Origin of the sequence: Psychrobacter sp. K31L (genome assembly GCF_017942195.1) — a bacterium.
Taxonomy (GTDB): domain Bacteria; phylum Pseudomonadota; class Gammaproteobacteria; order Pseudomonadales; family Moraxellaceae; genus Psychrobacter; species Psychrobacter glaciei.
Map to the genome: position 1 here is coordinate 576,713 of NZ_JAGKSC010000001.1, position 57,671 is coordinate 634,383.

Consider the following 57,671-nt stretch of genomic DNA (forward strand, 5'->3'; position numbering starts at 1 on the left):
ATCGGGCGCGCCTTCTATGCCGCAAGCTCACAGGCGAGACAGGCTGTGATCAGTAGCAATCTAAAAGAACATTTGTCTATAGAGGATTATAACCACGCGCAAACTGCCTTAGCCAACGCGGCAGAACATTATGTGGCGCATGGCTATACCGTGTCAGATGGGGAGTTTTCTACCGATATATTGGCAGTCGCTGTTGGGGTGTATGATGTCGCAACGGGACAATACGCTTATTCGCTCAATGCCAGTGTGCCAAGCGCCAACTGGGAAAGCGCCGACTATGCGGCGATGATTGTGCCAAAGTTGCAGGCATTGGCTGAGCGGATTGGGAGTGGTGTTTAAACATTTGAACTATATATAGTCAGTGAAAAGTAATATCGATACATCATGCACGGCTAATATCAATTTTTTGTAGCCTCTGTCTGCGCAGGCACAGCAAGCAAGAAAAATTGATATCGGCAGTGCCGTAGCGTTTTTAGGGTCTTTTGACTATGCGTACTAAAGCATATTCTGTCTAGCCATTAGACCCAACCCTCTTCCAAAAGCTGCTCGGTATTACTGACTTTGAACTCATCACATAAATTATAAAACGCTATTGGGTCTTCAATATTATCGAGCAACTCTCGTTTATTGAGCGCCACAAACAGAGCCAATGCATAGGCCGCGCAATGGATGGATTTTTTGGGATTGAAGGTGATGTCAGTAAAGGCCTGATATTGCATCACTTCCTCGTGCAGCTGAGGATTTTGCTTTAGGGCATTTACATACAGCCAATCATAAAACACGGTTAACGGCTCTACACCCCACTCCATACCAAAATAATTATAGCCAGTGAGTTCTCCTGAGGTGGTTAATCGCTCGTCCTTTCTGGCTTGTCTTGGCGGTACTGTCAGCAAGTCAAGGTAAGGCCCACCGTCCTCAAAAACCATGCTTGCTTGAAAGGCATTTTCGACACTGTATTGATTGCCATCATGCTCATCAGTGATCTTTAAACTGAACGGGCTTAGCGGAAAACTCAACTTATTGCCAGATTTGCTCGACAGCTCTAACACTTGCTTAAATCCATATTTTTTACGAATGACCTGTTGCAGGTCATTGATGGACTTTTTCTTTTGTCTAGTTGCAAATCCCACATGCCGCTCAAACCTAACCATATCCGTTTTTACCAAATTGTCACTGTTGACTTTGGGCATGAATACAGGTCTGTGTTCTACAGCGTTTTGTGCTTGTTCCATAGCGATGTGCCTTATTGATGATTCTGAATATATAACTTTGCCAGATTACCACTGTCTTGGTACAAATCATAACCAACTTGATCGGAAGTACCAGACTTATCTTTCAGGCTATTCCGCATCATCCAATAATTTATTAAGCTCGTCCACCATGGCATCATCTATGATGCTGTCTTCTACATAGCTTACGATCTCATCTATGGTCGTCAAATCCATTTCCCGAATACCTAAGCTGGCTAGCTGCTTATTAATAGAGTCTAAACTGTCATTGTCTTCAGAGTCATCCAATAAATCCTCTTCGAATCTGCCTCTCACAAACCAATACATTTTTTCTAGCACAGTGTCTTTTTTGGTTAAAGTAGAATAACCATCGCCATAAATAAATAAGTTAAAATGATAAAGTATCTCTATATCATTAATAAAAAAAGTACGCTGACACTCTAAAGTATAGGCTTGGATTTCTTTATCTTCGACACCTTCATCATTTTTATTGTCTTCATCATATTCGATCGCTTCCTCTACCAATCCGCCTAGTATTTGATAGTCGCCTACTTTAATTTTATGATTATAAATGATAGAGGAGTCTGCGATTGCATCGAAAATAATAGCACTGACATCCAGCGTATTATTATCGATGTCATAAAATCTCTTTAGTGCGGGTAAAAACTCAGTTAGCTTTTCTTCAGGTACTGGGATCAAAAACTGCTGCTCGTATATTTTAATCATATCTTCAGGCGCATAGGTATTGGCAGTATCAGTCTCGTTTCTACCTGTGGGCTGTAAAGGTGCAAAATCATACGGGTTACTATTAGTCATTTAGGATTGCCTTTTTATTTGGGTTAGCAGTAATAGATGTCTACTATTAAAAAATAATATGCGTTTCGATATGTGTTTCTATATGCGCTTCTAAGGGCATATAAACCTCTCAATATATGCTTAGAATGTATGCGGGTATTGTCGCTTATTTGGACAATTTTAGATAGGCAGCGACAGATATACCACTTGAATTATTTTCATAAAAAAAGACCTTGCCCATCAATCAGGCAAGGTCTAAACGTTAAGCTGTCACGCTAAGGCTATTTTTTAATTATAAAAACAATAACCCTAACCCAATCACAACGCCACTGACGACCAAAACAATGACACAAAAGCCCATGATATCTTTGGCTTTTAGTCCAGCGATTGCCAGTGCAGGCAACGCCCAAAATGGCTGAATCATGTTTGTCCAAGCATCGCCCCATGCGACGGCCATGGCAACTTTCGCGGGGTCACTGCCAAGCATTTCCGCAGCTTCCAGCATAATTGGCGCTTGCACTGCCCATTGTCCACCACCCGAAGGGACGAAAAAGTTGACCAATCCAGCACTTAAGAATGCAAAAAGTGGCAACGTGTCTGCTGTCGAAACGCTAACGAACGCTTCTGACATAACGGCTGCCAAACCAGATGCCGTCATCATGCCCATAATACCTGCATAAAACGGAAACTGAACGATGATAGCACCTGCGCCTTTGACCGCTTCTTGAACGGCAATCAAATACTTGCGAGGCGTTCCGTGGAATATGATGCCAAGGAACAAGAACATAAAGTTGACCAAGTCGAGCGTTAACGCAAAGCCGTTTTGTACAAAATAATAGACGATAAAGGCAAGCCCCAATGCGCCTATGACCATCGATAAAATCCAACTGTTTTCTAAACGTTCTGCTGGTGTCATGTCCGATTTTGCCGGAAGCTTTTCAATGACGGGATCAGCCAAAACCTTCGGATTTACGGTAACGGTATCTTCTCTTTTTGGCATCATTAAACGGTTTAATAACGGGACAATAATAACCAGCGCAGCAACGATAATTAAGTTATAACCCGCAAAGATGGTCGCAGTCGTCGGAATAATACCAATTTTGTCAACGAACGGATGGCCTTCTGTGGCAATCGATAGAGGAATCGAGCCAGAGAATCCAGCATGCCAAATGATAAATCCTGAATAAGCACTGGCAATCAATAAACGGTAATCAACATGTTCAACACGCTTTGCCAACTCTTTGGCGAATAACGCACCGATGACTAACCCAAATCCCCAGTTAATCCAGCTCGCTGCCAGAGAAACTAAGGTTACCCAAATAATAGCACTACCTGGCGACCGTGCAAAACCGGCAAGCTTGCCCAGCCCTTGTTTAAATATCGGGCTGCTTGCCAAGACAAAACCAGTGACGAGCACCAGCACCATTTGCATTGAAAACGCGAGTAACGCCCAGAACCCTTCACCCCAATATGCCACCATCTGTACAGGCGAAGAATCAGTCAGCCCTAAGCCCATACCAAAAATGACGACAGTTAAGATAATGACAAACAGAAATGGATCCGGTAAATACCTCTCCATCAAACTGTTCGAAAAACGTGTAATTCCTTTCATTTTACAACTCCCTTTGTATATAAATTCGAACGTCGTCCATAATCCTAAGGTTACCGCATTATTGCTTTGTATTCTTACTCATTCAGCAACAATCGGCTTTTATTATTCTGTGTCAGCTTTTTACATTTTCTTTATCATTTTTCAAAAGAAAAAGTCTTTGTAGAGCCGTATTGCCCCACAAAGACTTCCAGTCATGAAACCTCTTGCACAAATCATTGAGAGCCTTTGTGAATCTATTAGAGAGAGTCAATGAACAGGTATCGTCTAAAAATTTATTGCTATAATTTAGTTCTATAAGAAGCTATATGTTAAGTTTTTCAGATAAGTCTATTAAAGTCCTAATGTTAAGAAAACCAGAAGATTCACGCTCTTGGTATCAAGAAGGAAAGACCACTATATCACTCTCTTCTTGCCAAAGGGGAAACTTGGTCATGGCTTGCAAAAAAAGTGGCTGCTGAAGCCAGTGTTGTAGCCATTGCTGCAGATTCGGGTAAGGTAAGCTATAAAAGACATCGCGATCCACATGGGCAAATTGGCGGACAAAAGGCATGATACCAATATCGGCAATGGTCGGGTTATCCCCCAGTAAATATGAATTTTTAGTCAACAGCTCTTCTAAAACTTGTAAAAACTCTTCACCCCGTTGTCGATACTCTGTCTGGGTCATCTCAATATGACGGTCAGCATATTTATAGCGATCCAGCCAATGCTTAAATTCATTGTCGTTTTGATCGAGCAGAGTATGGCTTTGATGCAAGACCACTGCATTGAGTAATCCCTGCGGATCTGTCTGCTCAAGCGCCCACACCATTATGTCGCGACTCTCTTCAATCACCACACCATCAGCAAGCTGCAAAACAGGGACGGTGCCTTTGGGACTAATAGCCAGCATTTGAGATGGTTTATTTTTCAGAGCTATCTCTCGCAACTCTACCTGCAACTCAGCAAATAAGATACCAAGTCGGGCGCGCATGGCATAAGGACAGCGACGAAAAGAGTATAGGCGATGCAGTGAAGAAGTCATGGATATTTTTCGCAGTTGAATTGAGGTCAATGTGCTCAGAGTTGGAAGACTATTATCTTACTACTTATTGCTTTCCACGATAAAATAATTGTCGCCTTCCACGCTAAATAGTATGGAAAATATCTTTCACCTGCTTATGATAACAATGCGAACACTAATCCTCAATGATAGGAGACAAACGTTTCATCTCTCTATCAAGCTAAAAAACCAAATGAAACCTATTGCCTTCAAATATAGTCAAAATACCCCAAAACGCTACGACACGGCTGATATCAATTTTTGTAGCCTCTGTCTGCACAGCAAGCAAGCAGAATTAATATCAGCAGTGCGTGATGTATCGATATTAATTTTCACTGACTATATCTATATTAAACATGTCATCAGCGAGCCTCAGGCATCTTGAATACAGAATTCAATTGCTTTTATTTATTTTAGGATATAGATTCAAGGAAACTTTACGAAAAAAATGATGTATTCATCACCTTCAAAACAGTCAAGGATGACCTAATGAACAATAATTCAACGCCGAATGTAAAAGACCATGTAACCGAACAAGAGTGGCAGATGCGAGTCAATCTGGCGGCTTGTTATCGATTGATTGCTTCGTATGGTTGGGATGATTTGGTTTTTACTCATATTTCGGCACGCGTACCAGATACTGAGGATGAATTTTTAATTAACCCCTACGGTTTATTGTTCGAAGAGATTACTGCCTCTAATCTGGTCAAAGTCAATCAAGCTGGTGAAAAAGTGTCTTCATCAGCATTCGATATCAATCCTGCCGGATTTACCATTCATAGCGCCGTCCATGAAGCCCGTAACGATGCCCACTGCGTGATTCATCTGCATACCAGCGATGGTGTCGCTGTATCTACTCAGCAGCAGGGCTTACTGCCTATCTCACAGCAATCCTTATTTCCATTATCTAACTTGGCATATCACGATTACGAAGGTGTCGCCTTAAACCCTGAAGAAAAAGTACGTTTAGTCGCTGACCTTGGCGAGGCCAATTTTATGATTTTACGTAATCATGGCTTACTCACTTGTGCCAGCAGCGTGGCGGATGCTTTTTTATATATGTACATCATGCAAAGAGCCTGCGAGGTTCAGATCAAGGCACAAAGCGGTGGCAGTGAATTAACCTTGATATCACCGCAAATATTGGCTGGTATCCAAGCGGCATCCAAACAAGTGACTAAAGAGGCCAATGGTGACATTGCGTGGCCCGCCTTATTAAGAAAACTCCGCCGCACTGATCCGTCATTTGAGGAGTAACCTTCGATGATAACACTGAGCGAATGGCAACAGCAGGGACAGCTTGAATCTATTAACGGTCAGCAGATTTTTACCCGTCAAGGCGGAGATAAAGACACGCCAGCCTTACTGTTGATTCATGGCTACCCTAGCGCCAGTTGGGACTGGGAAGGTATGTGGGATAAGCTCACTGAGCATTATTATGTAATTACTCTGGATATGCTGGGGTTTGGCTTGTCCGATAAACCCAAAAACGCACGCTACTTAATCAGTGAGCAAGCTGATATTTTTGAGACTGTTTTGCAGCGTCTTGGTGTCAAAGACTATCATATTTTGGCGCATGATTATGGCGATACGGTTGCACAAGAATTGTTGGCGAGACAAGTTGATGACAGTAGTGATAGCAGCGACAGGCACATTGCCAGTGTTTGTTTTTTAAATGGTGGCTTATTTCCTGAAACTCACAAACCCATTCTGATTCAAAAACTGTTGTTGTCGCCATTAGGGCCTTTGCTATCCAAATTCATTAACAAGCGAAAATTCGCGGACAATTTACAACACATATTTGGACCTGCAACACCGCCAACCCCTGAAGTCATCGACACATTATGGCAGCTGTTAACACACAATAATGGTTTAGCAGTGATGCATAAGTTGATTGACTATATCCCTCAACGTCAACAATACCGTGAACGCTGGGTAGGCGCGATTATCAATAGCAACGTGCCGGTTAAACTGATCGCAGGTGCCAAAGACCCTATCTCAGGTAAACATATGATTCATCGTTATCGTGAATTGATTCCCAATGCCAATACCACAGAAATGCCAGCATTGGGACATTATCCGCAAATCGAAGATGCCGACGCTATCAGCGCTGAATATCTGACATTTAGGAAAAGTGTTGGATAAAGCATCAGTGATGAGTGTTGATAAACGTGATAAGCCATTCGGTAATCATGTTTTATTAGCCGATTTTCTGAGCTCATGACGCAATATCTTACCGACTGTCGACTTGGGTAATTCATCAATAAATTCGATCTGTCTGGGACGTTTGTACCCCGTCAGATCTTCTTTACAGAACTGCATGATTTCATCTTTTGTCAGACTGGCATCAGCTTTAACGATAAAGACTTTGACCGACTGTCCCTGTAACTCATCATCGATACCAACGACGGAACATTCAGCTACTTTAGGATGTCGCTCGATCACGTTTTCCACTTCATTAGGATAGACATTAAAGCCACTGACGATAATCATGTCTTTTTTGCGATCATAGATTTTTACGTAGCCCTTCTCGTCCATAGACCCGATGTCACCGGTCTTCAGATAGCCGTCAGCGGTGAAGAACCCAGTATTGTCGATATTGTGGTAGCTTGCGATGACATTGTCACCTTTAATACATATTTCCCCAACCTCACCGACTTCTAAAACTGTCTCATCCTCATCACGAATATTAATATCTACACCAGGTAGCGGCATGCCGATGCTGCCGTTGAACGCTTTGTTGGTAAAGGAATTGGCCGTGCCCACGCCAATGGTTTCTGACATCCCCCAACCTTCTAAGATGGGATGACCGGTTGAGTCGAGCCATTTTTTGGCGGTTTCTGGCGTCGCTGCCATGCCCCCAGCCAAAGAGAGTTTTAACTCAGAAAAGTCAATCGTTTTAAACTGCGGATGTGCCATCAAGGCCTGATATAGCGTATTTACTGCTGGTAAAAGATGGAATGGCCGCGAGTTTAAAGTCTTGATAAAACCATCAATATCACGCGGATTGGTAATGAGCGTCAGGTGCTGCCCCACTCTGAAACCTAGCATAGCAACTACAAAAGCAAAGATATGATAAAGCGGCAAAGCAACAATGGTATTCATTTGCTTATCATCGTCCACATCAGCATACACAGGCTGAAACCATGCCTCAAACTGCGAGGTTGCAATCTCTATGTTGTGATGACTAACGATAATACCTTTAGCTTTGCCTGTCGTGCCACCTGTATACGTTAACAGCGCCACGTCTTTAGTATCAGCGTCAGGTCGGGTATAGCTCATATTTCTACCCTTTTTTAGGACAGACTTATAGCTTTGTACTTGATACTGAGCATTAGATTTAAGTGAGTGTGGCGGGACTGCTTTTTTAATATATTTGGCAGCCAAGTCGACGATTTTGCCTTTGACAGTGCCCAGCATATCCCCAATATCGCTATAGACAATGGTTTTTACACCCGTGTCATGGACAATTTTTTCGAGCGTTAAACAAAATGGGGTCAAAATAAATATCGCTTTACAGTCAGAGTCGTTCAATTGATGCCTCAACTCACGCGCCGTGTACAAAGGATTGACGAGGGTAATGACCATTCCTGCCCGTATTACTCCGATGACGATGGGCAGATATTGATTGACGTTCGGCATCATAATGGCTATCACCGATCCTTTTTCAAGATTAAGTCCTTGAATCCAAGCGGCAACAGCTCTAGAGGTTTCATCAACCTGTGCATAGGTATAAGTGACACCCATGTTGGTGATAAATTCCTGTTGAGAAAATTTTGCAAAAGAGCATTCAAACAGTTCTAGTAATGACTGGTTTGCCGCTGAGATATCAGACACGACGCCTTTCGGATAGTGATCTATCCAAATTTTTTTCATTATAACCTTCCTTGGTCATTGGTCATTAATTTTTTGAAGAGCGCTATCTATTGGCTATAACATTAATATCCTCTCTTACTGCCAGCCGGATGTAGCACCATGCTCATCTTGATGTGCAAATAAGGGGTGTGCTTGGGCTTCTTCTAAGGTCAGTACTGGGGTCACGCAGACATCTGCTGACGCAAAAGTTTGTTGCCAATGCTCAAGTGTTTGACTGGCAAATTTATCGCTTACCGTCTTAGCCGCCGCTTGGCTTTCAGAAGTGTTTGGCATAATACCAAGTTGCCAATGACTATTTTCGAGCGCAGGCAAATCCAATACTTCACACAATCCTTGCCAAAATTTTAGCTCTAGCGAGCCAACGGCCATATGACGCTCGTCTGCTGTTTTGTATAATCGGTAGCAGGGTAATAGACCACCCAAAAAATCATGCTGCGGTGCTGGCTTTTGTCCTGAGAAGCTTTTCACCAGCGCTCCCGTTGCCTTTGGCATGACCAGATGCTGATACAAGCTGTGCGTCATACTGACGGCAATATGACGACCTTTGCCGGTACGCTGGGCGGCGAACACAGCAGCGAGCAATGCAATCACAGCGGTATCACTGCCACCTGCCAAATCTGCGAATTGCACGTTAGGCATCGCCTGCTCGCCAGTGGCAGTCTTTAGCTGATCAAGCACACCGCTCATCGCCATAAAATTAATATCGTGACCGGCTTTATTAGCCCAGTCATGAGTGATCGCTTTATCTGCTGTACTGCCACCCGCCACGCCATAACCAGTGATCGATACCATCACCAGCTGAGGATTAATCGCATGCAATGTTTTGGCATCTAATCCCATGCCCTCTAACACGTCAGGGCGAAAGCTGTCTAACATCACATCGGCATCTTTGAGATGCGCTTTGATAGCGTCAATACCTTTGGGATCACGAAAGTCGTGTTTCTCGGTGGTTTTACCATGGTTTAATGCTTTAAACAATTCGCCAAAGGCTCTGGCAGGATCGCCATTTTTGGGCTCAATTTTAATAATTTCTGCGCCCAAATCGGCAAGCAATCGCGTAGCAAAAGGCCCCGGCAAGTTACGAGTCAAATCGACCACTCGCAACCCCTGTAAACAATCTGCCATAGAATGCGCTATTGTATTAGCCATCTACAAACTCCTCGCCTTTTTTGGCCATATCCACAAGAATCTGCGCAGGTTCAAAACGCTCACCGTATTTGCTGGCAAGCTCATGGCTGCGTGCAATGAATGTCTCTAGACCCATCGAATTGATAAATTGCAGAGTGCCGCCTTGATGTGGTGCAAACCCCCAACCAAAGATTGAGCCGATATTGGTATCAGCGACAGAGCGCACGACGTTTTCTTGATAGCATTTAGCAGATTCGTTGGCTTGGATAAACATCAAACGATCAATCATATCCTGCTGAGTTGGCTGCTCATCCTTGGTGGGAAAAAGATTGGTCAACTCAGGCCATAGTTTTTTGTCACCGTTTTCTTTATAGTCATAAAAACCTTTGCCGTTCTTTTTTCCTTCTCGGTCATGCTCATTGACCAGTGTTTTGAGTATCTCGTACGAGGGACGCACAGTGATAGGTTTACCTTCGGCTTGCATATCCAGCTGCTGCTGTTCACTCACGTGCAAAGCCAGACTTAATGACACCTCATCTTGCAATGCCAGTGGCGGCATGGGCATACCTGTTTTCATGCCAGCGACCTCAATACTGCGCGGATGGACGCCCTCTCCTAGCATTGCAATACCTTCTGACACATAGGTACCAAATACGCGCGACGTATAAAAACCGCGACTGTCATTAACAACGATGGGTGTCTTACCAATTTGAACGACATAATCAAACGCTTTTGCTAAAGTGGCGTCGTCAGTTTGCTCGCCCATGATAATCTCAACCAACGGCATCTTGTCGACTGGCGAGAAGAAATGCAGACCGATAAATTGATTGGGACGCGTGCTGGCTTTTGCCAATCCAGTGATAGGCAATGTTGACGTATTAGACGCATAGACAGCAGTGTTAGGAATAACTGCCTCAGACTGCTCAGTACACTTGGCTTTAATCTCACGGTTTTCAAAGACGGCTTCGATAATCAGATCGCACTCTGCCAAATCATCATAAGACACTGTCGGCTTGATGCGATTGAGTAACGCTTGCTTTTTATCTTCTGTTGAGCGTTTACGGCTAATGGCTTTATCCAAAATGGTGGCAGAATAGGCTTTGCCTTTTTCAGCGCCTGCCATTTCGGTATCTAGTAGTACCACTTCTATGCCTGCTTTGGCTGAGACATAAGCGATACCTGCACCCATCATGCCAGCACCTAAGATACCGACTTTTTTAGTTTGTGTCCGCTCAAAGCCATCAGGACGTGACTGCCCTTTTTTGATGCTGTTTAGCTGCGTCCATAGCGTGTTAATCATATTTCTAGATTCAGCAGACAGCACACAAGCAGCGAAGTAACGTGACTCAAGCTCAAGTCCTGTATCTATATCCACTAAACAGCCTTCGAACACGCAAGACATGATATGGGTAATCGCAGGATAGTTGCCATGTGATTTTTGATTGGCCATAGCAGGCGCGATAGAAAATATGGGTACGACTTTGGGGTGTTTACTATCACCGCCGGGGATTTTGAAGCCTTTCTTATCCCACGGTTGCTGCGCTGTAGGATTGGCTTTTATCCAATCTGTCGCCTGCTTGAGCATATCTGCTTTGTCAGTGGCAGTGGCATCGATTAAACCCATGTCTTTAGCAGCAGCTGGACGCAGCTCTTTACCTTGGGTCATCAGCTCTAAAGCTGATTGAATACCGACCAATCGCGGTAAACGCTGAGTACCACCACCACCCGGTAGCAAGCCCAATTTGACTTCAGGTAGACCCAGTTTGGTTTTAGGCGAATCAATCGCGATACGATAATGACACGCCAATGCCAACTCCAAACCACCGCCAAGTGCCGTTCCAGTCATGGCAGCGACGACAGGTTTTCCCGAAGTCTCAAGTTTGCGTAAGCTAGCTTTCAGGTCTTCGGCCAGCTCAAAGGCTTGTTCAGCGGTTTTAATACTGGCCAATTGGTCAATATCAGCACCGACCACAAAGGTTTCTTTACCAGAGGTCAGAATCAAACCTTTGGCGGACGCATCGTTAATAAAGCTGTCTGTCATCACCGCAAAAGTATCGGTAAAACCATCGCCGATGACATTCATTTTGCGACTGCTTTGGTCAATCGTGACGGTGATAATGCCATTATCAGATTCGGCAGAAAAGTTATTCAATGCATTGATGGCATCTACGCTGTTTATGCTCATGTTAAGTCCTTCTTATATTATTTTATGTCGATATAAATCACTAAAAATCTCTTAGCCCTGTCTATTAACGCTATCCATTAACCCATTAACGCTATTTATTAGCATTATCTATTAGTGCTATACGCGCTCAATAATAGTCGCAATGCCCATGCCACCACCGACACAGAGTGTAATCATGGCCGTTTTTAGGTCACGACGTTCTAACTCGTCAAGGACAGTAGTCATGAGCATCGCGCCCGTGGCACCAAGGGGATGACCCATAGCGATAGCGCCACCATTGACGTTGACGATATCAAGCGAGATGCCAAAGTCATCAGCTGTATTGAGTGGCACGGCAGCAAAAGCTTCGTTGATTTCCCATAGGTCTATATCTGAAGCTTGCATCCCCGCTTTTTTGAGCACTTTTTGGCAGGCAGGCGTTGGCCCTGTCAGCATAATGGCAGGTTCCGAACCAACAACTGAAGCCATCGTGATTTTGGCACGGGGCTTGAGGCCTGCTTTTTTACCAGCGGCAGCGCTACCGACTAAGCAAATTGCCGCGCCATCGACGATGCCTGACGAGTTACCCGCATGATGCACGTGATTCACTTTTTCAATAGTGGTATACCTGTCCAAGATCACGCTATCAAAGCCCATCTTGCCCGGCATAATAAAGGAAGGATTGAGACCTGCTAAGGTCTCGACATTGGTATTGGGACGGATGGTTTCGTCTTTATCCAATAGCGTCATGCCATTGATATCAGTGACAGGAACGACCGATTTATCATAATAGCCCTGCTCCCACGCATTCGCAGCGCGGCGATGCGATTCGCTGGCAAAGGCATCGACATCGGTACGACTAAAGCCTTTCAGCGTCGCTATGGTATCTGCACCAACGCCTTGCGGCACAAAATGTGTCGCTTCGTTAACGCGTGGATCCATATACCATGCACCGCCGTCAGAGCCCATCGGTACGCGGCTCATCGACTCTACGCCGCCTGCGACCACCATGTCCTCCATGCCTGACATGACTTTGGCGGCAGCGAGATTGATAGACTCCAGACCTGACGCACAAAACCGAGACAAAGTAACGCCCGCCACACTTTGCGCCCAGCCAGCATCAATGACAGCAATACGGGCAATATCAGAACCCTGCTCACCAACGGGTGTCACACAACCAAGTACCACATCATCAACCAAACTGGTGTCCAAATGATGCCGCTGTTGCATCTCTTTTAATAGAGTACGGGTCAGCCAAATTGGTGACGCCTGATATAAGGAGCCATCCTTTTTACCTTTGCCGCGCGGAGTACGGATAGCATCATAAATGTAAGCAGTCTCAGTCATAAAAATCCCTTTTTTTCTTTTTAAAAAAATAGCAATGATGGCAATCTAGTCGCCATGTTAAAACCAATAAGCAGAGTCAATGATTAGAATAAATAATTAGATCAGCCAATTACATAAAGCGTGACGCCAGCTCTTTCATGATTTCATTGGTGCCGCCGTAGATTTTCTGTACGCGGGCATCGGCATATAGGCGAGCAATTGGGTACTCTGTCATATAACCATAACCGCCAAACAGCTGGACACATTCGTCGATCACATCACACTGCTTTTCGGTCACCCAGTATTTAATCAATGATGCCTGCGGTACCGTCAATTTGCCTTCTAACATGGCATCAACAGCGGCATCGCACATAGTGCTGGCAGCAAGATAATCGGCGTAGCATTCTGCCATTTTAAAGCGCGTATTTTGAAACTTCCAAATCGGTTTACCAAACGCTTCCCGACCTTTGACATAATCTAGCGTCAAATTAATCGCCAGCTTCATCGCACCAACGCCCGTTAAAGCAATGATTAAGCGCTCGCGTGGCAGTTCTTGCATCATTTGAATAAAACCCATGCCTTCGGCAGTGCCCAACAGATTCTTTTGTGGCACACGCACATTACTAAAGAATAACTCCGACGTATCTTGAGAGGTCAGACCAATTTTGTCGAGATTACGACCACGTTCAAACCCTTCTACCTTGTCCGTTTCTACCACGATAAGCGAAACACCTTGCGCGCCTTTTTCCCGATCGGTTTTGCACGCGAGCAAAATCAGGTTGGCATGCTGACCGTTGGTGATAAAGGTTTTTGAGCCATTGATAATATAATCATCGCCATCTTTTACCGCATAGGTTTTGATGTTTTGTAGATCTGAGCCAGTACCAGGTTCGGTCATGGCAATCGCAGCCACATACTCGCCCGTCGCCATCTTAGGCAGCCATTCTTGTTTTTGCGCTTCTGTGCCATGACTCAAGATATAGGGGGCGACAATCCCTGAATGTACCATGCCACCGAACCCTGATTGATTGGCTTCCGCTTGTGCGTATAACAGCGCCGCTTCATGACCGAAATCACCGCCGCCGCCGCCATACTCTTCAGGTATAGAGACACATAAGAAACCGTTTTCACCTGCCTCTTCCCACGCGGCACGGTCTATCATGCCATTTTTGCGCCACTGTTCATCCTTTGGCTCCCAACCTTTGAACATTTTAAGCGCGCTGTCATAGACCATTTCGTGCTCTTCGGTCATCCAGTTTGGGGTAAATTTTTCAATACTCATGTTGTCTATCCTTGACGATGGGAAGTTGCTATCGGTTAATATAAAATGCTATTGAGCATAAATATATCACTTATGGTAATTTAAATTACCGTTTGGTATAATCTAAACATTCTTTGTATTTATTGAGATTCAAGACTCATACTAAGATAGTGAAAGACAATACGCAACCTATCAACAAACAATGGTAATTCATATTACCTAATAAAATTTTAGCGTATCAAACGACCAAATAAGTGGCTATCGAACTGTCTAAAACCCCCTATCCTAAAGGAATGATAAAGCATGCAATCCACGAATCAGATGCCTAATACGACTGAGAGCCGAGCACTGGCACCTTTATCAGATATGCGCCCTGCGACTTTAGAAAAAATTGAAAAAGCCGTTCGTAAAGTGTTTGCAGGTTTTGATGCTAACGAAGTGACCATGGTGCAAATTGCGAAGTCTGCCAACGTCTCATTGCAAACCCTCTATAAATACTTCGGGGACAAACAAACGCTATTCAACATGGTGATGGATATCGTACTCGGCAGACTGGCGGCACGCATCATGGATCATTTGCAAGGCATTGACAGCGTGCAAGATCGCCTGCGTAAGACGCTATGGGTATGTTTTGACTTCGTAGACTCACATCCTGATGCGGTTATGGTGCTGTCATCGGTATCGGTATCACGCATTCGTCACATTGCTATCTATGAGAATAAGGAGCTGATTGGGGCTTTTTTGGAGGTATTAGAAGACGGTCAGAAACGTGGTGTATTGAACGACACCGTGCCGCTATATATTCTGTTCGATGTGTTTATGGGTTTTATCAGCCGTTTGGGTTTGATGCACATCATGCGGCAGACAAATGCCCCCATAAATAAAGAATTTGATGCGCTGTTCGTCATTTTATGGCGAGCCATATCTAAGCCTGAAGTATAAATAGGCTTAGATAATTTGCAAAAACGAAAAAGCCTCACTATCAAGTGAGGCTTTGCTCTGTTTAAAAGCTTATTTGCGCCGATGTTTAGACCTATAGTGTCATCGAGACTCTCAAACACTACTCGATTTTGGCAATCCATACGCTATTCTGTTAACCACTGCATTATTGTTCTCAACCGTCAAACGGTAGCCTTGGATGATGCCGTCATAAGGTAGATTGCCTTCATAATACTGATAATGCTCACGGATACCTTTTTTCACTATCGACGCACGCTCGCTCTCGCTCAGTTTGGCAAATCCCTCTGGTAACTGCACTTGAGCCAACCGAGAAGCACCATCACGAGACATCCAATTTGCGCCCGCAGTAAACGTAAAATTCACATCGGCTCGTAAGCTATATTCGGGTAAAGAATTGGAATAATGCGCTAAGTCATGCTTAATCTGAGCGATATCTTCTACAAATGGCTGGTACGGTATCTCAAGTATGTTAAACAACTTTGCTAAGAATTCATCGGCAGTAAAGTATTTATCCATGTAACTACCATCAAGCCCCAGATACTTATTCGACAATACATGACGTAAGCGATCACAGGCAGGTATCGTGTGTTTGAGAGGATACCCCATGGCTTTGATGATGGCTTGCGAACGCAGCTCAAGCGTGTCTATTTGATTGACTGCATATTGCGCGAGAGGGTGGCGTGGGTGATAACGACGGGTATATTTGGACTGATTGGTAGCGTGGCTTGTAAAATTGGACACCTTAGACTCCTGTAACTCCGACGAAAAAGTATAAAACGAGCCCATATAGGCAAATAAAATTAGGCACAAATGAGGATGTCGGAGTACAGGCTCATGCGCTTTACCAGAATTGTTTTATATCGTGCTGGAAGTTGCAAGGTTCGTATGTCACCATTAATTATTATAACGGACGACGATACAAAGCTGTTAAACCCACGATAGATCAGCTAGCGATGATAGCACATCAGCTGCTGAAAGATAAATACAGATATTGTTCCTCTTTTCTTACACCTTTACTGTTGTCAATACTCACCCTATATCTTCCTACTGTAGCCAAAAAACTATCTAATGATTTTTAGACACTGCCCTGCATGATAGAGCGTCAGCCCTACTTCAGTAAATCCAGATTTCATCGCACCCAATGCTATCTTTGACTCTTCCAAGGTTTTAAATGGCAACGGAATACTGGCTCTGTCTCCAGTCAAGATATAATCCGCAAAGCACTTGCCCATGAGCGTACCAGTGGTAATGCCACGTCCATTGTAGGCAGTCGCTGTCAATAATCCTTCGTCAGGTTCCAAAACGCGGAAGATATGGTCTTGCGTAAAGCCAAAGTTTCCACACCATTCATATTGCCAGTTAAATGCTGGCAAATCAGGATAATAGCTTTTTTGCACAGCGTTCGCCCATGACTGATAGAAGGATTTTGGTTTAAGTTGCCTGCCACCCACCGTTCCCAATAACAAGCGATCATCTTTGTCACGACGAAAGCTCGATAATGCCAAGCGCGTATCCCATGCCCCTGTTTTGTAAGGTAAAATACGATCTGCTACTGCTCCACTGAGCGGCTCAGAAGCGATCTGATAATAAGCGACGAGATAAAAAGTCTTAGTAATTTCTGTCCATTCGCCTTCAGTGTAGGCATTGGTCGCAATAATGACGCGCTCAGACTTGACCCGCGCTTTGGGAGTTCTTGTGTACCAATGACCGTCTACTTTCTCCAACGCCTCGACAGCGGAATGCTCGTAGATGATTACGCCGAGACTGGTCGCGACTTTTGCGAGTCCTCTGACATAAGCCAGCGGGTTGATAGTACCCGCACGATGATCTAGTAGTGCTTTATTGATACTTTTGGTGCCGCAATATTCATGGCATTTGCTGCCAGTTAACACCTCAACATTCGCACCGCGACGGCTCAACTGCTCGTATCTGACATCGACATCGACTTCGCCTTTGGCATTATGTGCCATATGGATATTGCCGGCTTGGGTGGCTTGCGCGTCGATATTATAACGTTTGATTAGGTCAAATACTAAGCTTGGTGCTTGTCCGAGCGCTTCTGTGAGACGCTCTCCAGCCGCTTCACCTAGCGCAATATTTAAGTCATCGGGGCGTGCCCATGTCCCTGCATTGACCAGCCCAACGCTTTTCCCTGAACCGCCACTACCAATCGTTTGGCTCTCAAGTAAGATAACCTTGACGCCTTTTTCGGCCAAATGAATCGCAGCCGATAGCCCTGTATAACCGCCACCAATGATACAAATGGTCGCTTGAGTGTCGCTACTCATCTGACTATAGGACTCAATATTGGGGGCAGTCATGTTCCATAAACATTGCTCTTGTAACATCTCACACTCCCTTGTGTCACACGTCACTAATTGACGTTGAGGTAGCCGTGTCGAGCTTTTCTACCGAAGGCTCTTCACGCGGTATAAACTTATCAAGGAACGCCCAGAGCAAGCCAAACAAAGGCGACAACCAGCAGGCAAAAGCAAAAGGCGCATAAGTCAATGTCGCTATACCAAGGGTCGCAGCAACAAAGCTACCGCCCATGTTCCAAGGAATCAGCGGTGATAATAGCGTGCCACTGTCTTCAATAGAGCGCGTGAGTGTCGTGCGCTTATAGCCCATTTCTTTATATTTGTCTTTTAATAAACGCCCTGGCAGCACCAAGGTCGTATAAACGTCACCGATTAAAGTACCGACACCAAGGACGCTGGCATAAGTCGTCAAAATCAAGCCGATACGCGATTTTACTGCCTTATCTATTTTCGCCATAATGGCTTTTAAGGTGCCGTAGTGTTCAAGCGAACCGACAAAAGCGAGTGCAAAGATGGTCAAGGTAATGACCCATGTCATTGACATGACGCCGCCTTTTGATAGCAATTTATCAACCACTTCAAAACCCGTTTCACTAACAAAGCCGTTTTGTAATACGTTAAAAATAGCACTGACCCCAACGCCTTGCATAAAAAACGCAATAACCGATGCCACGACAACACCGCCCAAAACGGTCGGTATCGCTGGCATTTTCATAACAGCGGCAATCACAACAACGAGTGCAGGTAATAAAGTAATAATGCTTAAATTGTAATTGTCAGCCAAATTGGCTTGTAAGGCTTGGATAGAAGATAAATCAATACTGTCATCGCCATAACCCATGCCAATCCACGCATAAAGCGCTAAGGCGGTAATCATGGCTGGGACAGTGGTCGGTAGCATGCCTTTGATATGGTCCCAAAGCTCCACGCCCGCTGCCGCAGGTGTCAGGTTAGTGGTATCTGACAATGGCGACATTTTGTCCCCGAAAAAAGCACCCGAGACAATAGCACCGCCTGTAAAATGCGCTGGAATGCCAAGCCCCATACCGATACCCATCATTGCCAGCCCTACTGTACCTACCGTACCCCATGAGGTACCAGTGGCAACAGAAATAATGGCGCAAATAATACAAACTGAAAATAAAAAGGAGGAAGGAGAAAAAATACTGAATCCATAGTAAAGAATGGTCGGCACCGTCCCTGCAATAATCCATGAACCAATGAGCATACCGACACCCATCAGAATGATCATCGCTGGTAAGCCGATTTTAATAACTTTTAAAAACCGCTCCTCCATACCCTGCCAGTCACGACCACGCATCTTCATAAATAAGCCAGTGATTAAAATGCCACAGGCTAATGGAATGTGCGGGGTAAAGTCTTTAAATATGAAAAACTGCACCATAAGAATCATGGCAGTCAATACGAGAGGGGCAATATCAAGTAAGAAGCTAGAAGACGGACCGTAGCCATCATCAGCGGGGTCATGCGGTTTGTCATCGATCATGATAATTCTACCTTCCTTAGTAGTCGTCAATGGTCATTACAACCAATCCTTGATTGCTTATAGTTTTTGGTGTGCCAAACATATATAAAATATGCTTGGCAGTTCACGCTGAACACCTTGTTTTTGACCGCTTATAATGAGTCATCTGTGCTTAACCATTTATATATGAACAATCAATCCTGAGTGTTCATATATCTTCATATCAACCAAAACTAATGCCTTGGGCAAGTGGTAGCTCTGTTGAATAGTTGATGGTGTTGGTTTGGCGACGCATATAAGCTTTCCATGCGTCTGACCCTGACTCACGTCCACCGCCTGTTTCTTTTTCGCCGCCAAATGCACCACCGATTTCAGCACCACTAGTGCCGATATTGACGTTAGCGATGCCGCAATCACTACCGCGATCACTGAGGAAAGTCTCCGCTTCACGCAAGTCATTGGTAAAGATACATGACGATAATCCTTGTGGCACATCGTTTTGCATCTCGATTGCCTCATCAAAGTCTTTATAGGTCATGACATATAAAATAGGCGCAAACGTCTCACTTCGAGCAACGTCATTTTGCTCATCAAACTCTACAATGGCAGGCGTGACATAATAGGCATCAGGGTATTTATCTGCTAGTACGCGTTCCCCGCCTGTTACTGTACCGCCCGCTTCACGAGCCTTATTCAAAGTCGCTTGCATGTTATTAAAGCTGTCTTCATCAATCAGTGGGCCGACCAAATTGCCTTCGAGAGGATGACCAATGCTGACGGTTTCGTAAGCTGATTTGATGCGTGGCAAGATATCGTCTTTGACAGACTCATGGACGAAGAGACGGCGTAATGTGGTGCAACGCTGACCCGCTGTACCAACCGCTGAGAATATAATGCCACGTAGCGCAAGGTCTAAGTCGGCAGTCGGTGCCAAAATCATCGCGTTGTTGCCACCAAGCTCAAGCAAGCATTTACCAAAACGCTCAGCGACTTTAGGCCCGACAGTTCTGCCCATGCGTGTACTACCAGTCGCACTGACCAAGGCAATGTCTTTGTTTTCGACCAAGGCATTACCGATATCCGTCTTACCCAATATCACTTGAGACAAATGATCTGGTGCATCACCAAACTTTGCCAATGCTTTTTCGAACATGGCTTGACACGCCAAAGCAACCAAAGGGGCTTTTTCTGATGGCTTCCAGATGACAGGGTTACCACAAACAATGGCAAGCGCTGTATTCCAAGACCATACCGCTACAGGGAAGTTAAAAGCAGAGATGACACCGATGACACCAAGCGGATGCCATGTCTCACGCATGTGATGACCTGGGCGCTCTGACGCAATCGTCAAGCCATATAGCTGACGTGAAACGCCGACAGCGAAATCGCAAATATCGATCATTTCTTGCACTTCACCTAGGCCTTCTTGTTTGATTTTCCCAGCTTCGAATGATACGAGCATGCCCAAGTCTTCTTTATGCTCACGCAGCACTTCGCCCAGCAGACGAATCAATTCGCCACGCTTGGGGGCAGGAACGACACGCCATTCCTTAAATGCTGCTTGGGCGTTTTGGATTTTCTTATTGACCTCATCAACGCTATCTAAGGTTATCTTGCCGATAACCGTCCCATCGATAGGCGTATTGACTTCAAAATCGCCATGTTGATATTGTTCTTCTTTGACACCCATGGCTGACATGTATTGCTTAATCATATTCAATCCTTTGTATAGTAATTTATAATCTCTTTGGTCGACCTTTAAGCTACCTTGCAATACTTTAACTTGCAAAATAATAATTTTCTTACCCTCATTCCATTTTGGAATGGCGAACAAATAAGATGACTGCTCTTGTCTTTTACCTACCGTTTCCTAAAGAAATTAGGCATTTTTCCAAGCTTCTATTCTGTATATCTTCATACAAAGCAAGCTCATCATGGACATTAATACCAAGTGCTTGCTCGAACTCCTGTTGGTTTGAATTGCCATCATAGTTGCTTTGCTTGTCCTGCTGAAGATTGGACTGAAAAATACCAGCCGCACTGACTGGCAAAAAATCTTCATAGACAATAGGCTCAATACGGATAGCGCCTTTATCAATCAAAGCATTGACGATGTCTCTTGAATGGGCTACTTGTTCTGAATGACCCATTTCTAGGTTGGCTATATCATTGTTGATATCTATGCCACTATCGACTGGTTGATAATAAAAATAAGCAAGCTCCTTGTCATGCATCGTCTGGTAATCATCAGGGAAAGCGGTAAATACCTCGGCTAAAATTCGATTGTATTGAGCTGCATTACCCTCATTTGGAGTGGCTCCTAATTGATGGCGTGCTTGACTAAGTAGCTTGTCATATAGCGCTCTACCTTTTGGCGTTAATGCCACACCGCGCTGCTCAATCTCACCAAACCGTGCAGTATGGCATCCTTGCTCGTACTCGCCCTCTGAGTTTTTAAAACTAACCGCTTCCTCTAATGCCTTAAAGCTCGTCTGTCTTAATAAAATCGGACATTCCCGTTTTGGTGGCCCTTCGATAATCGCTTTTGGTGGGATGCCTTTTGCCTGCATGCCTTGCTGTACGATATCTATATCTAGTGTTCTAGGCGTTAAATGATTGATATGTGGGCCTTTAAAGCCGACGACATCAGCAATGAGACCGTGCTGCGCTAATAAGCGCTGATATAGCTCTTTTGAGACCGGTGTTTTATCATGCCAGCGAAAGGTCTCTAAAGCTTCTTTGATAAACTGCTCACCTTCCTCTGACGTCAAACCGCCCTGCTCTTCAAAGCGCTCAATCAGGCTGACGACCGTATCGGTAAAGATATTGCGGTTGGCTAATGCGTTTGATGCTTCTTGTTTTAGTGCGTCATCATCAATTAGGTCTAGACGCAGTAAAGAAGTGAAGACTCGAAACGGGCTTTGATTTAAGGCTTGCGCGTCAATCGCTCGAAAAGCCGTAGAATGCACGGGCACGCCAGCAGGCGCTAAATCATAATAACCAACAGGGTGCATACCCATGACAGCAAAGAGCCTGCGCATCATACTAAGCTCGTGCGCTGTACCCAATCTAATCGCCCCGTGGCGCTCCATACTGAGTCTATCAATCTCTCCGGTATGCTCCAACTGCTCCTTAAGATCAGGATGTTTGGTTAGCACCTCAGTATTCACCTCAGCAACTAAATCTAGCAAGTCACCATATAGCGGAACCTCGGTTTGGTACATGGCCGACATCGCCATAGAGAACTCGTGACGAATAGCATCGCTGCTGATAAATGTGTGATTCACAGATAGATATCCTTATTAAAATCTTAGAAATTTTTGTTACTCTTAACTTATTAACTTATTAACTTATTAACTTATTAACTTATTAACTTATTAACTTATTAACTAGAGTGTGTCCGACAAAAAACTATGTCGTTGCCATTAAATTATATCGTTGCCATTTCATCAGAGCCTATTATCAGGAATCGTACTTAACACTTCTTTTAAAACATTAAGACCGGCTTGCAGGGTTTCAGGCTCGATTGTTAGTGGCGGTAGCAGGCGAATAATATGACGATATTTACCGCTAGGCATCAACAGCAGACCACGCTCCCGCGCTTGCGTTAACACATACGTCATCACGCTTGGATCGATATCATGTTCAGGATGTCGCAGCTCGATACCGCGCATCGCACCGATACCAGTGAGGCCAAACAGCCAAGGCGATACACCTTCTTGCTGCCATTGGTTCACCGTCTGCTCAATGGTGTGGGCATAATGTTTGGCAGACTCCCACACCGCATCGTCTTGCATAATATCCAACGTCGCATTGGCGGCAGCACACGCGACCGGATTACCCGAATAAGTGCCACCTAGGCTACCTTTAGGTAATCCATTCATTATGCTGGATTTGCCGATCACTGCGCCTAAAGGCAACCCACCTGCGATGCTTTTGCCTAGCAATATCATGTCAGGCTCAATCCCTAAATGTGTAAAGGCAAATGGTGTGCCCGTACGACCGTAGCCCGATTGAATCTCATCCATAATGAGCAAAATGCCGTGCTCATCACAAAACTGGCGCAGATACTGAGCAAACGTGGGCGACATTAATTGAAAGCCACCCTCGCCTTGTACTGGTTCTACAATGATGGCACCGATATTATCGACATCCGTTTCTACAGCAAATAGACGTTCAAGCGCATCGATAGCCTGCTGATCGCTCACTTCATTATCTGGACTGGGAAAAGGAATGTGGTAAACGCCACCTGCCAATGGTCCAAGCCCCCGCTTATAAGGCGCGACTTTACCATTTAGATTGACCGCAGCCAGCGTGCGCCCATGAAAGCCACCATCAAAAGCAATGACACCCACACGACCTGTTTTTAGGCGGGCAATTTTTATGGCATTTTCGGTGGCTTCTGCGCCGCAGTTAGTCAGCATACCTGACAGCTCGCCACTGATTGGGACCAGCTCACAAAGCCGTGGCATAAAGGTTTGATACGGCTGATGGGCGGCCGCGTTGTAGGCATAATGGATAAGTGATTGGGCTTGATTGATAATCGCGGAGACGATATGAGGATGACAATGACCAAAATTTAAAACCCCGATACCGCCGACAAAGTCGATGTAGCTGCGGTCATAACTGTCCCAAACTTTGGCATTTTTGCCTTTGGTGAGGGTCACAGGATGCACCATCGTAAAAGCGTCTGTAACGTTATAGTGCATATCCATTGAGCATCTCTCATCTTCCTTGAGTGTGATGCTCATTTCAGCAAAACCGTACCGATTCAGCAAACGAATAATAGTTGTGCTGGCATTCCTTTTTGTCATTGCCAACCAAAAGACAATCTTAAGGCGTGTTAAAAATTACAATTATTTAAACATTGTTAACTGCTATCACAAAGGCTACGAAAAGTTTATCCCAGTCGCCCTGTATCTGTTTTAAAGTGAATCCACTATATCGATTGAATTGAGGACATGCCCTAGCATCAGCTCGTGTTGATTTGAGGTTTCAAGATACGCTGATACCCATTCTAAAATAACTTTTACCTTATGCGATCTGCCTAAAGACAAAGGATAAGTTATATAGTAAGACCCCCGTCCTTTTGCCGCATAGCGCCATGCCGTCACTAGCGTCCCTGATTGTAGTTCAGGGGCGACCAAACGCAGTGGTACAAGTGCAATACCATAGCCGAGCAAAGCGGCGGCAATACACGCATGAAAAGTATCAAACCGTGGGCCGATAAACGTCCCATCGATACTAATGCCTTGCTGCTTGAAATACTCATACCAAGCACTTGGGCGCGAGCTTAACTGTAGCAAGGTGCAGTTATCTACATTGCTCGTACAGGGATTTTTATCCCGTAAATACTCAGGTTGGCATACCGCCACACAATACTCATCAAACAGCTTAATCGCCTCCATCCCGCCCCAAATGCCATCGCCATATAAAAAGGCAATATCGACGTTTTGGTCTTCAGTAAAAAATGGCCCAACTTGCTCTTTTATATCTAAATTAATCAATGGATGGGCTTGGCTAAAGCCACTGAGCGCAGGTAACAGCCAGCGAGAACAAAAGGTTGGGTGTGAGGCAATCTTAAGCACTTCTACATTGTCACTATGCGACATCAAACTGGTGGTTGCCACCTCGATATGTTTGAGGATTTCCAACACCTCAAGGTAATAAGTCTTGCCAGCTGGTGTCAATGAAATTCGGTGCGGTGTACGATAAAAGAGTGAAATTTTTAACATCTCCTCTAACTGAGCGACCTGCTTACTGATGGCGCTTTGTGTCATATGCATCTCTTGCGCGGCATTGGTAAAGCTCAGATGCCGTGCAGCCGTTTCGAAACACTGTAGAGCAGTCGTCGATGGATACTTTCTAAAAGCAAGCGGCTTATTGGTTTCGGTTTTCATAGTTTATTTTTCTTTTATTTTTGGTATGAGGACACGCCCTATTAAAATGTAAAAACAGGGATAATTCATACAGAGATGACTACCTATTCGTGCACGCTTAAATAGCATGAGAGAATAGGTAGCCATCATTATTTAAGCGCTGATTCTCCTTGATTATTGTATCAGTCTACTTGAGTATGCTTCTATTGATAAAAGCATTATTTCACTGCCGGTATGTTGTCGGCAGTCAGTGTCGGCTTCCTAGAGGCTAATGTCAAAAACTAATGTCATATCCTATTCATTTTGTGAATACCGACGCTCATTATCAAATAATTACTTTAACTACGGCGACTGACTTGCTATCTTGCCTGCCTTCTTTTCATCATTGCGATGTATTTCTACCCCTATTTTTAAGCGAATAAATCACTTTAAGCTAACTTTCACCGTTAGCACCTTCTTTATTTGTATTGGATCTTATGAAACCTAACATTGAGGTGAGCTCAGACGCTCGCCGGACTCAGTATTTTCAAGTATTCCTAATGGGCGTCAGCGCCTTTATTATGAATACCACCGAATTTGTCCCTGTTGCCCTATTAAGCGACATCGCCCAAGATTTCTCTATCACCACGGCAGAGACGGGCTGGATGTTGACGCTGTATGCGTGGATTGTCGCGGCCATGTCATTGCCATTGATGCTGCTCACCAGTCGCTTTGAGCGCAAGCGTTTACTGTTGGCTTTGTTTGCGGTATTTATTGCCAGTCATGTATTGTCAGTATTTGCTTGGAGCTTTGAAGTGCTGCTCATCAGCCGAGTTGGCATTGCGCTCACGCATGCGATATTTTGGTCCATCACCGCAGCGATTGCGATACGTGTGGCACCGGAAGGCAAAAAAGCACTGGCGCTTAGCGTACTTGCGACCGGTACGTCATTAGCGATGGTGTTGGGTGTGCCTTTAGGACGCGTGGTCGGTCAATGGTTTGGCTGGCGCGCGACTTTTGGTGGTATTGGTGGGCTTGCCCTTATCGTATTTATTCTGCAAATGAGACTGTTGCCCACGCTGCCTAGTATGTTTGAAGGCTCTTTTAGAAAGATTCCAGAGTTACTCAAAAACCCCTTATTGGTCTGCCTATATCTGCTGATTTTACTGGTCTTTACCGCGCATTATACTGCTTATTCTTATATCGAACCTTTTATGCGCCAAGTCGGCTCAATCAGTGAAAACGCCGCAACGGTTGTGCTGCTATTGTTCGGTGTCGCAGGGATTGCGGGCAGTGTGATATTCAGTCGTTGGGGTGATAAATTCAATACCAGATTAATGCTGATATCGACGATATTGATACTATTGTCTATGCTCATGCTGTTATTTGCGGTAACCTCAATATGGGCGCTCAGCTCGATTGCCCTACTCTGGGGCGCGGCGCTCATGCTGCTGATTATCTCCATGCAAGCCAAGGTCATCATGGTCGATGTCAATGCACAAGACATGCTGATGTCGATGTTCTCAGGGATTATCAATTTAGGCATTGGGACGGGCGCACTCTTCGGAGGCTATGCAGTGACGCATATTTCACTATCGAGCGTGGGCTATGTTGGGGCGGCTATCGCGGTTATGGCATTGCTACTGATGCTATTTATGATAAAGCGCTTTCCTGAGTTAAGCAGAAGACTTGGTTAATGAGAATTATAGTCAGTGAAAAGTAATATCGATACATCACGCACTGCTGACATTAAGCAAGAACAAGAAAATGCCAGCCACTTAGATGGGCTGGCATTTTTTTATTTAAAAACATTAAGCAAGCTGCCTAATTAAAAATCCACCTTGCCGCGTAATACTTTTGTTTTACCGCGCTTAGTTTTTTGATCGACACGTTTACGCTTAGCGTTTCTGCTTGGTTTGGTCGGCCTGCGTGTTTTATTGACGTAAGTAGCTTTGGTGATAAAGCTTTGTAAGCGCTCAAACGCATCAATTTTATTACGTTCTTGGGTACGAAATTGCTGCGCCTTAATAATGAGCACGCCTTCTTTGGTAATTCGGCTATCTTTACTATCAAGCAAACGCTGCTTATTTACATCACTCAAGCTTGAAGCATGGATATCAAAACGCAGATGAATCGCAGAAGAGACTTTATTGACATTTTGTCCGCCTGCGCCTTGCGCACGTATCGCGCTAATCTCTACGTCACTGTCATTTAAACTAATGGTATTGCTGATAAAAATCATAGGATGCTTTTATAAATAATTGATAGTTATGATTAATGATAAACCATTATCAGCTACCTCGCTACTTGCCAGCTCACCCACTTCAAAAATCCGCATGTCTTAAAAGCAGTTTTCAAAGCTTACAAGCTGAAATTCAGAGATGAAACCTCATAAATGTTATTGTTTGGCATTGCTATGTCTGTCATCTGTCTGTAAAGCGTAAGCCTATTTAAGGATTCGATATTGACATGCTAGGATGGTTTTAGATTGCCAAGATGTTGCTTGAGCCAAGACATTGCTTAATTAGCTAATTATTTAGCAAGCAGTTTCTTGGCCAAAACTTTACCCGTCTTCTTCACAATAAAGCTAAAAATACGATTTGATAGGAATAACTGTTTTATGACCACTAAAAATAAAAAAGTAACATCCACTGCAAAAGTTGATGACAATGCCACTAAAAATATCGCTTGCGACCCAGCTCACAGCATCCAAGTCAGAGGCGCAAGGGTTCACAATCTAAAAAACGTCGATGTTGATTTGCCGCGTAATGCCCTTGTGGTATTCACGGGTATATCAGGCTCAGGCAAATCTTCACTGGCATTTGGCACCCTTTTTGCTGAGTCGCAACATCGCTATCTTGACTCAGTATCGCCTTATGCCAGACGCTTAATCGATCAAGTGGATCAGCCTGACGTCGATTCGATAGAAGGCTTACCGCCCGCCGTTGCCCTGCAACAACAACGAGGTACGCCGTCTGTACGCTCATCGGTCGGTAGCGTGACGACGATTTCAAATGGTTTACGCATGCTGTACTCACGAGCAGGCGAATACCCCGCTGGTCAAGGCATACTCTACGCTGATGCGTTCTCTCCAAACACGCCAGATGGCGCTTGCCCTACTTGCTCCGGTATTGGCCGCGTGTTTGAGGTGACAGAAGAATTGCTAGTTCCTGACAATACCAAAACCATTCGCGAACGCGCGATTGCTGCTTGGCCGCCTGCGTGGCAAGGTCAAAACCTAAGCCGCATCCTGACCACACTTGGCTACGATATCGATAAGCCGTGGAATACCCTGCCCCAAAAAACCCGCGATTGGATTCTCTTTACCGATGACACCCCAGAAGTCCCAGTTTATCCAGAGTACAACATTGAACAAGTACGCGACGCTATTAAAAAAGGTGAAAAACCCAATTATAAAGGGACGTTTACCAGTGCAAAGAATTTCGTTTTGCATTCTTTTGCTAGCACTCAAAGTCCGCGTACCAAAAAGCGCGTTTCCCAGTTTATGCAAATCTCTGAATGTCCAGAATGCCATGGCAAAAAACTCAAAAAAGAATCGCTATCGGTGAAATTCGCGGGTCTTGATATTGGTGAATTGTCCCAATTGACCCTGACTGAAATGGCACTCAAACTTCAGGATGCTGCCAAGACCAAACTGACTGATAATATGCCAAACCGAGAGAAGGCCATTGTTGCTCAACGTATTGCCAGTGACATTCTGTCTCGAGTTGAGGCTTTGACCACGCTAGGCTTAGGGTATCTGTCGCTTGAACGTACTACACCTACTTTGTCTCCGGGTGAGCTACAACGCCTAAGACTCGCCACCCAAATTCGCTCTAAACTGTTTGGTGTGGTCTATGTGCTTGACGAGCCGTCTGCTGGATTACATCCTGCCGATACTCAAGCGCTATTGGGCGCATTGGATGAGCTGACAGCGGCTGGTAACTCGTTATTTATTGTTGAGCATGACGTCAGCGTGATTCGGCACGCCGATTGGATTGTCGATGTGGGGCCAAAGGCTGGAACCCATGGCGGCGAAGTTATTTACAGTGGCCCTGTAGCAGGCTTGCGGGACGTTGCACAATCACGCACGGGACAGTATCTTTTTGAGACTGACGGGGCGGTTGAGCATACCCCAAGAAAAGCGAAAGCCTCGCTACAGCTGGTCAATATTGAACGCAATAACTTGCAAAGGCTAGATGTTGCGTTTCCATTGGGAGTGATGACAACGGTGACGGGCGTATCAGGTTCGGGCAAATCAAGTCTCGTCAGTCAAGCGCTGGTCGATCTCATTTATAGCGAATTAGGGCAGAAGACAATCATCGAAGCACCGACTGGCGAAGCTGATTTACTAGAGCAAGAGCTAGAAACTCAGACCAGCGGTAAGATTGCTGATGGTATGGAACACGTGAGTCGATTGGTGACCGTCGATCAAAAAGCCATCGGTCGTACGCCGCGCTCAAACCTTGCCACTTATACCGGCCTGTTCGATCATGTGCGCAAATTATTTGCAGCAACGCCAGAAGCAAAGGCACGACGTTACGATGCCGGTCGATTCTCATTTAACGTTAAGAAAGGCCGCTGTCCAAATTGCGAAGGTGTTGGATTTGTGAGTGTTGAGCTGCTGTTTCTACCAAGCGTTTACTCACCGTGCCAAGTGTGTCATGGGCAACGCTACAATGATGAAACCCTTGAGATTACTTATCGAGGCAAAAACATCGCTGAAATCCTCGATCTCACCGTCGAATCTGCTTATGAATTCTTTGTAGAAGAAGCACCTATCCTACGAGCATTAGACGCGTTGCTAAAAGTCGGGCTTGGCTACTTACGACTTGGTCAGCCAGCAACCGAGCTTTCGGGCGGCGAAGCACAACGTATTAAGCTTGCCACCGAACTGCAGCGGACACAACGAGGAGACACGCTTTATATCCTTGATGAACCAACAACTGGCTTGCATCCTTCGGACGTATCGCTATTGATGGCACAATTGAACGGACTCGTTGATGCTGGTAACACTGTGATTATGGTCGAGCATGACATGCAAGTCGCTAGTAACAGTGATTGGATTATCGATATTGGGCCGGGCGCTGGTGATAAAGGCGGTCTTATTGTGGCAGAAGGCACACCAGCAGAGGTTGCGAAGTCAAAAGCCAGCCGTACCGCGCCTTTTTTGCTATTTTAGTCTGTTAAGGCACATTCTATTAAAAATCTTTTATCAACTCAGCAACTAACGGCAGCGCTCAATCACGGGCGCATCGACTATTTGACCTGCTATTTTAAATACTGCATCTGCACCGCTCGCAAAGGCTTTTGCCACTCTATCGATTCGAGTCGCTGGGACAAATAGCCACGTCTTCGTGTTTATATCATTGTTTACCATTTCATTACGATGAGGCTGTCTTTTATCTTTGATAGCATTTTTCATAGTTGCTTTTATTGTTGTTTTTATTGTCGCGTTTAGGGTCTGTTGAACATTCAAATGTGGCACTGGCAGTGGCTATTTTTTAGACAATACGCAGTGAAATTTTTGACGCCTAGTCGTTCTAGGTTAGACAATTTCGCCATGTATTAGCAAAAAATAGCCCTGCCCTGAAAGGCTGATGCTAAAATCACCCCAAATGTTGTTGTAAACCTAGCTAAGGTCTCGACATTATCGTCGGTTTACGCTTGATTTGATAAAACGTTTGATGCGATTTTAGCGATCAGCAGTCCTAATATTTGAATGTTCAACAGACCCTATAGTTATCCTCACGATTAATCGCCCGTAGTCATCAATCTGTTTGTGACTGAAATTCACATTATGGCTTTGATTTCCTGCTATGAGCTTTGCGGTAATGACTCGGTGACTGCCCATAGCGCCGCTTGAATGCACCACTAAACGAGTGATCCGACGCGTAGCCTACCAACTCGCTAATCTTGCTAATTGAATACTGTTCTTGCCGCAAAAACCTTGCCGCCAGTCGCAAGCGATAATGACTCAGATATGCCAGCGGCGTGATGCCAACTGACTGTTTAAAGCGCTCATTAAGTCCTGAGCGCGACAGCCCAGATGCTTTCGCTAAACCCTGTAGCGTCCAAGCGTCCTCTGGATAGCGATGCATCAGATAGAGGGCGTTTGATAGGCAAGGATCTTTTAGGGCAGCCAGCCAATTACCGTTTTCATCTCCATTACTAATGGCATTATTTTCACTACTGTGGTCGGCATCATCGTCTATTTGCCATGGATGACCAATCCACGATGGCGTCCTGTCTAGGGTATTATCCGTAGTGCGGTTTATGCTGTCTTTAGACCCTGATGCCATTTCTAGCTGTTCGACATACTCGCGTATACATTCAATCATCAACATGCCAGCCAAGCGCTCAAGCATCGTGGTTCTGCCGGGGCGTTCTAATCCCACTTCTAATAAGAAAAACTGCAATCCAATATGCACCACATCATTATAAGCCGAGTGCTTTTGGGTCACTGGCGGCAGACTGGTAGGCAAAGCGGATAACAAAGGTCTGGCCATATCAGCATCAAACTGACTGCGTACCACAATGAATTGTGCCTCATTATCTTGCACATGCTTAGTTTGAGCATGATTACTTTGAGCATTGTTAGTTTGAGCAATAACTTTATGACCGCTATCTGTATTGTCAATCTCTAAGCCAATCTGACCTTCAGTGTGTGCAGGCATGATTGTTTTAGCCGTAATCTTAGACACCGTTGGTGCTGATTGACACGCATAGCTGCCTTGTGTGGTCAACATCATCATATTGTTGGCTGTGATCACTTGCCTGTCATTATTATCATTGCCATAGCACAGATGCACCTCGCCACTGATAACCACGATAAAGGTCAAATAATCTTGTCTACTCTGTACCAGTTGCCAAGAGCCGCGCGCCTTGACAGTGATATATTGCACTTTTTGCAAATGCATCTCATCAAACAATCGACTTAAAATATCCATATTTTAGACCAATACTAGGGTGTGTCATCATTTAGATTGTGAGGCTTAAAATGAGAAAAATTGCAGCCAAACAAGGAAGGAATTGCCGTAAATATGAACATATTGACAAGATTTCTGACGATGTTTGGCAAAATTTAGCCATTTTAAGACCACTAAATGTATCAATGTGCTAATTGATGACACGCCCAAACTACTCGCTTTAAAGAGCGTTATCAACGTTAATTACTATAGTAGATACTAAATAAAATGGGTACACGACATTATAATGCGTGACTGATATAAATTTTTTGTAGCCTCTGTATGCGTAGGCACAGCAAGCAAGAAAAATTTTACCAGTCACGCTGGATCTCTTTTATATTGCCCTGACTATATCTATTTATACGCTATACACGCACCTCTAACATAACGAAGTCCGACAATTAAATCTGAATATATTTGCATTTTTGGACGCAAAGTGAGATTTTTTTGTCAATCAACGCCGTTTTAAATGCTATCAAAGATCATAATAAATGATCAGAATCTTGATTGATAATACATAAACGAAATCGTTAAAGGTGGCTATCAAGGAATGTGGCTATCAAGCACCGCGTAAAATCACGATAAATAATAGACTAGGTAAGTCTGAGACCGTATCTGATTTACAGAGGATTGACTGTACAAGGACCGTATAATGACTAAGACATTAGGCGCTAAAGAACATGCCATCATTCAAGATGCAATGGATAACTCACCATGGCGCGACCCAAAAAGGCGGTTTTGGCTGTGTAGTCCATCACTGCCTCTATTAGGCTGCTTGTTCGCGTTAGGATTACGAGATCAAAAGGGCTTTGATCTCAAAAATACAGCGCTGGCTTGGGGAGGAACTATCTTGATCCACGGTATCATTCCACTGGCGGATGTGTTGGTCGGTCGTGATGATAGCAACCCACCTGATAGCGCTATGCACGCGCTTGCCCAAGACCCCTATTATAAGTGGATTGCTCATGCTTTTATACCGCTACAATATATGGCTTTTGGTCTGCTGGCCTATCAGTATAGTCAGCGAGAGTTGCCTTGGTATAATCGCTTGGGAGTGGCATTGACGGCAGGAGTCGGCAGTGGTATTGCGATTAATACCGCGCATGAACTTGGCCATAAGTCTGACCACCTAAACCGTACTTTGGCGCGTATCAGCCTTGCGCCAGCGGCCTACGGACATTTCGCCATAGAGCATAATTTTGGTCATCACCGCTGGGTGGCGACCCCAAAGGATCCAGCCAGTAGCAAGTACAACGAGAGCTTTTGGCAGTTTTTGCCACGCACAGTGTTTGGTGGTCTACGTTCCGCTGTAAACATTGAAACTGAGCGGCTCGCCCGTCGACATAAAGGCTTTTGGAACAAAGACAACGAGTTGTTGCAAGGTTGGGCAATGTCGGTGGTAATTTATGCCACTCTTTATAAGGCGTTTGGCAAAAAGATCTTACCCTTTATTGGGTTGCAGGCAGTATATGGCTTTAGTCTGTTAGAAGTAGTGAATTATCTAGAGCACTACGGTCTGCTCAGAGAACAAGACGACAATGGCCGCTTTGAGCGTACGCAGCCGGAGCACAGCTGGAACAGCAATCACACCGTGACCAATTTGTTTTTGTATCAATTGCAGCGTCATTCTGATCACCACGCGCATCCAAGCCGCGCTTATCAATTGCTCAGACATTTTGAGGAAGCCCCGCAACTGCCGATAGGCTATGCCACGATGATTATGCCCGCCTATATCCCGCCATTGTGGTTTGCTATTATGAATAAGCGTGTCAGAGCACATTATGATAATGATATGAGTAAAATTAATATGCACCCCAAACCATTAAGTCCATTAATGCAGCGGACGACGAATATCATTGAAAAGGGCTTACACTTATTAAATCGCCTCATATCAAAACGTGCGAGTAGATAAATTTAAAGCAATGAGCTGAAAGTAGTGAACTAAAAGTAATGAACGTTGAGACATAAAAAAACACGTTACTAATGAACGTGTTTTTTATTATAAAAGTATAGCGATAGTGATAAACGGATTAAGCCAACATCCCACCATCGACAACAATCGTTGCGCCCGTCGTATAGCTTGACGCGTCAGACACTAGATATAATACCGTGCCAGCCATCTCATCTGGATCTGCTACGCGTCCTAATGGAATTGCATGTAGCGCCATTTTTAAGACTTTATCATTAGTCGTTAACGCTGAGGCAAACTTAGTATCGGTTAAACCAGGCAACAACGCGTTGACACGAATGTTCAATGGGCCACACTCTTTTGCAAACGCTTTAGTCATGCTAATCACAGCAGCTTTAGTGATTGAATAGATGCCTTGCTTGTCACCTGCGACTAAGCCATTGACCGAAGCGGTATTTAAGATAACCCCGCCGCCCTGCTCGCGCATCATCTTACCAGCAGCTGTCGACATAAAGAAATAACCACGAATATTGACTTCGACAGTTTTATCAAAAGCGGCTAAGTCCGTATCTAAGATATGCCCGTAATAAGGATTTGCAGCGGCATTATTGACTAAAATATCAATTTGACCGAACTCACTTTTGATGTGCTCAAAAATCGCATCAATCTGATCCATATTTCCGACATGGCACGCAAAGGCACTGGCTTTGTGACCATCAGCGACAATGCTATCGGCGACTGCTTGGCAAGCATCAATCTTACGGCTAGAGACAATGACGTGTGCGCCTCTTGATGCCAATAGACGGGCGATAGATTCGCCAATACCGCGACTAGCACCTGTGACCAAAGCAATCTTGCCTGTTAAATCAAATAAATCTTTCATTATTATTCCTTATATTTTGAATTAGCTATTCAGCTTTCAATTTTTTATCGTAAATACTTAATAAATTATAGTCGAAAAACTGCAAATCCATGACAAGGCAGCCGAGCGTAGATAGTACGCATAGTACATCGAGCGAGGCTAACACCGTAATGATTTAGCAGTTATTTGACTATTAAGCCAACATGCCACCATCAAGGGTAAACGCATGACCATTCATAAAGCTGCTTTCATCGCTCGCAAGCCATGCAATCGCGCCGGATACTTCATCAACTGTCCCTAAACGGCGTAGCGGGCTGGCATTAATTGTTGCTTTTTGCGCGCGCTCGCCCATCTTCGCCATGGTATTTTGCACCATAGGGGTATCAATAAAGCTTGGACAAACGGCGTTAAAACGAATATTGACGCGCGCATATTCATGAGCAGCAGACTTGGTCAGTCCCATCACGCCATGCTTCGCGGCGCTATACGCTGACAGTAATGGTGCAGAACGCAGCCCTGCGATAGAGGCGACATTAATCACGTGACCGCCGCCATTGGCTGCCATACAAGTAACAGCAGCACGCATGCAATGCCAGACGCCTTTTAGATTAACGGCAATATTACGGTCAAAGTCCTCATCGCTTAGCTCATGCATCGGTGCAGGCTGATGGTCGATGCCCGCATTATTTACCACCACATCAAGACCACCCAGCGTTTCCATGGCAAAGGTAAATAATGCGCGCACTTCGTCGCCACTCGTCACATCAACTTTTTTAAAGACGATACTATTGCCCGCATCTTGACCTTGCTTGGCAACGGCTGCGCCCATCTCTTCGGCCATATCACCGATCACGACTTTCGCACCGCGACTGGCTAACAATAACGCACTTGCCGCACCAATGCCAGACGCACCGCCCGTGATTAAAATACGTTTACCAGAAACGTTACTGGCTACGTCTGATGCAATTCCATTTGTATTCAGTGTCATGATTTATCCCTCTACCTTAAGTACCAGTTTGCCGAAATTTTCACCTTTAAAAAGCATCATCAGGGTATCTGGGAAAGTCTCGATACCTTCAACGATATGATCTTTTACTTTCATATCACCTGACTGAATCCAGCCAGCAATCTCTTTCATCGCGATTGGATACTCTTTAATATTATCAAAGACCACGATGCCTTCCATACGGGCACGATTGACCAATAATGATAGATAGTTTGACGGCCCTTTTACCGCTGTGGTGTTGTTATATTGGCTAATCGCACCGCAAATCACGATACGCGCGCGCAGATTAATTTGGGTAAGGACGTCATTTAAGATATCGCCGCCTACGTTGTCAAAGAAGACATCGACACCGTTTGGACAGGCTTGCTTTAAGCCTTTTTTGACATCCTCATTTTTATAATCTACCGCAGCATCGAAGCCTAGCTCATCGACTAAGAATTTACATTTCTCAGCACCGCCCGCGATACCAACGACACGGCAGCCTTTTAGTTTGGCAATCTGTCCAACCAAACCACCAACCGCACCCGCAGCACCAGAAACAACGACTGTCTCGCCAGCTTTTGGTTGACCAGTTTTTAATAAGCCAAAGTAGCCAGTCATACCCGGCATACCGAGCACGCCTAAGTAATAAGATAAGGGTGCAAGGTTTGGGTCGACTTTGTATAACCCAGTACCATCACTGACCGCATACGACTGCACGCCATTATGACCACAGACATAATCGCCGACGGCAAACTTCTCATGCTTACTTTCAATGACTTCGCCCACGGTACCCGCGCGCATGACATCACCAATCTGTACCGGTTCGATATAAGATTTCGCATCGTTTAACCAGCCACGCATCGCTGGATCCATCGAGATATATTCAATTTTTATCAGTAACTGACCGTCTGTGATAGTCGGTAGTTCTGACTCAGTATAATCCCAAGTCTCCGCACTCGGTGCGCCAACAGGTCTTTCTTTTAAACGCCACTGCTTATTCATTGTTGTCATTATTTATTCCTTTAAATTTTTATAAAAAGCCATTGGTATCGTTTGCTTAAAAAGAGTTTATTCAAAATAATACAAATATATTAAAAAGTGTTCTTCTAGGATAAATTTTTCTCGCTTGCTGTGCGCTTTGCACTCCAGAGGCTTCGAAAAATTCATCCCAGCATCACATTAGTCGTATTGTTCAGGCATGTTCTTATATTGAAAACATTCCAAACAATTACTTAAAACCATTCTGCTTGCATATTGGTACATACCGCATTGTCGTTGTTTAGCAGTTCGATGTCGCGATTGATTAACGGCAATTCCCAATCGATAAAGTATTTTGCTGCTTGTAGTTTGCCATGATAGAAGTTTTGCTTTTCAATATCTGTTGTCTCGCTTAGCAATTGCTCCGCTTTACTCGCTTGGCGAATCCAAATCCAACTGACCACGATGGAGGCAAAGATATTCATCAATGCTTGCGCGTTGCCAGTCAGCGTTAGTGCTTTTTCCGTTTGCAGGATTTTGCTTAAATGCACCAATACTTCATGCAGATGACCCATATAAGGCATCAATTTACCGGCAAGTTTGGCGGTTTCTGGCGTGGTAATGCTTTCTAAGTCTTGGGTAATTTCACGTTTTAGAATTTGAATACCAAGACCCTTGTTTTGCCATAACTTACGGAATGACAAATCTAACGCTTGCACGCCATTTGTGCCTTCATGAATGGGATTGAGACGATTGTCACGCCAAAATTGCTCGGCTTGATACTCGCGCGTATAGCCTGCACCGCCCAATACTTGAATGCCTAAATCATTGGCTTTTGGACCATATTCAGAGGGCCATGCTTTTAATACTGGGGTTAATAAATCCAATAATTCTGATAGCTCAACTTTTAGTGTTGCATCTTCACAAGTATTGATACGGTCGATCAGGTTTGAGCCATATAAACACAGCGAGATACCGCCCTCGCTATAGGCTTTTTGCGCCAACAGCATACGCTTAACATCGCCATGCTGGATAATCGCCGTTGCTGCATCTTCAGGTTTGTTATTCGGTGCAATTCTGCCCTGCGTTCTGTCTTTGGCATAATCGAGCGAATATTGATAACCACGATAGCCAATCATAGCCGCGCCAAAGCCAACCGCGATGCGCGCTTCATTCATCATCTTAAACATATAACGCAGACCAAAATGCTCTTCGCCGATAAGATAGCCATAGCACTCGCCTGCATCACCAAAGCTTAATGCGGTAGAAGTCGCGCCTCTATAACCCAGCTTATGAATGAGACCCGTTAAATGCACGTCATTGCGCTCGCCAACCGATGCATCATTATTCAGACGATACTTAGGCACGGCAAATAAAGAAATACCTTTGACGCCACCAGGACCGCCCGGCACTTTTGCTAGTACCAAATGCACGATATTGTCAGACAATTCGTGGTCGCCTGCTGAGATATAAATCTTGCTGCCTTTGACGCGATAGCTGCCGTCATCTTGTTTAACGGCGGTAGTTTTGATATCGGCAAGCGATGAGCCAGCATGTGGCTCGGTTAACGCCATGGTGCCGGTAAATTCACCCGTTAGCATACGCGGCATAAAGGCATTTTTAATCTCATCACTGGCAAAATGTGAGATGACATTAATCGCCGCCGTGGTCAAAAATGGATAAGCCGTCGTTGATGGGTTGGCCGCCATAAAATAGCCTGCCACTGCGGTCATCACGGTTTCGGGTAATTGCATGCCGCCATCGTCAAAGCTATAACGACCAGCGATGAAGCCCGACTCACGAAACGCATCAAAGGCAACTTTTACGTCACTTATCATGCTGACTTTTTTGCCATCGAACTGTGGCTCGTTTTTATCTGCCACATGGTTATGGGGCAAGAATAGCTGGGTGGCGATTTTATTGGCGGTGTCCAATACCGCATCGAAGGTTTCGCGGCTGTGTTCTGAAAACTTCGGATGCTCGGTTAAATGCTCAGTGCCCAATACATCATATAGTTGGAACGGTAACTCAAAGTCATTGATAAGCGTATCTGCTGCCATAGTATTCTCGTTAACTCATTAAATTTGGTGATTCATTGATATTAATCTAATTTAACGCCTTGCCGTATTGTCATTTATGACATAATTATGGTCAAATAAGACATATCATCTAACCTATAGTGAGTGAATTTCAAATTACATATCGTGCAGCTGGTGAATATCAGCCATAAATTTGCATACACTTAAAGGAAGCCAAATTTTGCCCTACTTCAAACCGTTTAAAGTGATTATCGTTGGCTTCGATGGCGTGCTCGGCAGTGTGCTCGCTGGGGCGCTAGATTTATTTTCATTTACTGGCGTCAGCTGGCAACGATTTTTGGATGAAGAAGTAGAGCCTAGATTTAGTGTGCAGATTGCAAGCTTAGGTGGCGCGGATATCAGATGTAGCAATCGTTTGATTATGCGAGCGCATTGCGATATTCAGGAAGTCACAGAGTGCGACTTACTATTAATTCCAACCATTGGCGATTCAATCGATAAAGTATTGAGCCAAAATAGTGAGTTAATTCCGCATATAAAGCGACTGGCGAATACCAAGGCGGATATCGCTAGTAATTGTAGCGGGGCTTTCTTCTTAGCAAAAGCAGGCTTGCTCGATGGCAAAGTAGCGACCACTCATTGGGGCTATGCCAGTAAGTTTAATACAGATTTTCCACTGGTTGATTTGCAAGAAAACCAATTTGTCACTCACTCAAAAAGCCAGTCAAAAGAACAATCGAGCAATATATTCTGTGCGGCAGGTGGTAGCGCCTTTTATGACTTGGGATTGCTATTAATTGAGCGGTATTGCGGGCGTGAGATTTCTACCCAAGTGGCAAAAACCCAGATTATTGACAGTAAAAGAGGCAATCAAAACAGCTATACCAATGTGACATTGCATAAACCACATTCAGATCAGCTGGTTAAGCAAGTACAAGAGTTTATCGAGGAAAACTTCAAAAAACCTATTCAAGTTAGCGGCTTGGCAGCCATGGTAAATATCACGCCGCGCACCTTAAACAGACGCTTTCAATCCTGCGTGGCGATGCGCCCGATTGAGTATATTCAAGCGGTGAGAATTGAGCAGGCCAAGCGCTTACTGGAATTGGGCGATGTGACGATAAAATCGTTAGCGGAGCAAGTTGGTTACGATGATATTTCCTCATTCACTAGGCTTTTTAAACGCGCTACTGAACTGACCCCGAAAGAATATCAGGATAAATTTTCACGCTTGGCGATTTAACTTTATAGTAGATTTTTTAGAAGTAATACGTTGCTGCAACAAATTTATCACAGCAACAATTTTATATAATTAATTCGATATAAAAACGATACAGCGAGACGAAAAGTTGTTTTCCGCAGCATCTGTCGGCGTAGGCACAGTACGCAAGAAAAACAACTTTTCATTGAGCGACTTGATAGTTACGTATCTGATTTATTTAGATTCGACTATAGACCTAAATTTTATTGCCACAAGCCTTCGACATGAATGGCGTCCGACTTAATAGTGGGATAATCGCTAAATACCAACTGATAGCCACTGACTGTATTGGCGCTAAGCTGGCACGTCGCCCCAAGTGGAAAGCTGTGTTTCTGACCAATATGACCAAAGCGCATGCCGCTATAAATCGGCAATCCTGTCAGCTTATGCAATTGACGAATTACGGTGGCGACATCATAACGCTTGTCATAGCTATCCTCACCGCTACCCGATAGCGCGCCAAACACGATGGCTTGCTGATCTTTAAATACGCCTGCTAAATACAAATCATATAGCATGCGCTCAATACGATAGGCTTGCTCGCCGACATCTTCTAAAAATACAATCCCGTCAGCAATTCGTGGCACATACTCACTGCCTGCCAGCGCTGATACGACACTCAAATTGCCACCCCAAATAGTGCCTGTTATCGTTTTTGGCTCAGAGCTTGCCAAGATACTCGGTAAATTCGGACTGGTTAAAGAGGCGTCTGGTATGTTGATAGCCAGATTTGGATTGGTTAATGCTTCCGCAAATTGTCGACAGCTGACTTGGTCGGGTTTGGTTTTGCCAAACTCACTATAAAGCATCGGTGCCGCAAGCGAACTCATATCACCCTTTGCCAGCAATGCGCACTGAATAGCGGTCACATCACTAAAGCCTGCGAGTATCGTGCCGCGCTCCTTCATAATGCGTCCTAGCGTTGACCAATCCACCATTGGCAATAGACGCACAGCACCATAGCCACCGCGTACACCAAGTAGCAGCTTTGGCGCTTTGATCGCACCCGTAGCGATATTTTGCAAATCACTCGCGCGCTGCGAATCGGTACCTGCAAAGCGCAAATACTGCCGAGTGGTAATCGTAGGATTATCGACTTTAAAACCTGCACAAGCCAAGCGGTCTAATGCCAATTCATTACGCTCGTCACTACCACCGACATTGGAGCTGGCAAAAAGCCGTGTCTCAATATTTGGCGTGATACAACTCGTTTGCGCCTGCAATGTTTCGGGCGCTGCTTGTTGCGGTGTCAACGCCGTTGGCAGGTCATCTTTGGTCAGGTGCGTGCTGTTATCTTGCTCAGTAGTATTAGCCGCCAGCGCTTGAGTGATGCTTTGGGTCGCTAACAGCCCTGCCCCTGCGCTGATTCCGACTTGACGTAAAAACTGGCGACGATTCAGCTCAGAAAATTTCTTGGTCATTACTCTACCTTTTATGCCATGCAGTTAGGATCTGTTGAACAGACGTCTTTAACACACGTTAAATATTTGTTTTTATAACATCTCATAAGACTGGATTATAACGCAGGTTTTGACAATATCGCGTTTTAGGAAAGTTAAGCTAAGCTCAATCTATCCTTTCTATAGTCAACAAAACGCTACAGAATCACTCATAGCCTTATTTGGATGAAGTGACGACTCTTGTTATAGTAAAGGGCGTTCAATAGTCTTTAACAAAAAATAAGGAATATAAGTATGGCTGACAAAGAGAAAGATGATAAAAGTCTGATAGACAGCATTAAGCTCATCTTGGGTAAAGAAGATAAAATAAATGACCAGCTCAAAAACGGTCGCGGCCTTGAGCGTTATGCCAAGGATTTGCTACTGCTGATGAGTTTAGTTAAAGATTATTATCAAGGCAACTATCGCAACATTCCCTACAAAACTATTTCTGCGGGAGTGGTCGGTCTGCTCTATGTGCTAAATCCTATTGATATTATTCCGGATTTTATTCCCTTTATCGGTCAAATCGATGATGCGCTGGTACTGAAATTTTGTCTTAAGCTCATGGAAAAAGACTTACGCAAGTACAAAACTTGGAAAGATCAACAAACAGCCTCTAAAGATGAAAAATCTAATAAAGACGCTGCCTCAAAGCCGACCAATAAAAAGCTAGAAGATAAGACTAAGGACACCGAAAAAAAAGCCACAAATAAAGAGTCCAAAAAGTAGTGATAGCTTTAAATTAACATTAATAATAAAGAAACGGTCAATGAGCTATTCATTGACCGTTTCTTCGTATTAGATGAGCACTTTCTTTATCTACTTTACTGTTTCAAAATTTTATCAATCCGGCACATCATAACGGGCTTTTTCTGGATTGAGACCGAACGAATAAACAAAGGTCGCAACGAGGCTGTTTATAATGATGAACGGGAAATCGATAGCGGTATGTCCAAGCACGTAGCGACCGATGAGCCATGAGACAATCAGCATAACAATAAAGAACCCGCCCAAATACGCCAAGATAGCTGGATGCTTAAGATTGTAAGGCTGCTCAGGTTCAGGTTTTTTGTTTAATACATAGGTTCTTATCGCCCAACCAGCAGCATAAGAAAACCCACCCAACACCACATAACTAAAAAAATTCATATTACCTGACTCTAGTGACTTAACTACTTATAAGAAAAGACTGCTTATGACAAAAAATTGTCTATAATTGATGACCTGTGCTTAGCTGCCTGTACCGACATTATCAATAATAATATTGGCATGCGGATTGGCTAAAATATCAGTATTAACGTCATCACACTCTACGCGATAGATAGTATTGGCACCGCGATAAATATACGACAAATACTCACTGTCCAATAGCGGATCGATATTGGCATAGACAGGCTTCACATGAGCCAGTACCAGCACTCTATCGGGACGGCCAATGACAGCGTCAACATTATCAGGATCTATAGAGAAAAACGTGGGTATCTCGCTATTTTCAAGCACTTCTAACGGCTCGGCGTCATCCCAGACGCGCCCGCTACTTGCCGGCTCTTTCATTTGCATCATCCATGTGCCACCCTGCTGACTGACTTTTATTTGCGCAGGCTCATCATGACTGACCGTATAGCAGCCTTCAAAGACAGACAGATCTGCTGCCGCTTCAACTACGTCGGTATCGGATTGGGTGCTAGTATCATTGCAAGCGCTCAACAATAACGCGCTACTCGCAGTGATACTGACCATCAACAGCGTTAATCTTTTATAAAAAACGTTTGAGCGTAAGGACATAATAGGGTTATCCTGCATTCGTGCATTAAAACTTTTAGGAAGATAGGAAGAAAGCTGTCGTTAATCAGTGCCGTTCGTAAATTATGAGGAAAAAGCAGCCACTAAAACTGCCCTTTAAATGACTATTCACGCTACTTTAGCATGTGAGTAGGCTGATACTCATGCCGTCAGAGGCTCGTTTCCTTACAACAATTCTGCCTATTTTAACAGAAAACGAAAGGCTTACTATTATGATATGTGGTTTTGCGATTTTGTGCATTACGATTGCCCATATTAACGATAGATTTGTTATACTCAAACGCATTTGAATGATGCGCCACCACTGTTTTGATGGCGCTCGAAAAACCGCTTAATTCTATCCTACGTTAATCACTTATTAGGTCATACATTTTTTATGTCAGACAATCGCACTTCTACGCCACATAGCCATAAAGACCACGCGATTGATCCGTTGGCCGCCAAAAAAAATACCACGGTGGCCTACACTGACGGCGCCTGCAAAGGCAACCCGGGTGCTGGTGGTTGGGGCGCACACTTGATATTTAGTGATGGGCACACGCAGGATTTATATGGCGGCACGAAAGAAACCACCAATAATCGCATGGAGTTAATGGGTGCGATACAAGCATTGACCCATAGTCCACATGAGCACAATCTCGAGATTTGGACAGACTCTAGCTATGTCAAAAAAGGCATTACTGAATGGATTGAAGGCTGGAAAAAACGAGGCTGGAAAACAGCCAGTAAAAAACCCGTTGCCAATCAAGACCTTTGGCAACAATTAGACGCGTTATGCCAACAGCGCGACGTTGACTGGCATTGGGTGAAGGGTCACGCTGGACATGCAGGCAACGAAAAAGCGGACGAGCTGGCAAACTTAGGCGTAACGTCCAGCAGTGAAGATTTATCGGCAAGAGATGCGCAAGAAATGGCTAAAAAAAAAGAGCAAATAATGCCTAATAAATCGCAAAATACCTCTAATCAAAATATCTCTAATCAAAGCACCTCTAATAATGATGACTGGCTGAAATATGATCCGTTAGGTCTTGATATAGATGACGAGCTTGACGACGAGCTTGATGAAGAAGTGTTCGATGAAGAAGTGCTTGACGAAGAAGCCCTCGATGACGAACCATTCGACAACCCTCTATTAGACGAACAAAGCCATAACAATGCTAGCAAACCAATGAGTACCACAGACATGCCAGAAGCCCAGACGATGACGACTGACACCATAATGAATAATGACAATCCAGACACGCCGACTGATGAGCCAAAATTTGACGGTGACACCAGCCGTGCCAATCCATACTTTAAGCCATTGCTACCCAAGCCAATAAACCGTCACCAATCTGATCGTCAGCTGATTATGGATACCGAGACCACGGGTCTGGATCCGCAAAAAGGCGATCGTGTCATTGAAGTCGGTATTGTCGAGATGATCGGGCGCAAATTCACTGGCGAAAAGCTACACGTTTATATCAATCCCCAGCGCGGGATGGATGAAGAAGTGATTCGCATTCATGGTATCTCTGAAGCGTTTTTAACCGACAAACCCACCTTTGATCAAGTCGCTCAGTCGCTTTACGACTTTATGGATGGTGCCGAAATCATCGCTCATAATGCCACCTTTGATATGAACTTCTTAAACATGGAGTTTGCTAAAGTTGGGATGAATGACTTTGCACAACGGGTAAAAGTCACTGACTCGCTAGTCATGGCCAAACAACAATATCCGGGGCAAAAAAACACCCTAGATGCCCTCGTGCGCCGCTTAGATGTCGGTAAACAAGACCGTACATTCCATGGGGCATTGTTGGATTCCGAGATTTTAGCCGAAGTCTATCTGGCGATGACTGGTGGACAGGTCACCCTCGCTATCGAAGAAGACTCTCAAGCAGACGGTGGACAGACAGCCCATGCTCACTTTGCCAACTTGGCCTCTTTATTACTAGCATCACCCACTGATGAGACAGCCAATCAGAGTTGGTATAGCGAGTTAGCCGAAGAATATTCTGAATTAAAAGCCAACATATAGCATGTGATTAAAATAACCTTTTATACTGACATTTGGATACTGTATAGTTTTGATTATCATCATGAGCGTTATCGGTTACTCATAAACGCCTGTTAAATCATCGTCTAAATGATCGCTATTTTCATCAGTACGTTATGGAAAAATAACTATGAACCAGTCTGCACAAATGAAATTAACTGCCCCAACGCTTAGTGTTACTGACTTTAATCTGCCATCGCTACATCTGTTGCATGATGAAATTATCGTCACCCTTAAAGACACTGAGATTCATCTGAGCGAATTTAACGATGACAATAGTCAATCTCCTTTATTATTAGACTCTATCACTGTGCTAAAGCAGCTGTCTTGTATTTTTGAGTTGATTTCTTTGGTTGGTGCAGAAGTGTTGAATACCGCCATCGTTAATGGCTTACAGCGCCTTTATAACAGTGGTGATAATAACGATACTGCGTTGATTATGGATCTGTCAGAAGCCATCATGACTTTGGATCGTTATGTAGAATTTGTGCTATTGACTGAGTCAGTAGAGCCAACTTTGCTATTACCTATCATTAATAAGCTTAATGCTCATGGACAGCTCGCGCCTATCGAAGCAGACTATTTTGCGGCATTTGGTAGTAGCAGTGTCATTATTGCCAACCCTGAAAAGAACTTTCAGCCGCTACAAGAGCTTAATCTCGATAGTGAGCTGCTGACCTATGCCTATCGTAGTGGTCTTGGGGTTGCACTGCTCAATCAAGATGGCGTAGTGAGCCAAGATGCTCAACAAAATCTGGATGCCATGAGTGCTGCGTGTGCGTTGATAGCCGCTCATAGCAACAGTTTATTTTGGCAAGCTGCTACTGCTGCGGTCACTGATCTCGCGACCATTTTGCCGCTTAACCTCAGCCAAAAGCATACACTCATTTATCTAGAGCAGCAGTTCCAAAGCTATCTACCCATCATGGACACGCGTTTTGCTGATTTGGTCAGTTTTGCTTGTCAGCGCGATAACGAAGCCGCAAAACTGCTGCGTGAACAATATGCGGCCAATCAATTAGAAGGCCCACAGCGCGAGCAAATGAAGCGCTTTTTATTCGGTCCTAATCGTGCGCTGACAGATACGTTGAATGCTATCATTCAGACGCAAATCAATACGATTAAAGAAGATGTCGATAGCTACGCGCGCGGTGATTCACTCAATCCTGCTGACATGCAGACAGCACAAATTATCGAGCAGTTGACGGTACTGGGCTCAGCATTACGCTTGTTGGGACTGTCAAATGCGGCGACCAGCCTGAATGCAGCAGCAGATGCAGTAAGCAAATGGCGCATACCCTCGCCTGAAGATTTTGATTATCTACTATTGGCATTAATGCATGCTGAAAACGCTACTATCGCCATGGCTGAGATGCATACCCCAGGGGCGATCTACTTGCCACTCAATAACCCCCATATCTCGTTGCATCAGCTCAATACAGCTTATGATACTTTAATACAAGAAAGCCGTACTGCCATTGCCAGTGCCGAGCAAGCGATTAACGATTATTTATCTGAGCCTGAGCGCGATATGCTCAACATTCAAAACATACCTGAAATGCTACGTCAAGTAGCAGGCGCGGTACGCTTTTTACAACTGCTAACACCAGCCAGTATGCTGAGCCAATTGGCCAACTATATACAGCAACGTATCGAAAGTGGCAAGCGCATTGACGACAGCACCTTAGCTTATATCGCTGACGTGATTATGGCTGTTGATCATCATTTAGATGGTTTTGAGCACAACCGTCCAGTGAGTAAACAAGCGCTTAATGTTGGTCAACGAAGCTTAAGTCAATTACTTGCCGCTTAATGGTTTTAGCGGCATCTGCGCTGATGAGTGATTTAAAACTTTTACTTTAAACAAGTTCGTACCTTATTTGCTACGTACTTGATTTAGACCGTTTGGAAACCTGCTTATGACTCGCGCTTTTGTATTTAGTGATGATACTGTACTCTGCCACCAAACGATCAACGGCTGGTGGCCATTGTACATCCAACTACCACCGTTCAATATCAGTGACAGTGGCAAAGAGCCACAGCCTACCTATCAAATAGGCAACGTAGCGCTACTCGAAAGCCTAGCTCCAAGTCACTGGCAGTCTGAGGCTAATAATAGTATCAATGATGGTACAGAAATTTTGGTTGCGACTGAGTCTGATTCTGGAACTACCGAGGACGCTGCCACTTTCACTGCGCAAGCAGCCAATGCCATTACCTATGATTATGCAGTAGCGCATGATATCGCATTGCCTATGATTGCAGAGGGCAGCGGGAACGCTTTTGTGCCGTATCGACAGCTTATCACGCAGTTACCTGCCGCCTTATCAGCTCAGATTAGCCAAGCCATACAGCTGTTACGCTGGCAGACAGATACACAGTTTTGTAGTCGCTGCGCATCCCCAGTTGTTCATGCCACAGCAGATGAGCGTGCCATGGTCTGTCCAGTATGCCGATTACGCCAATACCCTCGTGTCCAGCCTTGTGTTATTACGGCTATCAATCGACCCAATCCGCAGACGGGAGAGATGCAAATTTTGCTCGCTCATCATCACCGTTATGGAGAACAAAAGCGCCCCCTAATGTACGGCTTGATTGCAGGTTTTGTAGAAGTGGGTGAAAGTTTAGAGCATGCGGTCGTGCGAGAAGTAGCAGAAGAGGTCAACATCAGCCTATCAGATATTCGCTATGTCAGCAGTCAGCCATGGCCATTTCCTTCTAATTTAATGCTTGGTTTTCGCGCTTCTTATGCGGCTGGCGATATTGTAATACAAGAAGAGGAGCTGTCACACGCCGATTTTTTTGATCTCTCTAATTTGCCCAAAATACCGTTTAAGGGCAGCATTGCCTACGAGCTGATCGCCCAGATTGCTCATGAACAAGGCATCGCACTATAGTAGATTAATTATCTACTATAATACAAGCGCCTCACTTTAATGTCTCCATCCATGTTAATCACGCCAGTCTTGATGACCGATGTTAAGGTTTTTAATTAAATGCAAAGCAGTAGTAATATTCGTCTAATCAATCTGCCCATACTGTTCGATACCTTGAATATCGAAACATTACCTGCTGATATGCAAGCAAAAATTGCCCTTATTGATGCCTGTCTGCCGCAGACGCAGTGCGGTCTGTGTGAGCATCCAGACGGTTGCCTGCCTTATGCTACCGCTATCGTAGTAGATAACGAGCCGTACAATAAATGTGTGCCGGGCGGTCAACCGGTTACTGATGCTATTGCGCAAATCGTGACTCTTGACAGCGATCAAACAACTCTCAAAGCCGCGCCATCTCAGTGGCCGATAGACGCCACATCGACGCGGCCGACCGAGGTACGCGCCGTCATCCGTGAAGATGACTGTATCGGCTGTACTAAATGTATACCCGCCTGCCCCGTCGATGCTATCGTTGGTACTGGCAAGCACATGCACACTATCTTTACGGACTTGTGCACGGGCTGTGAGCTTTGTATCGCACCTTGCCCAGTTGATTGCATTGATTTGGTCACGATTGAGCGCGAGCTGTCTATCTCTGAGCGCGAGGTAGAACAAGAAGACTTAAGGCAGCGCTATCATACTCATCTTAGACGCGTCACCGATCAGCTTGCTGATAGCAGCAATAGTAGACCTGTGGTCAGCATGGTCGAGGCAAAACTGAATAATGCCACCAGTCAATCGCTGAATATCAGCGAAGCACAAGCAAAAAACACCATTGCGGCAGCCAAGCTACGCAGCAAAATAAAAAAGCTAGAAAAACAATTAAGTGCTCGTCCAAATGAGAGCAAACAAACGGATCTTGACGCATTGCAAGCCGAGCTTGCGCAGCTATGACTGTTTTATAAATACGTGCGTTATATAGTGGATTCACGTTAAAAATGTTCAACAGACCCTAGACTAATTAATGGTAAAAATACCATGAGTAAAACCGTCAAACACAAAACTGCCGATACCCCACCATCGCGGCGCATGCCCAATCGTGACGTCCGTTCATTCTTTGAAAAGTTGGCAGCGACGATTGATGAGCCAGTGACGGAATTACATTATAAAAGTAATTTTGAGCTACTGATTGCAGTCATCTTATCTGCGCAAGCGACGGATGTGAGTGTCAATATTGCCACCCAGAAATTATATCCAGTGGCGAATACCCCTGAAGCAATCTTGGCATTGGGTGAAGAGGGTTTAAAGTCCTATATAAAAAATATTGGCTTATATAATGCCAAAGCTAAAAACGTCATTAAAACCTGCCAAGATTTGATTGAGAAGTTTGATAGTACCGTCCCTGATAATCGTAAAGACTTAGAATCGCTCGCTGGCGTTGGACGCAAAACCGCCAATGTGGTCTTAAATACCGCTTTTGGGCAACCAACTATGGCAGTCGATACGCATATCTTTCGCGTGGGCAATCGGACCGGCCTTGCCACGGGCAAAAACGTGTTAATCGTTGAAAACAAGCTGGTCGAACGTATCCCAGACGACTTTATCGTAGATGCGCATCATTATCTTATCTTACATGGGCGCTATACTTGTCAAGCACGTACACCCAAATGCGGTGCTTGCCCTGTCTATGACGAATGTATGTTTAAGGACAAAGCCAAGTTTTTGGAACTGTAGTTTTAAGGACTATAGCTTTCAGAATTATAGTTTTAAGGATTACAGCTTTCAGAATTACAAACACTCTTTATTTAGAATTGAGGAAGCCCAATGCATACGCTAACCGCCCTACTATTTGACGATTTTGAGACCTTGGATCTGTTTGGACCTATCGAGATGTTTGGTTGCTTGCCTGAGCATTATCGTCTGCAATTTGCCTCACTGAGTGGTGGTATCATTCAGAGTAAGCATGGCGTTGCGATGCAAACGGTCGCTGTCACAGAATTGGCGTATCAGACTGATATTGTATTGATGGTTGGCGGAATGGGTACTCGCCAGCAGATCAATCATAGACCGTTTTTGCAGGCGCTTACCACACTGGTTGAACACGCTGATTGGGCGCTTAGCGTTTGTACGGGTAGCGCATTGTTGGCTAAAGCTGGTGTCTTAGATGGCAAGCGTGCAACGTCTAATAAGCTCTCATGGCAATGGGTAATAACGCAGTCTGATAAAGTCCATTGGATAGAGCAAGCGCGCTGGGTAGTAGACGGCAAGTTTTATACCTCTTCAGGGGTTAGTGCTGGCATGGATATGGCGCTTGGCTTTATCGCTGACAGACATGACATAGAGACGGCTCGTCAAATTGCTAACTATACTGAATATCGCTGGCAAGAAAATAGCGATATTGATGACTTTTACCATGGTTAATCCAATCCATGCCCAGTTACTTCATAATACTATCCATCGCTAGAGTTTTAACTCGATTCACGGTAAAATGTCATAATTTTTTGATTCAATTTTGCCTTATTTTTCCGTTAACATTTAATCCTGACTGAGTTTATAGATTACAGTCCTTGCCATTAAGCGATCCAACTATGCGCGAATACAACTTATTTACCTCAGAATCTGTGAGCGAAGGCCATCCTGATAAAATGGCTGACCAAATCTCAGACGCTATTCTTGATGCCATCTTACGTGAAGATCTCCATGCCCGCGTTGCCTGCGAAACCTTGGTTAAAACCGGTGCCGTGATATTGGCTGGTGAAGTGACCACAACGGCAAACATCGACGTCGAACGTATCGTTCGTGATACTGTCAACGGTATCGGTTATCACCATTCTGACTTGGGTTTTGATGGCGAGACGTGTGCGGTTATTAACATGCTGGGCAAGCAATCTCCAGAAATTGCCCAAGGTGTCGATCGTAGCGACCCTGAAGAGCAAGGTGCAGGCGATCAAGGCTTGATGTTTGGCTACGCCAGCAACGAGACTGAAGTATTGATGCCAGCCGCTATTGAATATGCTCATCGCTTGATGGAGCGTCAGTCTGAGCTACGCCGCGCAGGTGATCTGCCATGGTTGCGTCCCGATGCCAAAGCGCAAGTTACCCTAAAATACGATGGCACTCGTCCCGTTGCTATCGATGCTGTCGTTCTATCGACCCAGCATGATCCCAGTATCTCGCAAGCAGATTTGCAAGAAGCGATTATGGAATCTATCATCAAGCAAGTATTGCCAGCAGACCTACTGCATGCTGGCACACGCTACCACATCAATCCCACGGGCAAATTTGTCATTGGTGGGCCGGTTGGTGATGCTGGATTGACAGGTCGTAAAATCATCGTTGATACTTATGGCGGCATGGCACGTCATGGCGGCGGTGCCTTTAGTGGCAAAGACCCTTCAAAAGTAGATCGCAGCGCTGCTTATGCTGTGCGTTATGTTGCCAAAAACATCGTTGCTGCTGGGCTGGCTGATCGCTGTGAAGTGCAAGTGAGCTATGCCATTGGGGTCGCTGAACCGACATCTATCTCGGTCAACACCTTTGGTACCAGCAACATCAGCCATGACGAGATCATTCGCCTGATTCGTACCCATTTTGATCTGCGCCCTTATGGCATTACCCGTATGCTGAACTTATTGCAACCTATGTATCAGCAGACTGCGACGTTTGGGCATTTTGGTCGTCCCGGCTCTGAAACTGCCTTTACGTGGGAAAAAACAGACAAAGCTGAAATCTTAAAAGCAGACGCAGGGTTGTAAAAATATTACCTGATGTCCCTTAGTCTCTTACAAACAGACCGTCTCTATAAATCTAAAATTACCGATACTTATTAGGAATCGCTTATGTCTCAAGACAATATTCAAGACAGCAACCCTCAAGACAACAATGTTGATGCTAGCGTTGAAATCACCCCTGAAATGCAGGCGTTTTATCAACGTGCCGATGCCATCATCGGTATCGCCAACAGTCAGTTGGGTTCTGATGCTCATTCAGGTCAAGTAGGCGCGTCTTTGTTGTATGCTGCCGCACGCTATAGCGCGTCAGTTGCTTCTATTGGCTTTGTAAAGGGTGATGATTTTGCCAAAGAAAAAGACGATATTGTCGAGTTCTATGTCAAACAGTATCGCCAAATGCTAAGCGACAACTTAACCGATTATGCACAAAACTTTGATAAATATGTACAGTTAAACCAAGATGATAAAGTCGCTAAATAAGTCTTTTTAAACACTTAAAGCATAGCAATTATGCTTTATGGCAGGCTTAAAGATCATTAAACATTAAACCCAAGCCTAATTGTACGCTTGGGTTTTTTATTAACCCTGAATAGTTAAGCATGCAGTCCATTCAATTTAAAAGAAATACAAGGCGACCGAGTGTAGATGTAATACTTCAAGCGAGGCTAATGCTGTCACTCTTTTATATAATAAAAATACCCCAAAAACGCTACGATACTGCTGATATTAATTTTTTGTAGCCTCTGTCTGTACAGGCGCAGCAAGCAAGAAAAATTGATATCAGCCGTGCGTGATGTATCAATATTACTTTTCATTGACTACATAATATTGAGCACAACACAAAAAAGGACATGATATCGCTATCATGTCCTTTTCGTTTAATACAAATACTACGTTCAGTCTACTACTCAGCAGCGATAGCGATCATCTCAACCAATAGCTCAGGACGCGCTAGTGCTGACTCACCACAAGCACGGGCTGGAGGCTGAATGCCTTCAAACCATTTGTCATATACTTCATTCATAGCAGCAAAGTCTGCCATGTCTTTGATCCAAACCGTCACTGATAGTAGTTTTGATTTATCACTACCGACTTCTTCTAACAACGTTTGGATTTTTTCTAAACACGTCAAAGTTTGTGCTTTGATATCGTCTTCTGCGTTGCCCACTTGACCACATAAATATACGGTCTGGTTGTGGACGACAATTCTGCTCATGCGCTGAGTGCTGTGTAGCTTCTTTATCATATTATATCCCTTCAAATTATTGATTTAAGTCTGTGCTAAATCTATCAAATGCACTATTTTTTCGAAAAACGCTGGGCGCTAAATGGCGCAACATCTACCAATAACGGCTTGTCATGAATCATCTCTTCAACGAGACGCCCTGTCATAGGCCCTAGAGTAAAACCTTGATGACTGTGACCAAACGCAAACCATAGTTTGTCATGCTTATCCGCAGGACCAATTACTGGCTTCATATCAGGCATACAAGGACGTGATCCTGCCCAAGCTTCAGATTCTACTGCGTCTTCTAATGGTAAGATTTTACGAGCCAGCTTCAATACGGTTTTTAATTGTCCAAAGTTTTTTGGCGCATCCATCGTCGTCATCTCAGCGCCCGTCGTGATACGGATACCTTGCTGCATCGGCCCCATCACAAAGCCTTTGTCCATATCAAACATACTGTGATTGATGGTGTTTTTTTCCGTCACTTTGAAATGCTGATGATAGCCACGCATTGGGAACAATGGCAGATTATAACCAAGTGGTTTAATCAAGTCGTTTGACCAAGGACCAGCGGCGATGACCAATTTATCACTATAATACGTATCGTTATCAGTGATAACTTTCCAACCTTCGCCGTCTTGTACGATTTCTTTGACATCGCTTTCTTTGATCGTACCGCCCATCTCTTGGAAGTTTTTCGCATACGCTTTGACTAGCGAGCTTGGGTTCGATACTTGCCAAGAGTTTTTCCAATGAATCGCACCAACGAAACCTTCAAAATTGGCGCTAGGTTCCATTGCTTTTAGTTCTTCAAGGTTTAGGACGTTATGTTCAACACCTTGGTTGCGAGCATCAATGGCTGACGCTTGTGCTTCTTTAAACGTCTCTTCAGAACGATGCAACTGTAACCAGCCATCACGCGTGATGAGCTCGTCAGCACCAGATGCTGAAATCATTGTCTGATGCTCACTAGTACAATGCGCGATCAGCGTCTGCCACTCTGATTCGATTTGTTTGACAGTCGCAGGTACAGAGTATTTCCAGTACTGTAATAGCGCTTGATGGTAACGCAGAATCGCTGGTATGCGATAGCGAATGTCAGTACCTTGGTTCGGTAACACTCTGATCATTTCAGTCAATTGACGAGGAAAAGGATGGGTATGAATGGCTTCACGTTGAATCAATCCAGCATTACCATAAGAGGTCTCTGAACCTGGTAACTTCTTATCTAACATCAGTACTTGTGAACTATTTTTTTGTAGATGCCACGCAACTGAGGTGCCAACCATGCCTGCACCGATAACGATCACTTCATAGCGCATAACCTATCCTTTTTTTAGGGTGTTAATACAGAGTATCAAATATAAGGGTCTAACAGAATTAGGTGGTAATAGTAACGCATTGAGCCAAATTTTAAACCCTTATCTGACGGACTTTTTTGTTATCTAATACTTTTGGTTATAGGATTCTAACAGAAATTAAATTAGTAGGAATAACAGGGTTATTAAATGAACATTCAGTGCGGAATCAGGCTGTCAAACTATGAAATTAGTCAACTAATTGTCAGGCCATTCTTTCTCTTAACTTCATAAGCAAACGCAAATAATTTAAATCTGAGGAAACCATGTACCAAAAACACTATAATCTGCCCCGAATTTATCGGAAGCACATTATAATGTTTTTAGTAAAATAATTAAGGTAAACGAATTTAAAAGATCTTTTACCTATAAAGCTATATAAACAGTTTTTATACTATGGCGTGTCACCATTTAAACTGTAAGGCTTAAAATTAGATAAATTGCAGCCAAACAAGGAAAGTAGCTCAGATGATATCGAGATATTGACTAGGTGTCTGACGCAGTTTAGCAAGATCTAGCCACTTTTAGGCTCTTTCGTTCAGATTGAGGACACGCCCTAATAGAATCAATAATTTCCTGATAGCTATTTACGATATTAAACATAGGTAAAGCTTTCTCTACAACTTCTTTTGAAGGTGAAAATAAGTATCCATGAGTGACTGCGCTTAGCATCGTAAAATCATTAAATGCATCGCCTATTGCCATACTATTTCCCAATGATAAAGGATATTTTTCTATAATCTCATGTTTACCATGTTCGCGACTGTATAGTGCTTTATTAACATAGCCTGCACTATCAATCTGTAAACGATGACAATATACAGTATCCATTGGAACTTCGAGCTGCTGCAAGAATCCTTCAAGTAATTCATGAAAGCAGTCTGACACGATTTTAATCTCAAAACCTTTCATCTTTAATGTTTGTAGAAACTCTTTTGCTCCTTCAATTGGATTAAGTTGCCCGATAATACTTTGTATTTTTGGTAGCGTGATCTGATATTTTTCTAGAACAGCTATGCGATATATCATCAGTTTTTGATAATCCTCTACTTCCCTTGTTGTGATGCTAAGCTCAGATATATCTAGGCGCTTAGCTAAAAACTTCCATATTTCTGGGACTAAGACACCTTCCATATCGATAAAGGCTATTTTATTCATTTTGACTATCCTTAGTTTAAGTTTGTAAAGAGCAAAAACACACCTAACAACCCTAATATGAAACCAATGACTCGATTAATCGCTACTTGTTTATTTAACATTTTTTCTCTTAGAGTACGCTGAGAGAATAATAAAGCCACTAAAGCAAACCATATGAAATGAGCTACCGACATAAACAGCCCGTAACCGATCAAAATAGACTTTGGGGTGATAGCGCTAACAATTTGTGTATAAGTGCTAATAACAAACAAGGTAGTCTTAGGATTCAAGGCGTTCGTAAAGAAACCATATCGTAACGCTTGTGCAGAACTGATGCAGGTAGAAGAACCCACGTCCTTTACAGGTTTTTGTATAAATGTTTTATACCCAATATAAATGAGATAAAACGCACCAAGATATTTTATGATAGTCAAAAAATTGGGCGCAAACTCCATTACAATGGCAACGGCTAACAAGGTATAAGCGACATGGACTAATACTCCTAACGCTATACCAATAGAAGTTAATACACCAATAGAGCGCCCATATAAGTAGCTATTTTTGGTCACAATAGCGAAATCAGCGCCTGGACTGATGACAGCAAGAATGGTAATCATAATAACGGCTAAAAATTCTGTCATTTGTCTATCTCTATGCTTCTAGCAGCTATATATGCTGTATTTTTCACACTTACCTCGTGTAGTCATTCAATTTAGTTGTATCTTCCTATATTTCTTAGTAAACTAAAATTGAGTTATTTACATGAGTATTTATGAGTTTTTGGCATGATAGAAAAGATATCATTAAATTCGCTAAAGTTTTTTTATTACGTTGCACAGCATGGTAGCGTGACGTTAGCTTCTCAAAAATTGTTTGTGACACAGAGCGCAGTGAGCAAACAGATTAAAAATCTGGAAGATGCTTTAGGTCTTATTTTATTTGATAGAGTGAACAAGAAGCTTTTACTTACCCCAAATGGCAGCTTACTTTTCGCCTGTTGCCAACAAGTTTTTGCAAAATTAGACGATTGCCTTGTCGATTTAAAGAATCAACAATATGAAAAGAAACAATTGGTACTATCCTGCGAACCTACAATTTCTATGAAATGGTTGATACCGCGTTTGGCTGAATTTAACTCACTAAACTATGGCTTTGAAATTGTATTACTGACGGGCGGTGGAATCGTAGACTTTCAAGGGAAATCTATCGATATTGCCTTGCGCAGAAACGATTTTGAATGGGACAAGAATATATTTCATGAGAAAATTATTGAAGAATACATAGTTGCTGTTCGCAACACTAGAACCGAACAGACAAATACGCTTTTACTTACTTCTTCTCGACCAAATTTATGGCAACACATAAACAAGTCTAAGTTGGTGAGTAGTGATATTTTATCGTACGAACACATGGTGTTAGAGCATTTCTATTTGTGTATTGAAGGATGTTTAGCTGGTTTAGGAACAGCTATTGTTTCAATATTTATGGTGGAAAAAGAAATCTCACATGAATTTTTAGAATTGGTACATCCTCCCGTAGCGGACAGTTCTTCTTATCATTTATTGTCCTATTACCCTTTTTACGAAGATGAAAGAAAGGTGATATTCAAAAACTGGCTGAAAACAGAGATGCTGATTAGCAAGGTACAGTTTATGGAAAATTTGAAGTAGATCTGGAGCTTACTTAAATTCTATGTATTTGCTTATACTTCAACGATAGGCTCATGCAGTCATTTATTAAAACCACCTTTTAGGCTGAGACAAAAGCTCATCTATACGCTAAATATCAAAAGAGCATGACTAAAAGTCGCCGAAAATGTAATGCCAAACGTTAGAGCATATTTAGAGAAATATCGCTCTGCCATTATGTGTATCGGTAAGGGAACAGGCAATGTATCAATGTGCTAATTGATGGCACGCCCTGTAGCGGTAATACACTTCAAACATCACCACCACACCGGATCATCACTCGCCAGCGTCTCTAACAATTTTTTAG

49 protein-coding genes (2 of these 49 running past the window's edge) are annotated in these 57,671 nt (G+C 44.0%); 18 read left to right on the top strand and 31 right to left on the bottom strand.

The features are described 5' to 3' along the window. Positions 1 to 339, top strand: the 3' end of a protein-coding gene (locus tag J5X94_RS02275; RefSeq protein ID WP_227679671.1) for an IclR family transcriptional regulator. Its footprint begins 435 nt before the window's first position; the window shows 339 of its 774 coding nt (coding positions 436-774); its start codon lies off the left edge, out of view; the stop codon is at positions 337 to 339. 179 nt (positions 340 to 518) lie between these two features. On the opposite strand, the gene J5X94_RS02280 is transcribed toward J5X94_RS02275, so the two are convergent. From J5X94_RS02280 to J5X94_RS02295, 4 genes are all read right to left on the bottom strand, one after another. Further along, the gene (locus J5X94_RS02280) at positions 519 to 1,232 is read right to left on the bottom strand and encodes a DarT1-associated NADAR antitoxin family protein (protein ID WP_189581250.1); all 714 of its coding nucleotides are present in this window, start codon (positions 1,230 to 1,232) and stop codon (positions 519 to 521) included. 108 nt (positions 1,233 to 1,340) lie between these two features. Next, positions 1,341 to 2,045 (bottom strand): hypothetical protein, encoded by a 705-nt coding sequence (locus J5X94_RS02285; protein ID WP_210539736.1) that lies wholly within the window; start codon positions 2,043 to 2,045, stop codon positions 1,341 to 1,343. Positions 2,046 to 2,316: 271 nt separating this feature from the next. After that, the gene (locus J5X94_RS02290; protein ID WP_189581244.1) at positions 2,317 to 3,636 is read right to left on the bottom strand and encodes a short-chain fatty acid transporter; all 1,320 of its coding nucleotides are present in this window, start codon (positions 3,634 to 3,636) and stop codon (positions 2,317 to 2,319) included. 376 nt (positions 3,637 to 4,012) lie between these two features. After that, entirely contained in the window at positions 4,013 to 4,660 is a 648-nt protein-coding gene (locus tag J5X94_RS02295) for a glutathione S-transferase (RefSeq protein ID WP_210539737.1), read from the bottom strand. A gap of 507 nt (positions 4,661 to 5,167) precedes the next feature. On the opposite strand from J5X94_RS02295, the gene J5X94_RS02300 reads away from it, so the two are divergent. After that, positions 5,168 to 5,935 (top strand): class II aldolase/adducin family protein, encoded by a 768-nt coding sequence (locus J5X94_RS02300; protein ID WP_210539739.1) that lies wholly within the window; start codon positions 5,168 to 5,170, stop codon positions 5,933 to 5,935. Positions 5,936 to 5,941: 6 nt separating this feature from the next. After that, positions 5,942 to 6,823 carry an alpha/beta fold hydrolase gene (locus J5X94_RS02305; RefSeq protein WP_210539741.1) on the top strand — a complete coding sequence of 294 codons (882 nt, stop codon included), beginning with the start codon at positions 5,942 to 5,944 and terminating at the stop codon, positions 6,821 to 6,823. Between the two features lie 45 nt (positions 6,824 to 6,868). Here the strand turns inward: J5X94_RS02305 and J5X94_RS02310 are convergent, their stop codons facing one another. The 5 genes from J5X94_RS02310 to J5X94_RS02330 form a co-directional block, all read right to left on the bottom strand. Then, complete coding sequence (locus J5X94_RS02310) at positions 6,869 to 8,554, bottom strand: AMP-binding protein (RefSeq protein ID WP_210539743.1); 1,686 nt, start codon at positions 8,552 to 8,554, stop codon at positions 6,869 to 6,871. A gap of 75 nt (positions 8,555 to 8,629) precedes the next feature. Further along, positions 8,630 to 9,703: a CaiB/BaiF CoA transferase family protein gene (locus J5X94_RS02315; protein ID WP_210539744.1), complete on the bottom strand. Its 1,074-nt coding sequence runs from the start codon at positions 9,701 to 9,703 to the stop codon at positions 8,630 to 8,632. After that, on the bottom strand, positions 9,696 to 11,867 hold the full coding sequence (locus J5X94_RS02320) for a 3-hydroxyacyl-CoA dehydrogenase NAD-binding domain-containing protein (protein WP_210539746.1): 2,172 nt from the start codon (positions 11,865 to 11,867) through the stop codon (positions 9,696 to 9,698). The genes J5X94_RS02315 and J5X94_RS02320 overlap by 8 nt, the downstream gene beginning before the upstream one ends. 117 nt (positions 11,868 to 11,984) lie before the next feature. After that, positions 11,985 to 13,193: an acetyl-CoA C-acetyltransferase gene (locus J5X94_RS02325; protein WP_189581227.1), complete on the bottom strand. Its 1,209-nt coding sequence runs from the start codon at positions 13,191 to 13,193 to the stop codon at positions 11,985 to 11,987. Between the two features lie 109 nt (positions 13,194 to 13,302). Further along, positions 13,303 to 14,454 (bottom strand): acyl-CoA dehydrogenase family protein, encoded by a 1,152-nt coding sequence (locus J5X94_RS02330; RefSeq protein WP_010198593.1) that lies wholly within the window; start codon positions 14,452 to 14,454, stop codon positions 13,303 to 13,305. A 282-nt stretch (positions 14,455 to 14,736) separates the two neighbouring features. Here J5X94_RS02330 and J5X94_RS02335 point away from each other — a divergent pair, with 282 nt between their 5' ends. Beyond that, complete coding sequence (locus tag J5X94_RS02335) at positions 14,737 to 15,375, top strand: TetR/AcrR family transcriptional regulator (protein ID WP_210539748.1); 639 nt, start codon at positions 14,737 to 14,739, stop codon at positions 15,373 to 15,375. A gap of 111 nt (positions 15,376 to 15,486) precedes the next feature. Here J5X94_RS02335 and J5X94_RS02340 read toward each other — a convergent pair whose 3' ends face one another. From J5X94_RS02340 to J5X94_RS02370, 7 genes are all read right to left on the bottom strand, one after another. After that, positions 15,487 to 16,134, bottom strand: coding sequence for a hypothetical protein (locus J5X94_RS02340; protein ID WP_210539750.1), 648 nt, complete (start codon positions 16,132 to 16,134; stop codon positions 15,487 to 15,489). 320 nt (positions 16,135 to 16,454) lie between these two features. Then, positions 16,455 to 17,741, bottom strand: a complete 1,287-nt coding sequence (locus J5X94_RS02345; protein ID WP_189581221.1) for an NAD(P)/FAD-dependent oxidoreductase — start codon at positions 17,739 to 17,741, stop codon at positions 16,455 to 16,457. A 16-nt stretch (positions 17,742 to 17,757) separates the two neighbouring features. Next, a complete protein-coding gene (gene nhaC, locus J5X94_RS02350; RefSeq protein ID WP_210539752.1) occupies positions 17,758 to 19,221 on the bottom strand; it encodes a Na+/H+ antiporter NhaC in 1,464 nt (487 codons plus the stop codon). A 202-nt stretch (positions 19,222 to 19,423) separates the two neighbouring features. Next, the gene (locus J5X94_RS02355; protein ID WP_210539754.1) at positions 19,424 to 20,914 is read right to left on the bottom strand and encodes an aldehyde dehydrogenase family protein; all 1,491 of its coding nucleotides are present in this window, start codon (positions 20,912 to 20,914) and stop codon (positions 19,424 to 19,426) included. A 142-nt stretch (positions 20,915 to 21,056) separates the two neighbouring features. Next, a complete protein-coding gene (locus J5X94_RS02360) occupies positions 21,057 to 22,439 on the bottom strand; it encodes a VOC family protein (protein WP_228293133.1) in 1,383 nt (460 codons plus the stop codon). Positions 22,440 to 22,649: 210 nt separating this feature from the next. Next, a complete protein-coding gene (locus tag J5X94_RS02365) occupies positions 22,650 to 23,915 on the bottom strand; it encodes an aspartate aminotransferase family protein (protein ID WP_210539759.1) in 1,266 nt (421 codons plus the stop codon). Between the two features lie 210 nt (positions 23,916 to 24,125). Next, positions 24,126 to 25,100 (bottom strand): LysR substrate-binding domain-containing protein, encoded by a 975-nt coding sequence (locus tag J5X94_RS02370; protein WP_210539760.1) that lies wholly within the window; start codon positions 25,098 to 25,100, stop codon positions 24,126 to 24,128. Between the two features lie 455 nt (positions 25,101 to 25,555). Between J5X94_RS02370 and J5X94_RS02375 the strand changes: the two genes are divergently transcribed. Beyond that, complete coding sequence (locus J5X94_RS02375) at positions 25,556 to 26,755, top strand: sugar transporter (RefSeq protein ID WP_228293116.1); 1,200 nt, start codon at positions 25,556 to 25,558, stop codon at positions 26,753 to 26,755. A gap of 131 nt (positions 26,756 to 26,886) precedes the next feature. On the opposite strand, the gene arfB is transcribed toward J5X94_RS02375, so the two are convergent. Further along, positions 26,887 to 27,300 (bottom strand): alternative ribosome rescue aminoacyl-tRNA hydrolase ArfB, encoded by a 414-nt coding sequence (gene arfB, locus J5X94_RS02380; RefSeq protein ID WP_210539762.1) that lies wholly within the window; start codon positions 27,298 to 27,300, stop codon positions 26,887 to 26,889. A 378-nt stretch (positions 27,301 to 27,678) separates the two neighbouring features. On the opposite strand from arfB, the gene uvrA reads away from it, so the two are divergent. Next, positions 27,679 to 30,240 carry an excinuclease ABC subunit UvrA gene (gene uvrA / locus J5X94_RS02385; protein ID WP_210539764.1) on the top strand — a complete coding sequence of 854 codons (2,562 nt, stop codon included), beginning with the start codon at positions 27,679 to 27,681 and terminating at the stop codon, positions 30,238 to 30,240. A 45-nt stretch (positions 30,241 to 30,285) separates the two neighbouring features. Here uvrA and J5X94_RS02390 read toward each other — a convergent pair whose 3' ends face one another. Further along, positions 30,286 to 30,483: a hypothetical protein gene (locus J5X94_RS02390; RefSeq protein ID WP_210540063.1), complete on the bottom strand. Its 198-nt coding sequence runs from the start codon at positions 30,481 to 30,483 to the stop codon at positions 30,286 to 30,288. A gap of 373 nt (positions 30,484 to 30,856) precedes the next feature. Further along, a complete protein-coding gene (locus J5X94_RS02395; RefSeq protein ID WP_210539766.1) occupies positions 30,857 to 32,008 on the bottom strand; it encodes an AraC family transcriptional regulator in 1,152 nt (383 codons plus the stop codon). Positions 32,009 to 32,678: 670 nt separating this feature from the next. On the opposite strand from J5X94_RS02395, the gene J5X94_RS02400 reads away from it, so the two are divergent. Further along, positions 32,679 to 33,938 carry an alkane 1-monooxygenase gene (locus J5X94_RS02400; RefSeq protein ID WP_210539768.1) on the top strand — a complete coding sequence of 420 codons (1,260 nt, stop codon included), beginning with the start codon at positions 32,679 to 32,681 and terminating at the stop codon, positions 33,936 to 33,938. Between the two features lie 118 nt (positions 33,939 to 34,056). On the opposite strand, the gene J5X94_RS02405 is transcribed toward J5X94_RS02400, so the two are convergent. The 4 genes from J5X94_RS02405 to J5X94_RS02420 form a co-directional block, all read right to left on the bottom strand. Continuing rightward, positions 34,057 to 34,818 carry an SDR family oxidoreductase gene (locus J5X94_RS02405; protein WP_020443142.1) on the bottom strand — a complete coding sequence of 254 codons (762 nt, stop codon included), beginning with the start codon at positions 34,816 to 34,818 and terminating at the stop codon, positions 34,057 to 34,059. Between the two features lie 172 nt (positions 34,819 to 34,990). After that, positions 34,991 to 35,785, bottom strand: a complete 795-nt coding sequence (locus J5X94_RS02410) for an SDR family NAD(P)-dependent oxidoreductase (RefSeq protein WP_020443141.1) — start codon at positions 35,783 to 35,785, stop codon at positions 34,991 to 34,993. Positions 35,786 to 35,788: 3 nt separating this feature from the next. Continuing rightward, positions 35,789 to 36,796 carry an NADP-dependent oxidoreductase gene (locus J5X94_RS02415; RefSeq protein WP_210539770.1) on the bottom strand — a complete coding sequence of 336 codons (1,008 nt, stop codon included), beginning with the start codon at positions 36,794 to 36,796 and terminating at the stop codon, positions 35,789 to 35,791. Positions 36,797 to 37,017: 221 nt separating this feature from the next. Further along, entirely contained in the window at positions 37,018 to 38,823 is a 1,806-nt protein-coding gene (locus tag J5X94_RS02420; protein ID WP_210539772.1) for an acyl-CoA dehydrogenase, read from the bottom strand. Between the two features lie 199 nt (positions 38,824 to 39,022). On the opposite strand from J5X94_RS02420, the gene J5X94_RS02425 reads away from it, so the two are divergent. Next, positions 39,023 to 40,045, top strand: coding sequence for a GlxA family transcriptional regulator (locus J5X94_RS02425; RefSeq protein ID WP_210539774.1), 1,023 nt, complete (start codon positions 39,023 to 39,025; stop codon positions 40,043 to 40,045). Positions 40,046 to 40,266: 221 nt separating this feature from the next. Here J5X94_RS02425 and J5X94_RS02430 read toward each other — a convergent pair whose 3' ends face one another. Then, positions 40,267 to 41,484 carry an LD-carboxypeptidase gene (locus J5X94_RS02430; protein ID WP_210539777.1) on the bottom strand — a complete coding sequence of 406 codons (1,218 nt, stop codon included), beginning with the start codon at positions 41,482 to 41,484 and terminating at the stop codon, positions 40,267 to 40,269. Between the two features lie 273 nt (positions 41,485 to 41,757). Between J5X94_RS02430 and J5X94_RS02435 the strand changes: the two genes are divergently transcribed. Next, positions 41,758 to 42,234, top strand: coding sequence for a YkvA family protein (locus J5X94_RS02435; protein ID WP_210539779.1), 477 nt, complete (start codon positions 41,758 to 41,760; stop codon positions 42,232 to 42,234). 114 nt (positions 42,235 to 42,348) lie between these two features. On the opposite strand, the gene J5X94_RS02440 is transcribed toward J5X94_RS02435, so the two are convergent. Beyond that, on the bottom strand, positions 42,349 to 42,654 hold the full coding sequence (locus tag J5X94_RS02440; RefSeq protein WP_010196130.1) for a hypothetical protein: 306 nt from the start codon (positions 42,652 to 42,654) through the stop codon (positions 42,349 to 42,351). Between the two features lie 81 nt (positions 42,655 to 42,735). Further along, on the bottom strand, positions 42,736 to 43,290 hold the full coding sequence (locus J5X94_RS02445) for a hypothetical protein (RefSeq protein WP_228293117.1): 555 nt from the start codon (positions 43,288 to 43,290) through the stop codon (positions 42,736 to 42,738). 394 nt (positions 43,291 to 43,684) lie between these two features. Between J5X94_RS02445 and dnaQ the strand changes: the two genes are divergently transcribed. The 8 genes from dnaQ to J5X94_RS02485 all read left to right on the top strand — a co-directional run bounded on the left by dnaQ (position 43,685) and on the right by J5X94_RS02485 (position 52,433). Next, positions 43,685 to 45,328 (top strand): DNA polymerase III subunit epsilon, encoded by a 1,644-nt coding sequence (gene dnaQ, locus J5X94_RS02450; protein ID WP_210539781.1) that lies wholly within the window; start codon positions 43,685 to 43,687, stop codon positions 45,326 to 45,328. Positions 45,329 to 45,476: 148 nt separating this feature from the next. After that, the gene (locus tag J5X94_RS02455) at positions 45,477 to 47,159 is read left to right on the top strand and encodes a hypothetical protein (RefSeq protein WP_210539782.1); all 1,683 of its coding nucleotides are present in this window, start codon (positions 45,477 to 45,479) and stop codon (positions 47,157 to 47,159) included. 106 nt (positions 47,160 to 47,265) lie between these two features. Then, on the top strand, positions 47,266 to 48,243 hold the full coding sequence (gene nudC / locus J5X94_RS02460) for an NAD(+) diphosphatase (RefSeq protein ID WP_210539785.1): 978 nt from the start codon (positions 47,266 to 47,268) through the stop codon (positions 48,241 to 48,243). 99 nt (positions 48,244 to 48,342) lie between these two features. Then, entirely contained in the window at positions 48,343 to 49,176 is an 834-nt protein-coding gene (locus tag J5X94_RS02465; RefSeq protein WP_194618877.1) for an RnfABCDGE type electron transport complex subunit B, read from the top strand. 84 nt (positions 49,177 to 49,260) lie between these two features. After that, complete coding sequence (gene nth, locus J5X94_RS02470) at positions 49,261 to 49,956, top strand: endonuclease III (RefSeq protein ID WP_194618878.1); 696 nt, start codon at positions 49,261 to 49,263, stop codon at positions 49,954 to 49,956. Between the two features lie 90 nt (positions 49,957 to 50,046). Next, complete coding sequence (locus J5X94_RS02475) at positions 50,047 to 50,643, top strand: DJ-1/PfpI family protein (protein WP_194618879.1); 597 nt, start codon at positions 50,047 to 50,049, stop codon at positions 50,641 to 50,643. A gap of 167 nt (positions 50,644 to 50,810) precedes the next feature. Then, positions 50,811 to 51,977 (top strand): methionine adenosyltransferase, encoded by a 1,167-nt coding sequence (gene metK / locus J5X94_RS02480; protein ID WP_010196152.1) that lies wholly within the window; start codon positions 50,811 to 50,813, stop codon positions 51,975 to 51,977. An 84-nt stretch (positions 51,978 to 52,061) separates the two neighbouring features. Next, positions 52,062 to 52,433 (top strand): DUF3144 domain-containing protein, encoded by a 372-nt coding sequence (locus tag J5X94_RS02485; protein ID WP_227669845.1) that lies wholly within the window; start codon positions 52,062 to 52,064, stop codon positions 52,431 to 52,433. Between the two features lie 424 nt (positions 52,434 to 52,857). On the opposite strand, the gene J5X94_RS02490 is transcribed toward J5X94_RS02485, so the two are convergent. From J5X94_RS02490 to J5X94_RS02505, 4 genes are all read right to left on the bottom strand, one after another. After that, positions 52,858 to 53,196: a RidA family protein gene (locus tag J5X94_RS02490; protein WP_040642715.1), complete on the bottom strand. Its 339-nt coding sequence runs from the start codon at positions 53,194 to 53,196 to the stop codon at positions 52,858 to 52,860. A 56-nt stretch (positions 53,197 to 53,252) separates the two neighbouring features. Continuing rightward, entirely contained in the window at positions 53,253 to 54,503 is a 1,251-nt protein-coding gene (locus J5X94_RS02495; protein WP_194618880.1) for an NAD(P)/FAD-dependent oxidoreductase, read from the bottom strand. 540 nt (positions 54,504 to 55,043) lie between these two features. Next, positions 55,044 to 55,697 carry a bifunctional phosphoserine phosphatase/homoserine phosphotransferase ThrH gene (gene thrH, locus J5X94_RS02500; protein ID WP_210539787.1) on the bottom strand — a complete coding sequence of 218 codons (654 nt, stop codon included), beginning with the start codon at positions 55,695 to 55,697 and terminating at the stop codon, positions 55,044 to 55,046. 11 nt (positions 55,698 to 55,708) lie between these two features. Beyond that, a complete protein-coding gene (locus tag J5X94_RS02505; protein ID WP_210539789.1) occupies positions 55,709 to 56,317 on the bottom strand; it encodes a LysE family translocator in 609 nt (202 codons plus the stop codon). A gap of 144 nt (positions 56,318 to 56,461) precedes the next feature. Here J5X94_RS02505 and J5X94_RS02510 point away from each other — a divergent pair, with 144 nt between their 5' ends. Further along, positions 56,462 to 57,346 carry a LysR family transcriptional regulator gene (locus tag J5X94_RS02510; protein ID WP_210539791.1) on the top strand — a complete coding sequence of 295 codons (885 nt, stop codon included), beginning with the start codon at positions 56,462 to 56,464 and terminating at the stop codon, positions 57,344 to 57,346. A 275-nt stretch (positions 57,347 to 57,621) separates the two neighbouring features. Here the strand turns inward: J5X94_RS02510 and J5X94_RS02515 are convergent, their stop codons facing one another. Next, positions 57,622 to 57,671, bottom strand: the final stretch of a protein-coding gene (locus J5X94_RS02515; protein WP_210539793.1) for an ATP-dependent helicase. It continues 2,137 nt past the right edge of the window; the window shows 50 of its 2,187 coding nt (coding positions 2,138-2,187); its start codon lies off the right edge, out of view — the gene reads right to left on this strand; its stop codon occupies positions 57,622 to 57,624.

Excerpts from the sequence above, each read along its gene's own strand:
- J5X94_RS02280 (WP_189581250.1), bottom strand. The coding sequence starts at position 1,232 with ATGGAACAAGCACAAAACGCTGTAGAACACAGACCTGTATTCATGCCC.
- J5X94_RS02285 (WP_210539736.1), bottom strand. The coding sequence starts at position 2,045 with ATGACTAATAGTAACCCGTATGATTTTGCACCTTTACAGCCCACAGGT.
- J5X94_RS02290 (WP_189581244.1), bottom strand. The coding sequence starts at position 3,636 with ATGAAAGGAATTACACGTTTTTCGAACAGTTTGATGGAGAGGTATTTA.
- J5X94_RS02295 (WP_210539737.1), bottom strand. The coding sequence starts at position 4,660 with ATGACTTCTTCACTGCATCGCCTATACTCTTTTCGTCGCTGTCCTTAT.
- J5X94_RS02300 (WP_210539739.1), top strand. The coding sequence starts at position 5,168 with ATGAACAATAATTCAACGCCGAATGTAAAAGACCATGTAACCGAACAA.
- J5X94_RS02305 (WP_210539741.1), top strand. The coding sequence starts at position 5,942 with ATGATAACACTGAGCGAATGGCAACAGCAGGGACAGCTTGAATCTATT.
- J5X94_RS02310 (WP_210539743.1), bottom strand. The coding sequence starts at position 8,554 with ATGAAAAAAATTTGGATAGATCACTATCCGAAAGGCGTCGTGTCTGAT.
- J5X94_RS02315 (WP_210539744.1), bottom strand. The coding sequence starts at position 9,703 with ATGGCTAATACAATAGCGCATTCTATGGCAGATTGTTTACAGGGGTTG.
- J5X94_RS02320 (WP_210539746.1), bottom strand. The coding sequence starts at position 11,867 with ATGAGCATAAACAGCGTAGATGCCATCAATGCATTGAATAACTTTTCT.
- J5X94_RS02325 (WP_189581227.1), bottom strand. The coding sequence starts at position 13,193 with ATGACTGAGACTGCTTACATTTATGATGCTATCCGTACTCCGCGCGGC.
- J5X94_RS02330 (WP_010198593.1), bottom strand. The coding sequence starts at position 14,454 with ATGAGTATTGAAAAATTTACCCCAAACTGGATGACCGAAGAGCACGAA.
- J5X94_RS02335 (WP_210539748.1), top strand. The coding sequence starts at position 14,737 with ATGCAATCCACGAATCAGATGCCTAATACGACTGAGAGCCGAGCACTG.
- J5X94_RS02345 (WP_189581221.1), bottom strand. The coding sequence starts at position 17,741 with ATGTTACAAGAGCAATGTTTATGGAACATGACTGCCCCCAATATTGAG.
- nhaC (WP_210539752.1), bottom strand. The coding sequence starts at position 19,221 with ATGATCGATGACAAACCGCATGACCCCGCTGATGATGGCTACGGTCCG.
- J5X94_RS02355 (WP_210539754.1), bottom strand. The coding sequence starts at position 20,914 with ATGATTAAGCAATACATGTCAGCCATGGGTGTCAAAGAAGAACAATAT.
- J5X94_RS02360 (WP_228293133.1), bottom strand. The coding sequence starts at position 22,439 with ATGGCGATGTCGGCCATGTACCAAACCGAGGTTCCGCTATATGGTGAC.
- J5X94_RS02365 (WP_210539759.1), bottom strand. The coding sequence starts at position 23,915 with ATGGATATGCACTATAACGTTACAGACGCTTTTACGATGGTGCATCCT.
- J5X94_RS02370 (WP_210539760.1), bottom strand. The coding sequence starts at position 25,100 with ATGAAAACCGAAACCAATAAGCCGCTTGCTTTTAGAAAGTATCCATCG.
- J5X94_RS02375 (WP_228293116.1), top strand. The coding sequence starts at position 25,556 with ATGAAACCTAACATTGAGGTGAGCTCAGACGCTCGCCGGACTCAGTAT.
- arfB (WP_210539762.1), bottom strand. The coding sequence starts at position 27,300 with ATGATTTTTATCAGCAATACCATTAGTTTAAATGACAGTGACGTAGAG.
- uvrA (WP_210539764.1), top strand. The coding sequence starts at position 27,679 with ATGACCACTAAAAATAAAAAAGTAACATCCACTGCAAAAGTTGATGAC.
- J5X94_RS02390 (WP_210540063.1), bottom strand. The coding sequence starts at position 30,483 with ATGAAAAATGCTATCAAAGATAAAAGACAGCCTCATCGTAATGAAATG.
- J5X94_RS02395 (WP_210539766.1), bottom strand. The coding sequence starts at position 32,008 with ATGGATATTTTAAGTCGATTGTTTGATGAGATGCATTTGCAAAAAGTG.
- J5X94_RS02400 (WP_210539768.1), top strand. The coding sequence starts at position 32,679 with ATGACTAAGACATTAGGCGCTAAAGAACATGCCATCATTCAAGATGCA.
- J5X94_RS02405 (WP_020443142.1), bottom strand. The coding sequence starts at position 34,818 with ATGAAAGATTTATTTGATTTAACAGGCAAGATTGCTTTGGTCACAGGT.
- J5X94_RS02410 (WP_020443141.1), bottom strand. The coding sequence starts at position 35,785 with ATGACACTGAATACAAATGGAATTGCATCAGACGTAGCCAGTAACGTT.
- J5X94_RS02415 (WP_210539770.1), bottom strand. The coding sequence starts at position 36,796 with ATGACAACAATGAATAAGCAGTGGCGTTTAAAAGAAAGACCTGTTGGC.
- J5X94_RS02420 (WP_210539772.1), bottom strand. The coding sequence starts at position 38,823 with ATGGCAGCAGATACGCTTATCAATGACTTTGAGTTACCGTTCCAACTA.
- J5X94_RS02430 (WP_210539777.1), bottom strand. The coding sequence starts at position 41,484 with ATGACCAAGAAATTTTCTGAGCTGAATCGTCGCCAGTTTTTACGTCAA.
- J5X94_RS02435 (WP_210539779.1), top strand. The coding sequence starts at position 41,758 with ATGGCTGACAAAGAGAAAGATGATAAAAGTCTGATAGACAGCATTAAG.
- J5X94_RS02440 (WP_010196130.1), bottom strand. The coding sequence starts at position 42,654 with ATGAATTTTTTTAGTTATGTGGTGTTGGGTGGGTTTTCTTATGCTGCT.
- J5X94_RS02445 (WP_228293117.1), bottom strand. The coding sequence starts at position 43,290 with ATGTCCTTACGCTCAAACGTTTTTTATAAAAGATTAACGCTGTTGATG.
- dnaQ (WP_210539781.1), top strand. The coding sequence starts at position 43,685 with ATGTCAGACAATCGCACTTCTACGCCACATAGCCATAAAGACCACGCG.
- J5X94_RS02455 (WP_210539782.1), top strand. The coding sequence starts at position 45,477 with ATGAACCAGTCTGCACAAATGAAATTAACTGCCCCAACGCTTAGTGTT.
- nudC (WP_210539785.1), top strand. The coding sequence starts at position 47,266 with ATGACTCGCGCTTTTGTATTTAGTGATGATACTGTACTCTGCCACCAA.
- J5X94_RS02465 (WP_194618877.1), top strand. The coding sequence starts at position 48,343 with ATGCAAAGCAGTAGTAATATTCGTCTAATCAATCTGCCCATACTGTTC.
- nth (WP_194618878.1), top strand. The coding sequence starts at position 49,261 with ATGAGTAAAACCGTCAAACACAAAACTGCCGATACCCCACCATCGCGG.
- J5X94_RS02475 (WP_194618879.1), top strand. The coding sequence starts at position 50,047 with ATGCATACGCTAACCGCCCTACTATTTGACGATTTTGAGACCTTGGAT.
- metK (WP_010196152.1), top strand. The coding sequence starts at position 50,811 with ATGCGCGAATACAACTTATTTACCTCAGAATCTGTGAGCGAAGGCCAT.
- J5X94_RS02485 (WP_227669845.1), top strand. The coding sequence starts at position 52,062 with ATGTCTCAAGACAATATTCAAGACAGCAACCCTCAAGACAACAATGTT.
- J5X94_RS02495 (WP_194618880.1), bottom strand. The coding sequence starts at position 54,503 with ATGCGCTATGAAGTGATCGTTATCGGTGCAGGCATGGTTGGCACCTCA.
- thrH (WP_210539787.1), bottom strand. The coding sequence starts at position 55,697 with ATGAATAAAATAGCCTTTATCGATATGGAAGGTGTCTTAGTCCCAGAA.
- J5X94_RS02505 (WP_210539789.1), bottom strand. The coding sequence starts at position 56,317 with ATGACAGAATTTTTAGCCGTTATTATGATTACCATTCTTGCTGTCATC.
- J5X94_RS02510 (WP_210539791.1), top strand. The coding sequence starts at position 56,462 with ATGATAGAAAAGATATCATTAAATTCGCTAAAGTTTTTTTATTACGTT.